Origin of the sequence: Peribacillus deserti (genome assembly GCF_002863585.1) — a bacterium.
Lineage (GTDB): Bacteria > Bacillota > Bacilli > Bacillales > DSM-1321 > Paraperibacillus > Paraperibacillus deserti_A.
Window position 1 is genome coordinate 1 of record NZ_PGUY01000028.1, and the last position, 57,671, is coordinate 57,671.

The following is a 57,671-nucleotide window of genomic DNA, read 5'->3' on the forward strand; positions in this document are numbered from 1 at the left end:
AACAGTGTAGCCAAGAGTGAATAAAATGACTCTTTCTTTTTACACAATTATACGGACTTAATCTGTTTTTATGAGGGGAAACTGGAATTTAAGAGAGGTAGATGGAGATTTATGCGGAAGAACAAAAATGCCTGCAGATTTGTCAGCCCCCGTAAGAACTTCCGTCGATACGTCGAACCCAAAGGCAAAAAAAACCTGGCAGAAACACTCTACCAGGTTTTGTTCAATCAGCTGCTTTTTAATTTTTCAAGTTCAACAAGGAATTTTGAATTTAAAACCTTTATGTAGGTCCCTTTCATACCAAGCGAACGAGATTCGATTACTCCGGCACTTTCGAGTTTTCTTAAGGCATTTACAATTACTGATCTTGTAATGCCGACACGGTCCGCAATCTTTGATGCAACCAGCAGGCCTTCATTGCCTTTTAATTCTTCAAAGATGTGTTCAATCGCTTCCAGCTCGCTATAAGAAAGTGAGCTGATCGCCATTTGTACAACAGCCTTGCTTCGTGCTTCCTCTTCAATTTCTTCAGCTTTTTCACGAAGAATCTCCATACCTACTACAGTCGCACCGTATTCAGCCAGGATCAGGTCATCGTCATGAAACTTTTCTTCTAAACGTGCTAAGATCAGTGTTCCAAGACGCTCTCCGCCTCCAATGATTGGGACAATTGTAGTCAGGCCTGATTGGAACAGCTCTTTATTTTCTACAGGGAATGCTGTATAGACGCTATCAATATCGATATTCGAAGATGTTTCTTGAATGGTTGATAAACCTTTAATATATTCTTCAGGAAACTGGCGGTCCTCCAGCATCTGTTTCATACGCTCATTTTCGATTTGCTGGTTGATAGAAAAGCCGAGAAGCTTCCCTCTTCTACTGACAACAAATACGTTTGCTTCAATTACTTCACTCAAGCTTTCAGCCATTTCTTTAAAGTTAACAGGCTTTCCCGCAGAGCTTTGAAGCATGCTGTTAATCCTTCTTGTTTTAGATAATAAATTCATTCTTATTTCCTCCTACTTACAACCACATTCAAGGATATGATTGGGTTTCTTTTACTTTTTCTAGTACATGAATATTACTGTATCAAGAGGAAAGCTCTGAAACACCCATTTGAATACTACCCTTCACATACTTATTCAAACGTACTGCTTAAACCCGCTTACAATATAAACTGGCTTAAATCTTTATTTCGTGATATCGTTCCAAGCTTTTCCTCAACATATTGAGGGGTAATGGTGATTTTCTCCATTGTTATATCAGGAGCTTCAAAGGACAGGTCCTCAAGCAGCTTTTCAAGGATCGTATGAAGCCTGCGCGCTCCAATGTTATCCGTGTTTTGGTTTACATCATAAGCTACTTCTGCGATTCTACGAATAGCATCGTCAGAAAATTCTATTTGTATACCTTCCGTTTCCAATAAAGCCGAATACTGCTTAAGCAGAGCATTGTCTGGCTCATGAAGGATCCGCACGAAATCATCAACGGTCAGCTTCTTAAGTTCTACCCTTATCGGAAAACGCCCCTGGAGTTCTGGGATTAAGTCAGAAGGCTTAGACATATGGAATGCCCCTGCTGCAATGAACAACACGTGATCTGTTTTCACAGAGCCGTATTTAGTCATTACTGTAGAACCTTCCACTACAGGAAGGATGTCACGCTGTACGCCTTCCCTCGAAACATCTGCAGATGATCCGCCGGACTGTTTGCTGGCGATCTTATCGATTTCATCGATAAATATAATTCCGTTTTGTTCAGCACGGTATACAGCTTCTTCGGTTACATCATCCATGTCAATAAGCTTGTTAGCCTCTTCACTGGTGAGTACCTTCCTAGCTTCGCTGACACTGAGCTTCCTTTTCTTCCTCTTTTTAGGCATAAGGCTGCCTAAAGCATCCTGCATATTCATGCCCATCTGTTCCATCCCGGATCCTTGAAGCATATCGAACATGGACGGCTGCTGCTCCTCTACCTCGACCGTTACCATTTCCTGCTCTAATTCTCCGGCAGCAAGTTTATATTCTACTGCTTTTCTCTTCTCATGTATAGAATAATCTTCTGAATCTGATTCAGATTCCTGCTCAGCCTGCATATTTCCGCCAAACAGCATCTCAAGCGGGTTCTTAAAATTAGCCGTTTTCTTGGCTGAAGGCACCAGCAATTCAACAAGGCGTGCATTCGCATTACGTTCTGCCCGTTCCTTCACCGCTAGCATCCTATCTTCCTTCACAAGACGGACAGATGTTTCCACCAGGTCACGGACCATCGATTCAACATCGCGGCCTACATAGCCTACTTCAGTAAATTTAGTGGCTTCTACCTTAACGAAAGGAGCCCCGACAAGTTTAGCCATCCTCCGTGCTATTTCCGTCTTCCCGACACCGGTTGGTCCAATCATTAAAATATTTTTAGGAACCACTTCGTCCCTCAGCTTATCTCCAAGCAGCATTCTTCTATATCGATTACGAAGGGCGATGGAAACAGCCCGTTTTGCATCATTCTGCCCGACAATATATTGGTCCAGCTTTTCTACAATTTGTCTTGGGGTCATATTTTCCTTAGTGTTTTTCATATCCCCACTCCTTTTTTGATTAGCTGTTAAACTTGCCTGTTGATTGGGGTGAAGGGAGCTTTCCCGACATACTGGGCCCCCTTTAGGATATGTGCCTGCAGGTGGTCTCCCATGAATCCGCGTTCCGTGAGGATTCGCGCTCCTTCCATCAATCAACACTGTACCAAACTCTCCGGTGAGCTTTAGAAAACCTTATGATTAAAGCTCTTCAACGATAATATTCGAATTTGTATACACACATACTTCAGATGCAATTTCAAGGGACGCCTTAGCGATGTCCCTCGCTGTTAAATGATCGCCTGAATATCTTTTCAAAGCCCTGCCTGCAGAAAGTGCATAATTCCCCCCAGAACCAATGGCAAGTATGCCGTCATCCGGTTCTATGACTTCCCCAGTACCTGACACGAGCAGCAGATCATTTTTGTCCATGACAATCAGCATAGCTTCCAATTTGCGCAGAACCTTATCACTTCTCCATTGCTTAGCAAGCTCGACTGCTGCTCTTTGAAGATTGCCATTATATTCTTCCAATTTTCCTTCAAACATTTCAAACAGCGAAAACGCGTCGGCTACCGAACCAGCAAACCCTGCCAGGACTTTACCGTTAAAAATTTTCCTCACTTTTCTTGCCGTGTGCTTCATGACGACAGCATTGCCGAATGTTACCTGTCCGTCTCCAGACATTGCACACTCTCCTTTGTGATGAACCGCGAATATCGTAGTAGCATGAAAATTACCCATATTGTTCTCCTTTCAGACACTTCTTCTGTGATCACAGCCTGACAGCCAGCTGAATCAGCCAGAAAAGTTTATGCTCTCGGGTGCGCCGATTGATACACCTTTTTGAGCTGTTCCTTTGTAACATGTGTATAGATCTGTGTAGAAGAAATTTCCGAATGGCCTAAAAGCTCCTGAACGGTTCTCAGGTCTGCGCCATTATTCAACAAATGTGTAGCAAATGAATGTCTGAGCATATGCGGATGAAGACTTTTGTTATTTGCCGTCTTTTTTATGATCTGGTCCAATATGTAACGGACTCCCCTTGGAGTTAGAGGTCCGCCTTTAGAATTGACAAACATATAATCATGGGCAGCACTATTTTTCATTAACTGCTTTCTAGAAGACATATATGTTTGCAGGGCATCCTTTGCATAATCCCCAAAAGGCACATATCTGTCCTTTCTGCCTTTTCCATGTACAAGCATCGTGCCAATGGTAAAATCAATATCCTTTAGCTTAAGGTCACAGCATTCACTTACCCTGATTCCCGTTCCATATAACAATTCAAGAAGGGCTTGATCCCTCAGGCCGAGGAGGCTGGTATCACTTACATTGAACAAAGGCTCCAAATCCTCCTCATATAAAAACCGGGGGAGTTTGTGGTCCTTTTTTGGCAGTGAAACTAAAGCAAAGGGGTTTTCCTTCACCATGCCTTCCCGCATCATAAATTTATATAAGCTACGCAAGCTTGAAGTTTTTCGGGCTATAGTTTTTTTGGCCAGCTTTCTTTCATGCAGGCTGGTTAAAAACAAACGCGCATCAAAATACTCTACTGTGCCAAACTCAGAAATTTTATGCTCATTCATAAAATTAAGGAACTCATCTATATCTCTCCGGTAATTAACAATGGTATACTGCGAACAATTTTTTTCAACCTGAAGGTATTCCATATAAGAATTAACGGCATTGTTCACACTTTCCATACGTTCACCTCACAAAGCTACTAAATATTATCATAGTTTATAGAGACAGGCAATTAACTTTACAAATTTTTCACAAATTTCTGAATTGTTTCTAATGCTCTGTTAGCATGCATTTCATTGCGGTCTTTTTTTGCTTTTATTCTCTGCTCCAAGTCTGGGAACAGCCCAAAATTCGCATTCATTGGCTGGAAGTTCTTTGTATTTGCAGCTGTAATATAGCGTGCCATGCTTCCCATTGCTGTTTCAGCCGGGAATATCACAGGTTCTTCACCTTTAATGAGCCTTGCAGCGTTAATGCCTGCAACTAAGCCTGAAGCCGCTGATTCCACGTATCCTTCTACACCCGTCATTTGTCCGGCAAAGAACAAGTCTTTACGGGCTCTAAGCTGGTATGTCGGGTCAAGCACCTTTGGAGAGTTAATAAATGTGTTGCGGTGCATAACGCCATAACGGACAATTTCCGCATTTTCCAAGCCGGGGATCAGCTGGATAACTTCCTTTTGCGGCCCCCATTTTAGATGAGTTTGAAAACCTACTATATTATATAAAGTTCCTGCTGCATCGTCCTGTCTTAGCTGAACAACTGCATATGGACGCTTGCCAGTTTTAGGGTCCTCAAGGCCAACAGGCTTCAACGGGCCGAAAAGCATGGTTTTCTTCCCGCGCTGTCCCATTACCTCAATCGGCATACAGCCTTCAAAGAAAATCTCTTTTTCAAACTCCTTTAAAGGAACTGTTTCCGCAGACACCAGCGCATCATAAAAACGGTTGAACTCTTCTTCGGTCATAGGACAATTCAGATAAGCTGCTTCACCCTTGTCATAACGGGATTTTAAGTAGACCTTATCCATATCGATGCTGTCTTTCTCAATAATGGGAGCAGCCGCATCATAAAAATAAAGATATTCCTCGCCGGTTAGTGCTTTAAGCTTTTCAGCAAGAGCCGGGCTGGTCAAAGGACCAGTCGCTATGATGGTAGGCCCTTCTGGGATCTCTGTCACTTCTTCATTATGCAGGGTGACGTTTTCATGATGTTTGACCATTTCAGTCACTCTTCCGGCAAATTCGTGCCTGTCTACAGCTAGCGCCCCGCCTGCCGGAACAGAGGAAGCATCCGCTGAAGCGATGATAATAGAATCAAGATGACGCATTTCTTCTTTCAATACCCCTACTGCATTAGTCAGCGTATTTGCCCTAAGTGAGTTGCTGCACACAAGCTCGGCAAATTTATCGGTATGATGTGCAGGGGTTTGTTTAACCGGCCGCATTTCATATAAATGAACTTTTATTCCTCTTTTAGCCAGCTGCCAGGCTGCTTCACTTCCCGCCAATCCTGCTCCAATTACATTTACAGCCATATTTTCCATTCTACGAACCTCCACACTTTGTTATGTATCCAAGTAATAAATAATTATCTTCAATCTCAGCGTATCCTTATTTATAACAGGTAAAACCATTTATCTTCTTATTTCTGTTTTCCCTTCTTTGTTCAAGACCGAACATAGAATTATAAAACTAAAAACATAAGCTTGTCCATATATTACGTTTGAATGTAATAAAAGTTTCACGATTGGCGTAATTTCCAGCCGCATTCCTTCCTGGCTGGAAGCTCGCTTCCAATCAGGCAGCACAGAAAAAAGCAGGTGAGGAACATCCCCACCCTGCTAGCTTTGTGCTGCTTCTTTGTAATCGCACTCTACACATTGAACCTGAATACCTTTTTTTAGCTTTTTCTCAACTAAAAAGTTATCACATTTCGGACATTTTCTCGGGAGCGGCTTATCCCAGGAGATAAACTCGCATTCCGGATACCGGTCGCATCCGTAAAATATTCTCTTTTTCTTACTTTTTCTTTCAATAATATTTCCTTCGTGGCAGTTAGGGCACTTCACCCCAATTTCCTTAACGATCGCTTTTGTATTTCGACAGTCAGGGAAATTGGAACAAGCCATGAACTTCCCGTACCGGCCCATTTTAAATACCATGGGGCTGCCGCAGTTTTCACAGTCTTCACCCGCAGGCTCATCTTTAATTTCTACTTTTTCCATTTCTGCTTCGGCTTTTTCGAGATTCCCCTCGAAGTCTTTGTAGAAATCATCAATGACACTTACCCAGGCAATCTTACCATCTTCAATATCATCCAGTTCCCTCTCCATTTTGGCTGTAAAATCAACATCAAAAAATTCCGGGAAAAATTCAAGTATCATTTCCAGTACAATTTCGCCGAGCTCGGTCGGAATAAACCGTTTGTTATCCAGTGCTACATAACCCCGTTTTTGAATAGTATCCAGGGTAGGGGCAAATGTTGAAGGACGTCCTATTCCCAGTTCTTCAAGTGTCCGGACCAGCCTTGCTTCCGTATACCGGGGAGGCGGCTGGGTAAAATGCTGCTTTTTATCAATATCTTTTGAGAATGCTTTATCGCCTTCTACCAATTCAGGAAGAAAGTTTTCTTTTTCTTCTTCTGTATCATCTGTACCTTCGACATACACCTTCATGAAACCGTGAAATTTTATTTTTGAGCCATTGGCTCTGAATAATACCCCTGAGTTTTCGAGGTCGACACTCATTGTATCCATAATTGCAGGCGCCATCTGGCTTGCCACAAACCGTTCCCAGATGAGTTTATATAAACGGAGCTGGTCCCGTGAAAGATACTCTTTCATAGAAGCGGGATGCCGCAGAACACTCGTAGGGCGGACCGCTTCGTGAGCGTCCTGTGCATTTGTTTGTTTCTTCTCTTTTCGTTCGTCTGGCGCGGTGTAATCTTTGCCAAACTGGCTTGTAATGTATTCACGTGCCTCTTCTTTGGCAATATCGGAAATCCGGGTTGAGTCGGTTCTCATATACGTGATTAACCCTGTAGTTCCTTCTTTACCGATCTCAATTCCTTCGTATAGCTGCTGGGCAAGCATCATCGTTTTTTTAGCCCGGAAATTGAGCTTTCTTGCAGCTTCCTGCTGCAGGGAAGAAGTCGTGAACGGCACAGCTGGATTTCGCTTGCGCTCCTTCTTCGTTACATTAGTCACTGCAAACTCATTGCCTTTAATCTTCGAGAGAATCTCATTTACTTGTTTCTCATTCGTTAATTTTACTTTCTCTCCAGCCAGGCTGAAAAAGGAAGCTTCAAAAAGATCCTTTCCTTTCTCAAACTCCGTTTTAATGGTCCAGTATTCTTCCGGAATAAAATCTTTAATTTCTTTTTCTCTATCAAGAATCAGCCTTACCGCAACAGATTGAACTCTTCCGGCACTAAGTCCTTTTTTTACCTTTTTCCAAAGGAGCGGGCTGATATTGTAGCCAACCAAGCGGTCAAGTATCCGGCGGGCCTGCTGGGCGTCAACCAGATTCATGTTAATCGGACGTGGATGCTTAAATGATTCCTTTATGGCATCTTTTGTGATTTCGTTAAATACAACCCGGCAGTCAGAGGCAGTGTCCACGTCGAGTGTATGTGCCAAATGCCAGGCAATCGCTTCTCCCTCCCTGTCAGGGTCAGCTGCGAGATAAATTTTCTTTGCTTTCTTAGCAGCCGTTTTCAGCTCTTTTAAAACAGGGCCTTTTCCTCTAATCGTTATATATTTTGGATTGAATTCGTTTTCAACATCTACACCCATCTGGCTTCTAGGCAAGTCTCTAACATGTCCCATCGAAGCCTTCACTTTATATTTCTTTCCTAAATATTTCTCAATGGTCTTCGCCTTTGCCGGCGATTCCACAATAACCAGGAATTCAGACATCTTGATCCTCCTCAAGAGGGAATAATAAATCTTCACTATTATTAATCATAGAAAAAAGATTTGTCAATCCAGTTTCTTTTTTATATTTTAATTTTCAGTTCATTTTGATCCTATATTTTCCTTGTTCATGGCTGCCAAACACGGCATTGTCTCTATGTTTCTTTCATTTATATCATGGTTTAAGGATAATTATCACTCGTTCGCTAAATTATAGGTCTGTTTGCCTTTCTTTTGCAAAATGTATCCTACTTTGAATCTTTTTTCAACTGATTCGATTTTTAGCCTTTCTTTTAGCTCTGATAAATAAGCCTGTGATTTTCCGCTTCAGGAACTCGCTTTTTCGCGGATGATTCTAGAGCTCTTTCAGCGTTTACGGCTGCAGGGTCTCCCTTAAAAAAAAAGCGGAGGACGGTGTTTTTAAGCATTTATTGTTTACAGCATGGATTGACATCTTGATTAAAAGCTTACACATAGAAAAGCAGACACCTGATAAAGGAGATTTGCTGATTGGCGAGCGTAAGCGAAGATAGAAGCTTAGTCGCTCTTACCACGCTCGTAACGCCACGTCCTGTGGCCCCGCCTGGCTCGCACATCCTGTGCATCGTGCGTTAGCCAGGCAGAAGTCGAGCGGCAGCGAAAGGCGCTTTTTGCCTTTGATGGCCATTGGCTAGACCCGCGGTGTCTGTCCGGAGCTGGACAATACCCGCTTCTCACGCAGGTATCTCGTGCATGTATCGTTGACCTGCACGATGCTAAAATCAAACGTGAATTTCAACCTAGCATTCAACCTAAACTATTCCATTTTTATTCCCCATTTAAATTGTATATCCTGCTCCAAAATATTCTTTTCCAGTCTGACAGCCTTTCAGATACCTCTTACTGCCAGTGAGAATTCTTCTTCTATGTCTACATGTGTGAGGACTGTCTTCGCACCTTCCTGGATTAATTTATTCGTTCCGGCAGAAAGGGAGCTTGTAATATTGCCAGGCACTGCAAAAACTTCCCTGCCCTGTTCCAAAGCACAGTAAGCTGTAATCAAAGACCCGCTTTTTTCTTTCGCCTCTGTGATAAGAACTCCTTCTGCCATTCCACTGATAATTCTGTTGCGATTTGGGAACATCCAGGGCTCTGGCTTTTTGAAGGGGGGATATTCAGATAGAACGGTGCCCTTTTTCATCATTTCTATAGCGAGCGGGATGTTCTCTTTGGGATATAAATGAAAAATCCCGCCTCCGAGCACACCAATTGTTTTCCCTGAGAACTGAAGGGCTGTTTGGTGGGAGATTGCATCTATTCCGGAAGCCAGACCGCTGATGATCACATATCCCTTTTTGACCAGGGGTGCGAGAATACTCTTCGTTATGGCTATTCCATACGAGGATGGCTTTCTAGGCCCTACTACAGCGAGAATAGGGGCTGCACTTAGCAATTCCATATCCCCCCTTATATAAAGCACCCAGGGGGGATCATAAATGTTTCTCAGCTTAGCCGGGTAAATAGGATCGTATATGGTGATGCATTGAATGTCATTAAGGAGATACTGCTGCAGAAAATCATCTATGGATTGTGTTTGGAGGTCATGCAAAAAGTCATGTACTTGTTTATCGGGGATCTGTAGAAGCTTTTTCCAGTTATTGAAGGAGGTATCATACAGCCCGGAAAGTGCCGGATCTAATGTAAGGATTTTATGTATGGATTTCCAGCCAATTCCACGGCAATGATGCAGATGAATCAGTTTTTTCTTAAAATCTTCCATATATCATACTCCTTTATAATAATTTCAGCCGATATGGCTCCATATCAAGGTCATAGCCATAGTAAAAAAACCGTCCCTCCTTTTCGGGAGGGACGATGAGTTATGTATCACCCTTGTCTCTTAGTGGGTTTTACATTGATCGTAAAGACCTTTTTCTTTAAGTACAGAAATAAGAGTTTCTCCCATTACAGACGGAGTTTCCGCTACCTGGATGCCGCACTCATTCATAACACGGATCTTTTCGTCAGCTGTTCCCTTGCCGCCGGAGATAATAGCGCCGGCATGGCCCATACGCTTCCCAGGAGGTGCGGTTCTTCCGCCGATGAAGCCAACAACAGGTTTCGTCATATTAGCTTTGATCCACTCTGCAGCTTCTTCCTCTGCAGTTCCGCCGATTTCACCAATCATGATGACAGCGTATGTTTCAGGATCTTCATTGAAGGCTTTTAATACATCGATAAAATCAGTTCCATTTACTGGGTCACCGCCGATTCCAACAGCTGTAGACTGCCCGATTCCAGCTTCTGTTAACTGATGAACGGCTTCATATGTGAGTGTTCCGGAACGGGATACAACTCCCACATGGCCTTTTGTATGAATGTAGCCAGGCATGATGCCGATTTTACATTCTTCAGGTGTAATGACACCCGGACAGTTAGGTCCTACCAGACGTGTTTTCTTGCCTTCCATATAACGCTTAACTTTAACCATATCAAGAACCGGAATATGTTCTGTGATACAGATGACGATATCAAGCTCTGCATCTACGGCTTCCAAAATTGCATCGGCTGCAAATGGAGCAGGAACATAGATAACTGAAGCATTGGCACCTGTCTGATTTTTTGCTTCTACTAATGTGTTAAAAACAGGAACACCTTCAACCTCTGTTCCGCCTTTACCTGGAGTTACACCAGCCACAATCTGTGTGCCGTATTCAAGCATCTGCTTCGTATGGAATAGAGCCGTTGAACCGGTAATCCCCTGTACAATGACTTTAGTATCTTTATTAATAAATACGCTCACCTTTGTTCCCCCCTGCCTATTAACCTACTAATGATACGATTTTCTCTGCGCCATCTGCCATAGATTCAGCTGCAGTAATATTCAAACCTGATTCGTTAAGTATTTTCTTTCCAAGGTCTACATTCGTACCTTCAAGACGTACAACAAGCGGTACATTTAAGCCAAGCTGTTTAGTGGCTGCTACAACACCCTCAGCAATAACATCACATTTCATAATTCCACCGAAAATGTTGACAAAAATTCCTTTGACATTTTCATCGGATAAAATGATTTTAAATGCTTCGGTTACTTTCTCAGCAGTTGCGCCGCCCCCAACATCAAGGAAGTTTGCCGGATCTCCGCCGTAATGCTTAATGATATCCATAGTCGCCATAGCAAGGCCGGCACCGTTTACAAGGCAGCCGATATTTCCATCAAGCGCAATGTAAGTCAAATCAAACTTGGATGCTTCAATTTCCTTTGGATCCTCTTCTTCCAGGTCTCTGTATTCCACAATGTCTTTATTGCGGTAAAGAGCATTTGAATCAAAGTTTAATTTAGCATCAAGTGCCATAACCTTACCATCGCCTGTTACCACAAGCGGGTTGATTTCTGCAATAGAGCAATCTTTTTCTACGAAAGCTGTGTACAGGCTAAGCATGAATTTTGCAGCCTGTCCTACTAATTCTTTTGGAATGTTAATATTGAATGCGATTCTTCTAGCCTGATAGCCTGTCAGACCAACAACAGGGTCAATTGTTTCTTTAAAGATTTTTTCAGGAGTCTTTTCTGCTACTTCTTCAATTTCAGTTCCGCCTTCTTCAGAAGCCATGAGAACCACTCTTGAAGTCGCACGGTCAAGAACAAGACCTACATAATATTCTTTCTTAATGTCGCAGCCTTCTTCAATCAGCAAACGCTTTACTTCTTTGCCTTCTGGTCCTGTTTGATGTGTCACAAGCGTTTTGCCAAGGATTTCACCTGCATATTGACGAACCTCTTCAAGGTTTTTAGCTACTTTTACTCCGCCTGCTTTACCGCGGCCGCCCGCATGGATCTGAGCCTTTACTACACATACCTCTGTACCAAGCCCCTTTGCAGCTTCCACTGCCTCTTCGACTGAAAAAGCAACACGGCCGTTAGGAACAGCTACTCCATATTTTCTGAGGACTTCTTTCCCCTGATATTCATGGATATTCATTTCCCATCCTCCTATCAAACTATCACAATAAAAATAGACTGCGCTTTCATTGTATAAAAAGAAAAAAAGCTTGTCTACCTTTACGGCGTGAAACATAGGTTGTTTTTAAAATATTTTTCTAAAATTATATTTATTTCGATTTAAATGACAATAAAAGGGGAAAATCTAGCAATTATTCTATCTCTTTAAAGGTGAATGTTTTTCCGGGATAAAGATATCTAATCAGTTCAATATCTTTATCAACTATGGCACCCACGGCATTCACCTTGGGATCAGCTCTTAGCGTCCTTTTCACGATTTGCAGTTCCCCTTGATAGCGGCCATAGTCTTTATTATCAATGGTTATGTACCCGGTCTTCCGCTCGTGCGGCCCGCTTGCCGGAATGGTGATCCCTTTTTCTGCCGTAAAAATTCTAGAAGGTTCTGAGCGGATTACGTCTCTGGCTGCATCCATCCGGTTATTATGACGGAGTCTCACTATCTTTCTCTCCCACTCTGATATATCCTTACATAGACTAATAGAAAGCTCTATTGCCCCTTCCTTATATTGCGTGAATTTTCTCAGCGTCTCTCTCTTAAGTGATTTATCTCCGATTAATACTTTGGATACATGGCATTGATGGAGAAGATCCAAATATGCTGTAAAGGGGCTCATTCCTCTATGATCCTCCAATGTCGGCAGTCCTTTGAACATAGGTCCTCGCAAGGTTTCATCTCCCGGAATAAAAGCCATGACAGTGAACCCCAGCGTCTCAAGCCATTTATTCTGCTTAATAAAGCCTTCTCGATCAAGGCCGGTTTCAGGCCTGGGATAATAATTATGCCAGGCTTCAATATTATCCTCTTTTAAACCAAAGCCCTTTAACTGTAAATATAATTCATCGTCTATCGTACTTGCATTTAAGGCGATTTTCATATCATGAGAAAGCCGTGCAATGACTTCCGCTTCAATCCCATAATCAATCCTGAGCCCGCTTACACCCCAATCCACGATTTCTTTCAGCGTATCCATAGTAACGCCTAGATGCTTAAAGGATTTCGGGGACACATCCGCCATCAGCTCCATGCCTAACTCTCTTGCCTGTCCTCCTAAAACGGCAAGCAAATCCCTAAATGCTGCAGGATTGTCCTCAGGAATGTGAAGAGAGGTAAAAATACTTGTAAATCCTGCCTCTTTCATCATTTCCAAATACTCTCTTTGTTCCCCATCTTCCATGTGCCCCAGATATACCGATATTCCCAGCATAAGCTTTGATCCCCCTTCAAATTATGGTCAGATGCCTAAACCTTCTTTACAGGAAAAAAAGGGTCTGCACCACAAGTTTCCCTTGCGATACAGCCCCTTCCATTATCTCATATTATCTGCCATGCTTTCCTTAAATCCAAATGTATAAGTAAAGATGAAACCAAATACGTATGCGACAATCAGTCCAAGTACATAAAGTACGAATTTATTGTCAGCAATCAAAGGAGTTAAAGAGATTCCGGATACACCTATACCAGTTGCAGCCGTATTCATTGCCGCCTGGAACGCACCCCCGCAGGCAGCTCCCAGGCATGCCGTCACGAATGGTCTTCCGAGCGGGAGAGTTACCCCATATAGCAAGGGTTCACCGATTCCTAGGAAACCAACCGGAAGGCCCCCTTTAATAATATTCTTCAGCATTTTATTTTTTGTTTTTACATAAATCGCAATGGAGGCCCCGACCTGTCCGGCACCACCCATAGCAAGAATGGTAAGGAGCGGCGTCACGCCCATCTTATTAATAAATTCGAGATGAATGGGTGTCAGCCCGTGATGAAGACCAACCATAACAAGAGGCAGGAAGGTTCCGGCTAAGATTGCTCCAGAGAATGCACCGCCAACGTCGATGACCGCGTTGATACCCTTTGTAATCCCATCTGATAAGACTCCGCCTACCGGCTGAATAACAACCAATGTTAAAATACCTACTACCAAGACTGTAATCAAAGGAGTTACGATAATATCCACAGCATTTGGCACAAATCTTCTTGCCCGTTTTTCCACCATTGCCATCAGCCAGGCTGCAAATATGACGGCAAACAGTCCGCCGCGGCCGATTACCAGCGGGTCTCCAAAAAGCTTAATTGTCGCAAGGGCAGGGTTGATGGTAATGAATCCTGCTATAGCTCCCAAGGCAGGTGTTCCCCCAAATTCCTTGGCTGTATTCCAGCCTACTAAAACAGCTAATATGCTGAATACACTGCCTCCTATCAGCAGAAGGAGCTGCAGCCAGGTTTCCTCAGGCGAAACTCCGGCATTTTTCGCAAAGTTAGCGATACCATTAATAATACCAGAGGCGACTAAAGCCGGGATAAGCGGAATAAAAATAGAGCCGATTCTTCTTAATAAATTTTTAAAAGGAGTATTATTTCGAGATTTAATTTCGGCTTTTTTCATATCTGCTAAATCTGCTTCAGCTGCCGCAACTTCGCCAACCTGCAGCCCTGTAAGCTCACTCATTTCGGTTGCAACCTTATTCACGAGACCAGGTCCGATTACGATTTGAAGCGTTTCGTCCTCAATGACCCCCATGACCCCGTCAATTTTTTTTATGCCCGCGATATCTGCACGTTCCCCATTTTTTAATTGCAGACGAAGCCTGGTCATACAATGTGAAACTCTAAGAATGTTTTGGACCCCGCCCACCTGATTTGTTATCTCTTGCGCAAGACGCTGTTCCTTTTTCATCTTACTCCCCCTAAATTGCTTCGTTTATAACGCTTTTCTCACAAATCCTTCGGCAGCTTCTAATTTTTTTCCTGCTTCTTCTGCGGAACACTGAGTAAGGAGCATCACTATAGCTTTTTTAACCTGTCCGTTAGACAGCTCATAATATCTTGAGGCAGTTTCATAATCTGCATCGGCAGCTTCCATAATAATTCTTTTAGACCTTTCAACAAGCTTAAGGTTTGTAGGCTGTACATCCACCATGAGATTTTTATACACCTTGCCAATCCCAATCATGGCAGCTGTGGAAATCATGTTCAATACGAGCTTCTGTGCAGTACCAGCTTTTAGTCTTGTAGAACCTGTCAACACTTCACTTCCCGAATTGATTTCAATTGGAATATCACTGTACCTGCTGATCTCAGAGTCAGCATTGCAGGAAATACTCCCTGTCATCACCCCTTTACTAGATGCGTATGTTAAGCCTCCAATCACATATGGAGTCCTGCCACTCGCAGCAATCCCTATTACCAGATCATTGGCTGATAGATTAATAGCCTGCAAGTCGCGGGAAGCAAGCTCCTGTGAATCTTCGGCACCTTCAACTGCCACAGTAAATGCCTTTTTTCCTCCAGCAATCAAGCCAACAACAAGCCCCGGAGGCGTTCCAAAAGTAGGAGGACATTCTGCTGCATCCAGCACTCCAAGCCTGCCGCTGGTTCCTGCACCCATATAAATGATCCGGCCGTTGCTTTTCAAAGCAGAGATCGCTGCTTGTACCAGCGCCTCAATCTGCGTAATCTGCTGCCCAATCGCTTCAGGAACCTGCCTGTCTTCGTCATTCATCACTCTTAGAACCTCTAATGTTGACATCTCATCCAATGCCATCGTTTTGGAGTTTCTCTGTTCTGTCGATAAATTCTCTAGCACTTTGACACCCCTTTTGGTAATGTGGTTACGTTTTCATTATAGGAAAAAAGGAGTAAAGTTTCAATTACATTTTTTGTGTTTTTGAATTTAAATTTCAATTAGCAGAAAAATAAAAGCTTTCTGTCAAGAAGGCTTTATCTCTTTAATTTTGAGGCGGGTTTATACAGCGTCATCTCTTTTCTTTAACAGTATGTCCGTACCCTCACTCTTATTCCTTTTTAAGCCGGTGAAAGGTAAGGAAGCTGTCAAAAAGAGCCTCAATGCTTATTTCCTCTGCTGAAGAACCTCATTTCTAGATTTATTGAACGATTCCATAATCTGTCCGCCGATCTGATGGAAAATACTTAAATAAAGTCCGTCAATAATATTAAGCTGTGCAATTCTTGAGGCAATGCTGCCAACCCTGTTTTCTTCCTCTACATCCGGAAAACAAAGCTTCAGATCTGCCAGTTTATAAAGAGGGGATTTTTTGAGCGAAGTGACCGCAATGACTTTGACTCCATGTTCTTTAGCAAAAGACGCAATCTGAATGATTTCTTTCGTTTTGCCAGATGTGCCGATTGCGATAAATACATCATCTTTCTTCATTGCAGCTATGAAAGAGACCATATAATGAAAATCAGAGGAAGCAGCTGCGTTTAGGCCGAGCCTCATTAGTTTGTACTGGGCATCCATTGCCGGCAGATATGAGCCTCCTACTCCAAAAACAGCTATTTTCCGTGCCGTTTTAAGAGCCTCCACGCTTGCACTGAAATCTTTCTTATCCAGTGTATTCAAACTCAGCTCCAAAGCAGATTTATTGAAATAAGTCACTTTATTAAACAGGCTCTGCGGCGTATCCTTCTTATTCAACAAGGAAAAGTTATTAATATTTTCTTCTGTCCATGTATTTTCTTTTGCAAGAACCACCTTAAGCATTTTAAAGCTTCCTACTCCTATTGTCTTGCAGAAACGAACGACGCTCGCTTCACTGGCTTCTGCCTGGGAAGCTAATTCTTTTGTCGTCATCGTTGGAATAAATTCTGGATGTTCGAGTATATAAGAAGCCACTTTTTTTTCGGCACCTGTAAAAGTCTGCAGATTGGATTTAATTTTAGGTAAAATACGAAGCTCCATTCATGCTCCTCCCCCGTATAAGATAATTGGATTACTTCCCCTTGTGTTCTTTGTCGATTCTATAGATAAACGCAAACACCTCTGCTACGGCCTGGTATAAATCCTCAGGTATAGTCTGGTTCAACTCCAGCTCAGTCAACAGGCCTGATAAGGATGGATCTTCCTGTACCGGTACATTATTTTCTTTCGCCGTTTCTAGAATTCGTTCAGCGACAAGGCCTTTGCCTTTAGCTAAAACTCTCGGTGCTCCATCCCGCTCGGAATCATAACCGAGAGCGATGGCCTCTTTTCTGGGAAATTGTTTTTTCATATCTTGAAATCCACTCCGCTGTAAGAAGGTGATTGATGTTGAAAATGGTTTGGAGAAGCGAAGACTGCCTGTCCTTGTGAACTATTAAAATGGATCGAAGAAAGAGTATATCGAATATTAGCAAAGTGCTCCTTTAAGCTCGGAATCCATTGCTGTGCTAAATTCTTTATAGGTTCTGCATATTCATTATAAATAGTCAGCCTTACAATTCGATTCTGCACCTGCATATCAACGGCTACTTCTTTCAGGCTGCTTAATTCTAAATAGAACAAAATCCTGCAATAATCCGAATCTATGGAGCCATCAGACTTCTTACGTCCGGTCCACTGTACCGTTAAATCCGAAACATGCTCATTAAAGGAAACAGGTATTTGCATAACCATGTTCTGAAGCGGTCCACTTTCTGATGATAGTAATGCTTGTGCATGAATTCTATGAAGAAGCTGCTCGGCGGTCTGCTTCACCTGCCCCGTCTCTGATGTATGTAAAAATTCGCTTAATGCGAGTTTAAGTGATGAGGAAGTTTCAGCTTCTTGCATACTTGCAGTCAAGAACTGGTCCAGCCCCAGCTCCTTAATGATTTGTTTGAAATAGTTCTTTACATCTTTTCCATTAGAAAAATTAGGACGGACCAGCTCTTGATTAAGCTTTGAATACAACCAATCTACACCTTCAGGCAACGCTCCCTTCTCAGGCGGAGCCCCGCCGTCTGAGAGGGCAGCGATTGTTCTGCCGAGCATTAAATGGCTGTCATATTTGGATTCATGACCAATAGAGAAAAGTGTTTTTAGGTCATTTGCCCAATCAGCTGCATCGGCATTTTCCTTTGGTCCTGATTTCCCCAGTAAGTTCACCAGCAGGTTTTTTATAAGGACTGCTGCCTCTCTTTTATTAAGCATTTCCGGATGACCTGTTTGTTCATCAGCAGCAATGGGAGACTTCACCCTTTCTGCAGCACCGCTAAAAAGGGTGCTTCCCTTCCCATTTGGATCCCAGTCTGCCAAGAGTTCTACAGCAGCTTCACGATCCTGTACATTGCTGGCAGATGAAAACTTCCACAGAATATCCAGTCCCTGCTTCAAACGGGGATCCTGCAGCTTTTCTAGTTCTTTATGTTCTAAGAGGCTGTTTAAAACTTGCTGTTCATTTGATCCAGCTGCAACAAATCCAAAGCTTTTCAGCATTTGGAAGGCTCTCGGGCTGGAAGTGGGATCAGTAAGCCATATCCTAGTCAGCTCGAGAAGGGCTTTATCGGCCCATTTCACGGCGTTCGTTTCCACAAGTGCGCGAGCTGCCTTAAGCAGCTTAAGAGAGGCAGGAGAGTGTTCAGAAAAGCTTGAAAGCTGCTCTGTTAACCGGCCAAGAAGCGAAGATAGCGGCTTCCCTGTTTCGAGGCTGTAAATGGCTTGAAAGTTTTCCTCTGTTAAGGGGATATTTTTTATATGCATGGTTTTTACCGACGCCATGCCCAAATCAAAGTCTTCTGCGGCTTGCACCCAGCTTATGGCGTTCTCCAGAATCTCCCGCGTTGCCGGAATTCCATTGTTTAAAAAAAACGAAGCTAGTTTGAGCTGTTCCTTTCCAGCTCCAAGGGATAACTGGTGCAAAAGCTGCGCAGCATCATTTACCTGCTGGCCTGATTTAGTTTCCAGCACCTTCAGCCTTGTAAGATCCTCCCCTGCTTCAACCCGGAACCAATATTTCTCTAAAGCCTTGAGCGGTGCCTCTATCACAGCTATCAGCTTAGTCTGGCCGATTCTGACTTCGGCCGTCTGGTTGGGAAACAGCTTCGTTATCGTTCCGTGGATAATCTGTCCTGTACGGAAAGAAGAGGCAGATACAGATGCTGTCTGTGGTATTAGATTTTTTAAAATCTGACCGGCCTGCATGCCTCTCAGCTCCCTTTCCCTGTAAGATTATTTTACTTATCTGCTCTTTACTTGCCTGTTGACTGCAGCGAATGAACACCATCCTGCGGTCGGTACTTGGAGGCAGGCACCTTTCAGTGTTGTCCTTTACCCTTTTACATAGGAGATTTGCGTGCAGCTAAGCATAAAGTGCCCAAATCAATCATGGGCTTTGACACAGTCTCCTTATAAGTATGTCTTTACTGGTGCAAAGCTTTTCCGGTGCAGCGGGGTCGGGCCAAATTCTTTAAGTGCTGCTAAGTGCTCAGGTGTTCCATACCCTGCATTCTTCTCGAATCGATATTCGGGATACTGGACGCCAAACTCCGTCATCATCCGATCCCGGGTTACTTTTGCGATAATAGATGCGGCTGCAATAGAAATGCTGGATGAATCTCCTTTAATGATCGCTTCTTGAGGAAAAGGAGCCGACAGCTTCATCGCATCGACCAACAAATAGTCAGGGGTTGTCCCAAGATCTGCAATACCTATATTCATGGCTTTTTTGGCTGCCTGGTAAATATTTATTTGATCAATTTCTGCTGCATCAACAATCCCAATGCCTATCGCAGCCGCTTCGTTTTTAATATAATCAGCAAACACTTCAAGCTTGTTCTTTGGTATCTGCTTCGAATCGTTCAGGCCCTTCAGGAAAAAGCCTTCGGGCAGGATGACCGCGGCAGCCACAACCGGACCGGCCAAAGGGCCCCGCCCAACTTCATCAATCCCAGCAATCATGCTGAAGCCCTGCTTTCTCAGTTTTTCTTCATAAACGCTCATCTCGTAAAATTTTTCCCTGGCAGCTTGATCTTTTTCTAATGCATGTTTCTTCTTGAGTGCAAGGTTTACGATTCCTTTACGCTCATCTTCCAGGCATTTTAATAAAAAGGGGTCGTTTAAACTTGAAACCGCCTTTAGCTTTTCAGATGCTTCATTCGTGCTTAATTTCGTTTTCATATATGTCATCCTTATTATTTATCGGCAGAATGCCGCAAAATTAAAGGGCCCAACCCAGCAGAAAGATGTTAGGATTCAGGCCCTTTAAAATATATGACTTTGATATTGTAATGACTGGCCCCATTTTGTTTTATTACCTTTCGCATAGAGCCAAATCTCTCTCTTCTTACATTCCCGCGTTTTCAGGAGTCTCTAGTGCCTCAGGAACTTCCAAGGTTATCGGGCCCATTTTGTCCGACCTCAGCTCCCTGATAATCAGTTCTGCTGTCTTGTCATAATCGACAAGACCTTTTCCCGCCAAGACTCCCCGGAAAAGGCCGATCGTATCAAAAAGTTCTACTACATCTTCCGGTATGGATTCAAGATTGTACCGTTCTTTCAGTCTATTTGGATATTCAGCTTCCAAGAAACGTAGAGCATAAACAGCCAATTCATGCTGATTTAACAGGGTATCTTTAATCGCACCCGTTACGGCGAGCTTTAGACCAACTTCCTGATCTTCAAATTTAGGCCATAAGATCCCAGGGGTATCTAACAGCTCTAGTTCTTTCCCAACCTTAATCCATTGCTGTGCTTTTGTCACACCAGGCATATTGCCTGTTTTAGCGATATTTTTCTTAGCCAGGCGGTTAATGAGCGTGGATTTCCCCACGTTTGGAATGCCCACGATCATAGCACGGATGGCCCTTGGGTTAATACCGCGCGATCTCATTTTGTCGAACTTTTCTTTCAAAATTTCCTTTGAAGCCGAAAGGATTTTGTTCAAGCCGCTGCCCGCCTGGGAATTTATCGCAATGGCGTGCTGGCCTCTTTCTTCGAAGTATTTCAGCCATTCTTTTGTTTTTTCTTTATCAGCTAAATCCGCTTTATTCAGCAGGATCAGCCTGGGCTTATGCGATATAATTTCATCTATCATCGGATTCCTGGAAGAAGCGGGTATCCTCGCATCGACCAGTTCAAAAATAATGTCCACAAGCTTTAACTTTTCTGTAACTTCCCGTCTTGCTTTGGCCATATGGCCAGGGAACCACTGTATAGTCACAGCATTCACCAACTTTTCTAGTTCTTCTTATAGGCTACGCTTCTAAAATCCTCAATCGGCCAGTATACAAGGTTGGTTTTGCCAAGTACTTTTTCCATTGGAACTGTGCCGATCGCCCTTGAATCCCGGCTATTCCGTCTATTGTCACCCATAACAAATAACTCGTTATCAGGAACGGTATCACGGTTAATAAAATCTTTCAGCGTGAAGGACTCTGTCAGCGGTCCGTCCATAACCTCCCGCTTATATTGCTCAAGATAAGGTTCTTTATAGGCTTTGCCGTTCACATAAAGGATATCGTTTTTGTATTCTACTCGATCTCCCGGAAGCCCTATCACACGTTTTATGTAGTCTTTGCCCTCAGGAGCATGAAACACAATAATATCGAACCGCTTAGGCTCGCCTACAGTATAGCCAATTTTATTCACTATCATTCTGTCTTTATCATGTAAAGTAGGCATCATAGACAGTCCATCCACCACGATTGGTGCAAAGAAAAAATAGCGTATAATTGCTGCAAGCAAAACAGCAATGATCAGAGCTTTTGTCCATTCCCAAACTTCGTTTTTCTTTTTTGTCATTCTATCTCCACCGCCTATCAAGCTTTCTATAAAACATCATACTGCTTTATTTTACACTATGAAAGAAAAATAAACGCTTAAAATGCATACGAGCCAATATTAATGAATATAAGCTGAACAATCCTTACTTTCCTTAACTACGCTCAGCTGCTTTTTGTAAACTGTTTTCTCTTATACAACATAAGACATAAGACATAAAAAAAGAGCCTGTATGAACAAGCTCTTTTTTTGATATAATTCCAGCTTCGGATACGATGCTGAAAGTATTAGCGGCGGATCTCTTTAATACGAGCTGCTTTACCACGAAGGTTACGAAGGTAGTATAGCTTCGCACGGCGTACTTTACCGCGGCGTACTACTTCTAAAGTAGCGATTTTTGGCGTGTGTACAGGGAATGTACGCTCAACACCTACACCGTAAGAAACCTTACGAACTGTGAATGTTTCGCTGATTCCACCACCACGACGCTTAATCACAACACCTTCAAATAGCTGAATACGTTCGCGAGTTCCCTCGATAACTTTAACGTGAACACGTACAGTATCACCAGGACGGAACGCAGGAAGATCAGATTTCAATTGGTCTTTTGTGATTTCTTCAATTAATTGTTGCATCGTTTTCAACTCCTTCCACCAGATGCTCATTCCAATATAATATGATTGCAGCGGAACATCTTAATAAAGCCCGGAACGCCCAGGCCACAAAGAATATATTAACATAGCGTGCTTACATATGCAATGTTATTTTTCTTCTTTTTTTATTTCATCGAGCCACTTTTTCTCCTTCTCACCAAGAGGGAAATTCTCAAGCAGATCCGGCCTTCTGGTGAGGGTTCTTCTCAATGATTCTTTTATCCTCCATTCCTCGATGAGAGCATGGTTGCCCGATATGAGGATATCCGGGACCTTGATGCCTCTAAAGTCAGCCGGCCTCGTATAGTGCGGATGTTCAAGCAGTCCTGATGAAAAAGAATCCTTAACGGGGGATTCTTCATTTCCAAGGACACCCGGAAGCAGTCTCACAACACTATCTATGACGACCATAGCACCCAGCTCTCCACCTGTGAGTACATAGTCCCCGATAGAAATTTCATCAGTAATGATATGGGTCCTTATTCTCTCGTCATACCCTTCGTAATGACCGCAGATAAAGATTAGGTGTTCTTCCTTTGATAGTTCCTCAGCTTTATACTGAGTATATCTTTCTCCCTGAGGGCACATGAGGATTACCCGGGGCTTTGAGCCGGAGGATTCCTTAAGCGCACTTACTGCATCAAAGATCGGCTGCGGCTTTAAAACCATGCCGGCACCGCCTCCATACGGATAATCATCTACGGTGTGATGTTTATTATCAGCATATTCCCTGAAATTTGTAACCATGTAGGAAACCGCTTCTTTTTCAGCTGCTTTATTTAGAATCGAACTGCCTAATACTCCCTCAAACATCTCGGGGAATAAGCTTAAAACATCTATTCTCATTAATCTAACAGCCCTTCCATAGGAAGAATTTTAATTTGTTTATTATCAATATCAATTTCTTTCACGATTTCATCAATATAAGGAATCAGTATGTCTTTCCCTCTTTTTCCCCTGACCACCCATACATCATTCGCGCCAGGAGCCAGCACCTCACTAATCTTGCCAATTTCTTCGCCTTCAAGCGTCGAAACCATACAGCCGATGATTTGATGATAGTAAAACTCCCCTTCTTCAAGATCATGCAGCTGGCTTTCCGGTACCTTCAGCAGTCCGCCCTTCAGGCTTTCCACTTGGTTTACATTATTAAATTCCTCGAAGGTCAGCAGGTCAAAATTCTTATGGGTCCTGTGGGATTTAACTGTTAATTCCATCGGTTCTTTGCTCTTTTCAGCGAAGAAGTACAGTTTATTCCCGCTCTTGTATCTTTCTTCAGCAAAATCAGTCTTTGAAATGACCCGTACTTCCCCTCTGATGCCATGCGTATTCACTATTTTTCCCACATTAAACCATTTATCCATACTATCCTCACCTTTAACGTATTTCAGTAATTATTCCGTCGGTCACTACGATCGTTTTTGACAGGGCGGCCTCGTCCCAGTTCTGTCCAACTTCTACATTGATGATGGCCTGAACTTCCCGGTCCTTCAATTCACTGCCCAGGGGCAGGATTTCAAGCTGTTCGAGCTGAAAATCCAGCATCTTTACTTTTTCCTGTCTTTTGTTAATTTCCTTCTCATAGTGGGCTTTTAAACTTCCAGGCTGAAATTTTTTTGTTTTCTCTACCTTTCGCATTTCAAAGCGCAGCTGGTCACATTCTTTTAAAAGCTGCCTTTTGCTCTGATTGTATTTATCCAGGAGTCGATTCTTGCTGGTTTCGGTTAGTACATGATTGACAGTAACCGTTTGAAGGATATTCAATAGCCAGCGCCTCCTTGCCCTAAGATTTCACTTCAAAACTATGTATAGATTCCGTGACTGGCGTCCTTACAGAATCAGTGTTTGCACTGGCTTTGTGAGGAACCGGTCTAATTAATCGTTTGCTTATTACAACAATTCCTAATAATTGTTATTTCGTTCAAAAGCTGTTCATCTATTTATACCCGCACTTTTTCCTGGTTTCCTATATGTCAAAAGCATATCAATCAGCTCATAGAATAATTTGTGCACAGCTCCACTTTTCTCTTAAGTAATTATATCAGTTTTACAGCTATTTTTTCAGTGACTGTGAGTTATTTCAAGCGGTCTTAACTCTCAGCATGAAATAGACCTCCCAAGGCTGGTTTACATATTAGTTCTGTTAAACTAACTGTTGATTTCCACTCCAATGAACGAGGTGCAAAAATCAACATTTTACTTTAATGATAGCGAAATATAAATAAATATATAGCAAAAAAGGAGGGTATAAGACCCTCCTTTTATTCGGATATCTCCAAATAAATTTTCTTGTGCTGTGATGATCCTGCTGCATAGACTACAGTGCGAATCGCCTTAGCTACACGGCCTTGCTTGCCGATTACTTTTCCCATATCGCTTTTATTAACGGTTAGGGAATAAATCGTTTTCTCATCTTCTTCGTTTACAGTTACCTGTACGTCTTCAGGATGATCTACAAGAGGCTTAACAATTGTTTGGATTAATTCCTTCATCGCAAAGTTTAATTACTTGCTGTTTTTAGCATTGTGGAATTTTTCCATAATGCCTTGTTGAGAGAACAGGTTACGTACTGTGTCAGATGGTTTTGCACCATTTTGCATCCACTTAAGAGCAAGCTCGTCGTTGATGTTTACAGTAGCTGGTTGAGTTACTGGGTTGTAAGTTCCGATTGTTTCAATAGAACGACCGTCACGTGGAGCACGAGAATCTGCAACTACAATACGATAGAAAGGAGACTTTTTAGCTCCCATACGTTTTAAACGAATTTTTACTGCCATTTTATATAAGCACCTCCGAATAGTTTCACACAAGATAATATATTACCAAACGCACAACAGCTTGTAAAGGTTTTTTTCTTAACAGACGTTAAACCTTACATAAAAGGAAACTTAAAGCCGCCTTTTTTCTTGCCTTTTTGCATATTGGTCATTTGTTTCATCATTTTTTTCATATCATCAAACTGTTTGATCAAGCGGTTTACTTCCTGTATGGATGTTCCGCTCCCTTTTGCAATTCTCTTTTTTCGACTGCCATTCATCGTTTCAGGCTGTTCTTTTTCAAGCTTAGTCATTGAACGAATGATGGCTTCAACACGACCGATTTGTTTTTCATCAACGGTGACGTTATTGAGGCCCTTCATTTTGTTAGCTCCGGGAAGCATTTTCAGGAGGTCGTCAAGAGGCCCCATAGAGCGGACTTGTCCAAGCTGATCCAGGAAATCATCGAATGTAAAGGACATAGTTCTCATTTTTTGTTCAAGCTCTTTAGCCTTTTCAGTATCAACATTGGCCTGGGCTTTTTCAATTAATGTTAAAACGTCCCCCATCCCCAGGATCCGTGAAGCCATTCTCTCTGGGTGGAATGTTTCCAGTGCATCCATCTTCTCACCCATACCGACAAATTTGATTGGAGTCTGTGTTACTGCGCGTATGGAAAGTGCAGCTCCACCCCTTGTATCCCCATCAAGCTTGGTCAGGACAACGCCAGTTAAACCGAGCTGTTCATTAAAGCTCTGGGCCACATTAACGGCATCCTGTCCGGTCATGGCATCCACAACCAGGAAGATTTCATTTGGATTAGCCAGCTGCTGAATGTCCTTCAGCTCATTCATCAATGTTTCATCCACATGCAGCCGGCCTGCCGTATCGATCAAAACATAATCATGATGGTCCTCTTTGGCTTTAGCAATTGCCTGTCTGGCAATTTCAACCGGACTGACCTGGTCACCGAGTGAGAAAACAGGGAAGTTAAGCTGTTTCCCAAGGGTTTCCAGCTGTTTGATTGCGGCCGGACGATAAATATCTGCAGCCACCAATAACGGCTTCCTGTTATATTTCTTCCTCAGGAGGTTAGCGAGCTTCCCGGTTGTGGTGGTTTTACCAGCACCCTGCAGCCCTACCATCATAATGACGGTAGGCGGGCGGTTAGATACAGCAATCTTGCTTTGCTCGCCGCCCATCAGCTCGGTAAGTTCTTCCTGAACTACCTTGATGACCTGCTGTCCAGGCGAAAGGCTTTTTAATACTTCCTGCCCGACGGCACGCTCGCTTACCTTCTTAACAAAGTCCTTCACAACTTTAAAGTTAACATCGGCTTCCAGCAAGGCCATACGGACATCCCGCATCATTTCCTTGACGTCTGCTTCATTAACTTTGCCTTTACCCCGAATTTTTTGAAACGTATTCTGCAGTCGGTCGGCTAAACTTTCAAATGCCATAATGCCGCCTCCTAATCGAGTTCCTCGAGCGAGGTTAGAGCGTCAAAAATCTTCTCTTTAGAGGATCCGTTCTCGATAAGAGTTCTTATCGATGCAGCGATTTTCTGACGCTCTTGAAATTTTTGGAATAATAATAGCTTTGCTTCATATTCTTCAAGCATTGCTTCTGTTCTCTTTATGTTATCATAGACTGCTTGACGGCTGACTTCATACTTTTCAGCGATCTCTCCAAGGGAGTAGTCATCCAGATAATAGAGTGACATATAGCTCTGTTGTTTCTCTGTTAACAGCGAATAATAAAAATCATACAGATAATTCATCCGCGTTGTTTTTTCGAGCATGGGCTCCCCTCCCTTGTGTTAAGTGAAAACCCTTTACAAAAAATATATTACCTAAAAGATAAATGAATGTCAAGGAAAAGTCTTTACAGCAAGGAGAGAGTGTGTTCTAAAACCGATCTTTTCTAAAAGATTATTGTTTTTAATAAGTTCTGTGAACCCACCCTATTGTTAAACAGGTTGGTTTGAAACGCAAGGTGCGAGACTCCTTGATCCAGACATGCTGAGACCCCACAGGCGAAGCCGGGGAGGCTCAGCGCAGGCACCGCGGAAAGCGAGCATCCACACGTTCCAATCCCCCCTTGTTCAATAACAACAAAGTTTGCGAAAGCAGCCTTTAAAAAACACCCTCCGTAGACGGAAGGGTGCTGCTGGCAAACTTATTTTTATTCTTCTTCTTTATCAATCAAATTCGCAAATAAACCGTAGACATACTTCTCAGCATCAAAATCTTGGAGATCGTCCATTTTTTCGCCTAGGCCGACAAGCTTGACCGGTATTTCCAGCTCGTTTCGGATCGCCAGGACAATCCCCCCCTTAGCTGTTCCGTCGAGTTTCGACAGGACAATCCCTGTAACATTTGTTGCTTCTTTGAAGGTTTTGGCCTGAATCAAAGCATTTTGTCCGGTGGTTGCATCCAATACAAGCAATACTTCATGCGGTGCCCCGGGAATTTCTCTTTCAATGACTCTCTTTACCTTTTCAAGCTCCTTCATAAGATTGACCTTATTTTGAAGGCGCCCGGCTGTATCGCAGAGAAGCACATCGGCACCCCGCGCTTTAGCGGCCTGCAGAGAATCATACATCACGGCAGCAGGATCGGATCCGGCCGCCTGTTTCACAACCTCAACGCCTGCACGGTCACCCCAGACCTCCAGCTGCTCTATGGCGCCGGCGCGGAAGGTATCTCCCGCTGCAAGGATGACTTTTTTGCCCTCCTGCTTAAAACGATGGGCGAGTTTCCCGATCGTCGTTGTTTTACCGACTCCATTCACACCTACGAACAGAATCACTGTTAAGCTGTCCCCCTGCATGTTCAGGTCTGCAGAAGCTGATCCTTTTCCTTCATAGATCTCGACCAGTTTTTCTGAGATCACTGACTGTACCTCTGCAGGATCCTGGATGTTCTTCCGCTTCACTTCCATCTTCAGCTCATCAATAAGTATCTCGACCGTTTCATAGCCAACGTCGGCCTGGAAAAGGATTTCTTCAAGTTCTTCAAAGAAATCCTCATCTATTTTTCTATAGCGTGCAACTAGGTCATTCACTCTTCCGGTAAAAGAATTACGGGTTTTTGTAAGTCCTTCTTTAAATTTATCCGTGACAGCATCTGTCTGTGAAGTAAATTTATCCTTAAGTTTTTTAAAAAAACTCATGTAAACACATCCTTATTAAGATTGAACAAGTTCCTTCGATTCGTGCAGTCTGACAGATACCAGTTTAGAAACTCCTGATTCCTGCATGGTTACACCATAAAGGACATCCGCTTCCTCCATTGTACCTTTTCTATGTGTGATCACAATGAATTGAGTTTCTTCGCTGAATTTCTTTAAGTACTGGCTGAAACGATATACGTTTGCATCATCTAAAGCTGCTTCTACCTCATCTAATATACAGAATGGCACTGGCCTTACTTTTAAGATCGCAAATAAAAGTGCAATAGCTGTTAACGCCCGTTCTCCGCCTGATAGCAGCCCTAAATTCTGAAGCTTCTTTCCTGGGGGCTGGGCCACAATCTCAACGCCGGTGCTAAGCAGATTTTGCGGATCGGTCAGCTTCAGCTCGGCCCTTCCGCCTCCAAACAGCGCCGGAAATACCTCTGCGAACTGATCTTTAACAGCATAAAAAGTAGAGTGGAATCTTCGTTTCATTTCTTCATCCATCTCACCAATCACCTGGAATAAAGTATCCTTGGCTTCCTGCAGGTCATTTTTTTGCTCCAGAAGAAATTCATACCTTTCTGAAACTCTTGCATATTCATCAATCGCCCCGATATTGACCGGCTCGAGCTCTTCGATTGCCATTTTGATCAGCTTCACTTTTTTCCTTGCCTCTTCAGCAGGGATCGCAAGCGGATGGTTTTCTTTTGCAGCTTCAAACGACAGTGTATATTCTTTCTGCAGATGTACGAGCTTGTTATCGAGTTCTACATCCAGTCTGTTAAGCTTAACTTCTTCATCCTTAAGGGCTTCTGTCAACCCTTTATACTGGCGTTTCAGTTCTTTCAATTCTGTTTCATCAGCTTCCAGGGCGGTATGGAGATTAAGTCTTTCCTGCCTTCTCTCTGATATTAGCTTTATCGTTTCATTCTTTTCTAGAAGCTTAAGCTTTGCCGCTTCCTCCAGCTGATTTTCTCCGCTGAAGTCATTTTCCATTTCGTTTTGCAGCAGTGCCAGATCCTCAGAGTACTCCGCATATTTCTCTTTCAAGCTCGCTATCTCTTTAATAATTCTATTGAACGTATCTCTTTGATACTGAAGCTGTTCTTTCTTGGTAGCCAGCTCAATTTTAAGCTCGTTCAGTTCCTCAGATAAAGCTTCCCGGGAGACAGCCTGGTTTTGTTTTTGCTCAGTCAGCATCGTTATTTCAGCATTTAACGCACTGATCTCTTCCTCACAGGAAGCAATCAGCTTATTGACTTCCTGAAGGCGGTTTGTCCTTGCATCCTTTTCTTCCTGCGCTGACATTTTTTCCAGATCGTAAACGGAAAGACGGTCATTTATATTCTTTTCCTGAACCTCTACCTCACGGATTTCCCCTTTTAAGGACTGCTCTGAAAGCCGGAGCTTTTCGCCGTTTGTACGGATTTCCTCGAGGTGATTCTCCTCCGCTTGTACATCACTTTTCAAGACCTTCACATGCTTTTCAAGCTTGGACGTTTTTTCTTCCATTTCGAAAAGCTTATTCTTAAGGTCTTCCAGTTCTCCTTTTCTGGATAAAAGGGAAGCATTTTTCTGCTTAACAGCTCCCCCGGTCATCGAACCTCCAGGATTTACCACATCTCCATCCAAAGTAACAAACCGGTAACGGTGGCCGGTGAGCTTTGCAAGCTCATTTGCCCCTTTTAAATCGGTCGTGATCACAATCGATCCTAAGAGGCTGCCTATTACAGACTCATATTTAGGGTCATAGGAAATCAAGGAAGACGCTGCCCCAACAAACGATGGTGAACCCTGCAGCTGTTGTATGACAGAATACGGTATCGTTTTCCCTCTAATTGCCGTCATAGGTAAAAAGGTCGCCCGGCCATAGGAGTTCTTCTTCAAGAAGCCGATGGCATTTCTTGCATGTCCTTCATCCCCTACAACCACGTGCTGGGCAGCACCGCCAAGGGCGATTTCAATGGCTGTCTGGTATTCCCTCGGCACTTGGACGAGCTCCGCCACCGCACCTTCGATCCCCTGGAGAACCGTGTGTTTAGCCTTTAGAATCTCCTTTACACCCTGGAAAAACCCAGCATAATCTTCTTCCATTTCTTCAAGCATTTCTTTTCTGGATTTGGCCTGCTGAAGATATTGGAAAGCCTGGTAAAGAGTTTTTTCTTGTTTTTGATAATTGTTTTTCAGATTTTCTAATTTATGCTGCTGGTTTCTGAACGAATGGATCTGCTCTTCCATGATTGTCTGAAGTGCGGCTAATTCACCAGTAAGCCTGGTCTTTATTTCATGAATCCTGGTTCGCTCTGCCAGATGCTTCGCATTCTCTTCATCCAGCCGGCTGGTTCTTGTGCCAGCTTGGCGGAGCTGCTGTTCGATAAGCTGATACTCATTTTTCGCAGCAGCCTGCTTATTGAGCCAATCGATATAATCACTTTTTAGTGCCTCGATCGTTTCTTCTATATTTACTTTTAGCAGCGACATTTCTTTTTGTTTCTCGTTCAATTGAATCTGCAGCTCTTTTGTAGCTGTTTCAAGCTCTGTTAAGGAATGTTTCTCGTTTTTTTCTTCTTTATCTAACACTTGGAGCCTTTCAAAAGCCTCATCTTTTGCCTTTACTAATTGTTCTTTATTTTGGGCAGCATTTTTCTTTCTTTCCTTTAGTACCTCTTTGCGTCCTTCCAGCTTCTCCAATTCCTCACTTACATGGAGCAGTACATCTTGTAGTGAATTAATCGATTCATCAAGAGCTGTCATTTGATCCCAGCACTGTTCCACCAGCGCTTCTTTCTTTTGAAGCTCCGCATTCGATTTCAGTTCAAGGTCTTTGTGCTGTTCGTATTCACGGGATAAGCTTTCCCACTTTTTATGGAGCGATTCGATTTCAAGAACGGTTAAACTCACTTCGAATTGCTTCAAATCTTCTTTTTTCTCTAAGTATTCCTTCGCTATGGACGCCTGGATCTTTAACGGCTCAACCTGGCTTTCAAGCTCATGGATGATATCCTGCACTCTGTTCAGGTTGTCCTGTGTTTCGAATAACTTATGTTCAGCTTTTTTCTTCCTGTTTTTATACTTGAGCACTCCAGCCGCCTCTTCAAATATAGAGCGTCTTTCCTCAGGCTTGCTGCTCAATATTTCTTCGACTTTCCCCTGGCTTATAATGGAGAATGCCTCTTTTCCGAGACCGGAATCCAAAAACAGGTCAATAATATCTTTCAGCCGGCATGGTTGTTTATTGATAAAGAATTCACTGTCCCCTGATCGGAACACCCTTCTTGTTACACTTATTTCCTGGTAATCAAGCGGAAGGAAATGCTCTTCATTATCCAGAGTCAGCGTTACTTCCGCAAAATTCAATGCTTTCCGGGAATCGCTTCCTGCAAAGATGATATCCTCCATCTTGCCGCCGCGAAGCGATTTAGCCGATTGCTCCCCCAGCACCCAGCGAATGGCATCAATGATATTGCTCTTCCCGCTTCCGTTCGGACCCACTACCGCCGTTACACCCGGTACAAACTCTACCCCTATCCGTTCGGCAAAGGATTTAAAACCTACTACGTCCAACCTTTTGAGGAACATACCATTTCCTCCTTTATGTCAAATTTCTTATGTCTATTACTTGCTGTCTTTTAATTTTCTAAGTGCTTCCTGTGCTGCCCGCTGTTCCGCTTCCTTTTTAGACCTGCCTGATCCAGTTCCAAGCTCTTCACCGCTTAATAATACGGTTGAAACGAACTCCCGGTTATGGGCTGGTCCTTTTTCATGCAGGATTTTATATTCCAGATTACCTGTACCATCCCGCTGGATTAACTCCTGCAGCTGACTTTTATAGTCCATCACATGAGAAAAAGCACCCTCATTGATTTTAGGGAACACTGTCTTTTCTAAGAATTGCACAACTGTTTCAAGGCCTTGATCCAAATACAGTGCGCCGATAAATGCTTCAAAAACATCGGCCAGAAGCGCTGGTCTTGTGCGGCCTCCTGTCATTTCTTCCCCTTTCCCGAGCAGGATCATTTCTCCAAAAGAAAGATCATTAGCAAAACCGACAAGAGATGGTTCACATACAATAGCTGCACGCAGTTTAGTAAGTTCTCCCTCTGACATGGTCGCGTATTTATTGAACAAATATTTAGAAACAGTCAATTCGAGCACAGCGTCACCTAAAAACTCAAGCCTCTCATTATCCTCATACGGCTTGCGGCGATGCTCATTCACATAAGATGAATGGGTAAATGCCTGTTTTAAAAGCGGTTCATTTGTAAACTGTATTTCAAGCCGATCCTGAAAGTTTTTAAAAATGAACTCTTTTGATGATGTTTTATATTTCCTGCCATTCCTTCTCATAGAATCCTCCGCCAATGTAAAGAATCAAATCCTTATAACTAATTTTCCATAATTGCTTGTAAAAAACCAAAGAAACTTGGCCCGCAGCCAAGTTACGTAGTGCTTTTATTCACTTTTAACGTTTAAAAGCGAATAAAAGCACTACACTATCAGATAATTTGAAAGAAAGCTCCGTATTTTACGGAGCTTTCTTAAGTCATTCTAGAAACCGGATTACATAGTGCTTTGTATGTAATTCACAGCGTCTCCAACTGTGACGATCTTTTCTGCGTCATCATCTGAAATTTCCATTCCAAATTCATCTTCAAGTTCCATAACCAACTCAACTACATCAAGGGAATCGGCACCAAGATCGTCTTTGAAAGAAGCTTCGAGTTTTACTTCTGACTCATCGACTCCTAAACGGTCAACGACAATCTTTGTTACGCGTTCAAGTACTTCTGCCATATTATTCACCTCCCCTCAAGTCATTATAGAGTATTTTGTTTAAATAATAAATCCTTATTTGGGCAAGAAAAAGGATTTACCTGAGTTTTTTTACATGACCATGCCGCCATCCACATGAAGTGTCTGCCCTGTCATATACGCACTGTCATCCGATGCCAGGAAAACCGCCACTTTTGCTATATCAGAGGGATCTCCAAGTCTTGCCAGCGGAATCTGCGCAAGCATCGCATTCTTTGTTTCTTCCGTTAGTTTATCAGTCATATCTGTAGAAATAAACCCTGGAGCCAGAGCATTAACCAAAATTCCTCTTGGTGCAAGCTCTTTTGCTGAAGTTTTTGTCAATCCGATGACTCCAGCCTTTGCAGCCACATAATTCGCCTGGCCAGCGTTCCCGCTTACACCAACGATGGAAGCTACATTAATAATACGCCCGGATCTCTGCTTCATCATCGGACGTGATACAGCCTTGGTACATAAGAAGACACCCTTCAGGTTGATGTTGATCACATCGTCCCATTCATCTTCCTTCATCCGCATTAACAGATTATCTTTCGTGATACCGGCATTGTTGACGAGGATATCTACTCTGCCGAATCGCTCAGTTGTCTGCTTAACCATATCACTTACAGCTTCCGCATTTGAAACATCACATTGAATGGCAAAAGCATCTCTGCCCATAGCCTTAATTTCTTCAACTACTTCAAGCGCCTTTGCTTCACTTCCAGCATAGTTAACAGCAACGTTCGCGCCGGCCCTTGCCATTTCAAGAGCAATTTCTCTGCCGATTCCCCGAGAGGCACCGGTGATCAGCACATTCTTATCTGCTAATTTCATTCAGTATTCCCCCTTAACGCTTCCAGCGTTTTTCCTAATGTTTCTGAATCGCTGATAGCATACACTTTAGCTTGGCGGTCAATTTTTTTAATTAAGCCGGATAAAACTTTGCCCGGACCGATCTCGATAAATGTATCCACTCCGGAAGCCAGCATCGTCCGCACGGAATCCTCCCATAGGACCGGTGAATACAACTGCTCAATTAAGCGCCCTTTTATTTCATCCGGGGATGTCATCGGTTTTGAAGTAACATTTGAAATGACAGGCACATCCGCCTCTGAAATATGTATGTTTTCAAGAATTTCTTTAAATCTATCAGCAGCCGGCTGCATTAACTCAGAGTGGAACGGTCCGCTCACTTCTAAAGGAATCACCCTTTTAGCACCCTGTTCCTTAGCAAGCTCCCCTGCCTTCAGGACTCCTTCAGCTGTTCCGGAAATTACAATCTGGCCTGGACAGTTGATGTTGGCCAACTGAACAGAATGACCTTCGCTGGTAACGGTCTCTGTAACAGAGGCAAGTTTTTCGCGATCCATGCCAAGTACCGCTGCCATAGAACCCTGTCCATTCGGCACAGCTTCCTCCATGAATTCGCCTCTTTTACGCACCGCGTAAACCGCATCGCTGTAAGAAAGTGCACCGGATGCCACAAGAGCAGAATACTCGCCCAGACTGTGGCCTGCTGTAAAATCAGGGCTTATGCCTGCATCCTTCAGCACTTCTAGAATGGCTGTACTAACTGTTAATAATGCAGGCTGTGCATTCGTTGTTTTTGTCAGTTCTTCCTGAGGCCCATTAAAGATTAACTGTGTCAGCGGTAAGCCTAATTTCTTATCTGCTTCGTCAAATATCTTTTGTGCCTGTTCATGGCTTTCGTACATCTCTTTCCCCATGCCTGCTGCCTGTGAACCTTGTCCCGGGAAGACAAACGCTATTTTACCCATAAAAAATCCTCCTGTCTGCTATGGTCTCTCTATCATGGAACGGATAGTGCCGCTCACGTCATTCTGTACCATTTCCCTTGCCTGCCGCACTGCATTGTAAATGGCGTTCGCATCAGAAGAACCGTGAGCTTTAATGACGGGTGCCTTTAATCCGAATAACCCTGCCCCTCCGTACTCGGAGTAATCTAATTTATTTTTCAGCTGTTTAAATTCCGGTTTTAACACACCAGCAGCAAGCTTGCTTTTCAGATTGCTCATCAGTGCCGTTTTCAACATGGTAAACATGCCAAGGGCAGTGCCTTCTATAGTTTTAAGGACCATATTGCCTGTGAACCCATCCGTAATAACAATATCTGCAACACCATCAAGCAAGTCCCTGGCTTCCACATTGCCGACGAAATTTAAATTTGTATCTTTTAATAAAAGAAATGCCTGTCTCGTCAGCTCATTCCCTTTTTTCTCTTCAGTGCCGATATTAAGCAGGCCGACTCGGGGCTTGGCAATCCCGCGTACCTTTTCGGCATAAGCCGATCCCATAAAAGCATACTGCACTAAATGTTCTGGTTTCGCATCGGCATTCGCTCCGACGTCAAGAAGAACAAAGCCTGTTCCGTCTATCGTTGGAAGCGTAGGCGATAGGGCCGGCCTCTCAATCCCCTCAATCCGGCCGACAACAAAAAGCCCTGCAGCCATTAAGGCCCCAGTATTCCCTGCCGAAATACATGCGTCCGCCCTTCCGTCGCTCACAGCCTGGGCAGCAAGCACCATTGAAGAGTTCTTCTTTCTCCGGACAGCCCGTACTGGCTCGTCCGTAGGCAGAATTTCTTCATCTGCATGAATAATTTCAATGCGCTCGTTAGTTGTAAGATGCTCACGTATCGCTCCTTCATTCCCGTATAGCTGAATCGTGATATCCGGGAAGGTCTGGACAGCTTTAACGGCGCCTAGTACAATTTCCTTCGGAGCATGGTCCCCGCCCATGGCGTCAATCGAAATCCTCATATTATACATCCTTTTCGTCAAGATTAGAGCGGTACATTTCAAACTGGCCCTTAAATACCATCTCATGGCCTACAAAACTCTTTACTTCAACCAGCGTTCTGCCAGAAGCGCCTACATCCGTTACCCGCGCTTTTGCCACTACACGCTCATGTTCCCTTACCTGCCGTGTGAAATGAATATGGGCTTTCGCTGTCAAAGCCAATTCATCATTAATAACAGCAACCGCAAGAGAGTTTGCTTGCGCAAACAGATGATGGCCCCTGGCAATGCCATTTCTCTTAAACACATGCTCGTGCTTCACATCAAAAATAGAAATAGCATTGTGATCTAACTCTATATCAATAATCTCACCGATAATTTCATCAATTGGCAAGGCTTTAATTTCATCACTTAAATGGTTCTCAGCCACACTCTTAATTCGTTCCCGCAGCTCGGGTATCGATAATTCAAGCCGGTCTAGCCGAATCGTCTGCACACTAACTGCAAACTTATCAGCCAGTTCCTCATCAGTTACAAACGGATTCTCCCCAATAGTCTCCACCAGCATCTGCTGGCGCTCCTTTTTACTACGTCGCATCCAAACCGTCACCATCCGAACTATTATGACTAGGTACTAATAGTAGTATATATATAGGAGAGAAAGAATGCAATTATAAAAGCGGAAAGCGGTGCCTTCTAACTTTAATTAGTTTTAGTTATCAATGTAGATCCGTCCAAGCGTAGACAATAAAACTACTAAGAAGGCAGAGACCTGAAAAGCATAAGACTAGCAGGCCGTGAGAAGCGCTCTTTCTTCTCATGGACTGATTGGCTTATGACTCGAATGTCTCAGCTTGCAGCTGGATACCACTAGAAGCGGAGGACGGTGCCTTCAAATATAACTAAGTAAAAGTACAATGAAGAACTCCCTATAGCAATAATTGTAAATACTGTGGAAGGCAGACACCTGAAAGGCATAAGAAAACGGCAGCGAAAGGCTTTTGATGGCGATTGGCTTATGACCGAAGGTGTCAGTCCGCAGCTGGATACCACTAAAAGCGGAGGACGGTGCCTTTCACAGAAGAAGTATAGAAAGAACCATGAACCGAAAAACCAATTTAAAAGACCGTATGAATTGAAAGTCAGATACCTGACAGGCATTAGAAAAGCGGCAGCGAAAGGCAGTTCTTGCCTTTTGATGGCGATTGGCTTATAACCGAAGGTGTCTGTCCTAATTCAAATAGTCTGATTGGCCCTCTGTAAATTAAATTCATTACAAAATCAGCCTGCATTTTACCTTTGAGAGTGTGATTTAATTATTAAGAGTGTGATTTGAAATTTAAGAGTGGAGTTCAGATATTTAAGAGTGGAAATTCAAATTTAAGAGTGACATCTTTTTTTTAAGAGTGAGTATCATTTTATGACGGAAAGATTCGTTTGCTAAAATGGGTACACTCATATGATAGACGCAGTTTAAGAAAACATACTATTTTCACTTTATAATTGCCAGCGGCACACACAACAAAAAACAGCTCACCCCCGCCACCATTTGCCGGCATGACTATACCGCTCAAATGGATAATGAGAATAAGCTGCTTAATTAATCTAATTTTTCCCCAGAAAGCACTCCAGCTTTAACGAGGGATTCTCTCAAGTATTTAAACTGGTCTTCTTTCCAGAATGCTTCTGAGTTTACCAGCGAAGCTGCGTCATTCCTGGCCACTTCGAGAGCTCTGTAATCGTGGACCATATCGGCCATTTTAAATTCAGGGACTCCGCTTTGTTTTTTGCCGAAGAAATCACCAGGTCCCCTCAACTCTAAATCTTTTTCCGACAGGACGAATCCGTCATTGGTTTCAGACATGATTTTCATTCTTTCTTTGCCGACTTCATTTTTGGGATCAGCAATGAGGATACAGTAGGACTGGTCACTCCCGCGGCCTACCCTTCCCCTGAGCTGATGGAGCTGGGAAAGCCCGAAGCGTTCTGCATCATAGATCACCATTAGGGTTGCATTCGGGACATTCACCCCTACTTCTACAACGGTCGTAGAAACCAGTACCTGGATGTTGTTCTCGCTGAATTCCCGCATGACCAGGTCTTTTTCGCTGGAGTGAAGTTTCCCATGCATCAGCCCGACATGAAACCGATTTTGAAAATATTGTGTCAAGGCAGCATGGACATCCAGCGCATTCTGCAGGTCCAGCTTTTCTGATTCTTCAATGAGCGGGCATATCACATATGCCTGTCTGCCTTGTCTTAACTCTTTTTCCATAAAGCCAAGTACGCGATCTAATGTATCATGCTTGGTCCAGTACGTTTCTATCGCCTTTCTTCCTGCTGGCATCTCGTCAATGATAGAAACATCCATTTCACCGAAGGCCGTAATAGCAAGTGTCCGCGGGATAGGAGTGGCGGTCATGAATAATACATCGGGGCTTTCCCCTTTTTCCCGGAGGATCCGCCTTTGTTCCACTCCGAATCGATGCTGCTCATCCGTTATCACCAACCCAAGTTTTTGAAAATTCACTTCTTCCTGGATAAGGGCATGAGTACCGATCAGAATGTGAATTTCACCGTTCGCCAGCCTTTCAAGGATTTCTCTTCTTTTCTTCCCTTTCACAGAACTGGTTAATAAAGCCGTCGTTACTCCATGCGGCTCCAGCATTTCCATCAATGAAGCGGAGTGCTGCTCTGCAAGGATTTCGGTCGGTACCATTAGAGCCCCCTGGTACCCGGCACTGTGTGCTGCAAACAAAGCGATCGCTGAAACAACAGTCTTACCTGAGCCCACATCACCTTGCAGAAGCCTGTTCATCCGGTAGGGTGATTTCATATCCGCTAAAATTTCATTAACCACTCTTTTTTGTGCATGGGTTAACGGAAACGGCAGGCAGTCAATAAAGCCTTTGAGCTTCTGAAGATCATACTTCTGTGTGCTCCCCATGGATTGTTCTCTTTGAACCTTCCTAATCGCCTGCATTTTGAGCTGGAATAATAGAAATTCCTCATAGACAAAACGTCTTCTTGAATGCTTAAGATCTTGGTCGCTTAAGGGAAAGTGAAGCGAACGCAGGGCATCTCTTCTATTCATGAGTTTGTATTCTTTTAACATATAATCAGGAAGTATTTCCGTTATATCATTTCCGAACTCCTTAAATGCAGCCGCGAGATAGCGCCTGAACCCTTTTACCGTCAAGTCTCCCTTTACGGTGTACACTGGTTCGAATTCGTTCGTCCTTTTTTCTGTCCCTGCCTTATGCTCTGAAATCGTAATGGTCTGGCGATGTTTATCCCACTTACCGGTTACAGTGATTTCTTGATTAATAGCGAACTTATTTTTCAGATATGGCTGATTAAAAAAAACACCGGTTATTAAATATCTGCCTACTAGGATCCTGATGGTAAGCTTCGACTTTTTCCGCCCGAAATAAGTAAGAGAAGGCAAGCTGTGCACAACTCCTTCCACAGTTACCCTCTCATCATGTGCTACTTCAGCTAAGTCCTTCAGTCGGTAATCCTCATAACGATAAGGGAAGTGCTCAAACAAATCCATTACACTGTGGATGCCCATGTCATTTAATGCTAGTGCAGTTTCCCCGCCGATTCCTTTAACTGAGGTTACTGGAAGTATGTTTATATCATTCACTTTTCTTAACATCCAGTGAGATTCCGAAGATTTTAGCTTCCAGTTCTCTGCCTGTCGGAGTTGCAGCTAGGCCGCCCTGGGCAGTTTCTCTTAATCCAACTGGCATGGACAGCCCGATTTTATACATCGCATCTATTACTTCGTCACACGGAATACGGCTGGTTATGCCTGCGAGTGCCATATCGGCAGCGATCATTGCATTTGCAGCGCCCATGGCATTTCTTTTAACGCAAGGAACTTCTACAAGGCCGGCAACCGGATCACAAACAAGGCCCAGCATGTTTTTAAGAGTGATCGCCATCGCCTCTGCACTTTGAGCTGGAGTGCCTCCTGCAATTTCCACTATGGCAGCTGCAGCCATTCCTGCGGCGGACCCCACCTCAGCCTGGCAACCGCCTGCTGCTCCGGAAATGGAGGCATTGTTTGCGACAACAAAGCCAAATGCGCCTGAAACAAATAAGAAATCGATCATTTGCTCTCTGGAAGGATTTAATTTATTTTTAACCGCAAATAATGTACCCGGCACAACACCCGCAGACCCTGCAGTGGGTGTAGCACAAATAGTGCCCATTGCTGCATTCACTTCATTTGTAGCAACAGCTTTGCTTACGGCATCCAAAATGATTTCGCCAGAAAGAAAGTTTCCTTTTTTAATATATTCCTGAAGCAGGACTGCATCGCCGCCAGTTAAGCCTGAATGCGAGTGTACTCCAACTAAGCCTCTTTCGATTGCCTTTTCCATGACTTCCAGATTTTTATCCATCAGCCCGATGACCTGGTCACGGGTCCGGCCTGTTACTTCCATTTCCTGCTCTATCATTATCTGAGAAATCTTTTTCCCCTGGCTTTCTGCTAATTCTATTAATTCTGCTACGTTCCTGAACATAGGGATCACCCTCTCTTAATCAACAATTTTAGTAACCTTCATTATATTTGGAAGCGCTGTTATTTCGTCCAATACAGCCTGCTCAATATTTTGATCAACTTCAATCGTCATCAATGCCATTTTTCCTTTTTCTTTTCGTGAAACATCCATATGAGCAATGTTAATTTCATGTTTTGCTAAAACGTTTGCTACGTTCGCAATCGCTCCAAATCGGTCTTCATGAACAACCAGGATCGCGGGCTCATGGCCAGAAAGTTTTAATTCAAAACCATTGAGTTCTATGATTTCGATTTTTCCTCCGCCAATTGAAATGCCAACCAATTCGAGTTCACCCTGATCATCCCCGATACGGACTCTTGCTGTATTAGGATGATCCGTAATAGCATCCTCCTCAGAGAATGTTATCTTTATTCCTTTTTCTTTTGCCAGATCCAGCGCATGGATGATCCGCTCGTCAAAGGTATCAAAATCCAGGAGGCCCCCCACGATTGCCACATCCGTGCCATGACCTTTGTACGTTTTAGCAAAAGAACCATAAAATGAAATCTCTGCCCATTTCGGCTCTCGATTGAGTAAATTCCTTGCCATTCTGCCAATCCTGGCAGCACCTGCTGTATGGGAGCTTGACGGGCCGATCATAATCGGACCGATTATATCAAAGACACTTTTATACTTCATAATATATTGTAATCCTCCTTTAGAGCTTTCAATAGGATTCGTCATAACCATGTAAAATAATGAAGCCAAGAAAATCATAACGGAAAAAACCGAATTAGGAAAGTTTTTTTACAAAATTAAAAAGGGCTGACTGCGTAAGCCAGACCCTTTTCGCCCAAAGTTTAGCATAATGGTGTTCTTTGTAGAATTGACTCGTTTTACTCGATTGAAAAAATGAATGAATATAACGGCTGTTTGCCATTATGAACTTCAATTTCCACATCTTCAAATGTTTCTTCACAAAAAGCAAGGAGCTGGTCTACTTCTTCTTTGGATGTTTCTTCGCCGTAAATGACAGTCAGGATTTCAGAATCCTCATCAATCATGGACGTTAATAGATCCTTAGCGGCTTGAAGCTTATCCTGGTTCTTCACGATAATTTTGCCTTCCTCAATACCCATGAAATCCCCAGTGGCTATGTCAAGGCCTTCAATCTGTGTATCTCGTACAGCATATGTGATCTGTCCTGTTTTTACATGTCCAAGTGCTTCTGTCATGTTTGCTTCATTATCCTCCGGTGATACTGCCGGGTTAAATGCTAATAGTGCAGACATTCCTTGAGGAACAGTCTTTGAAGGAATGACAATGACCTTATCTTCAGCCACTTCTGCCGCCTGCTGCGCAGCCATGATAATGTTTTTATTATTCGGCAAAATGATAACCGTGCGGGCATTGGTCTCTCGAATAGCCTGTACAATATCCTCAGTACTTGGATTCATCGTCTGGCCGCCTTCAATCACCGATTTAGCACCAATACTCTTAAATAAATCAGAGATGCCTGAGCCCATTGCAACCGATACTACTCCGAAATCTTCTTTTTCTTTTGGTGCTGCTATTCCAGCCTCTTTTAATGGAGTATGAGTCTCGCCAACAATGGCTTCATGCTGCTGGCGCATATTGTCAACCTTGATCTTGATCAGACTTCCAAAGTTTTGCCCATAAGTCAGGCATTCACCCGGCTGTTCAGAGTGAATGTGTACCTTCACTATTTCTTCGTCAGAAACCACTAATAAAGAATCACCAAACCCGCTTAAATGATTTCTGAACGCTTCTTCTGAAAAAGGATTTTTTGAAAGTTTGTCCTCTTCAAATTTGACCATAAACTCCGTGCAGTAGCCAAACTCAATATCTTCCGTATTCATGTGACCCTGTACAGATTTATGGTGCTCTGCATTAACCATTTCATCCATAGTGGCATGAGACGCCGGCGTTCCTTGCACTTCTTCTCCTTTTAATTCCGCAAGGAAACCTTCATACACGAAAACCAGACCCTGGCCGCCGCTGTCGACAACTCCAACTTCCTTTAAAACTGGGAGAAGATCAGGTGTTCTATTAAGAGATGCTTTTGCTTCTTTAAGAGTATCTTCCATCACTTTAATGATATCTTCATTAACCTTCGCAGATTGAACGGCCCCTTTGGCAGCGTCCTTCGCTACCGTAAGAATTGTCCCTTCCACTGGTTTCATGACCGCTTTATAAGCAGTCTCCACTCCAGCCTCGAACGCCTTGGCAAATTCTTCACTGCTAATAAAAGGCTTGGTTTCAATAGCTTTGGCAAATCCTCTGAAAAGCTGGGATAGAATAACTCCTGAATTTCCGCGGGCACCCATCAGCAATCCTTTCGCAAGGGCACTTCCGACCTTCCCAATATGCTCCTGCACATTGTTCCTTACTTCTTTGGCCCCTGATGTCATGGACAGGTTCATGTTCGTTCCAGTGTCCCCGTCAGGAACAGGAAAAACGTTCAATGCGTCTACATATTTTGCATTTGCCGAAAGGCTGTTAGCACCCTTTAAGACCATCTCGGCAAAACGTTTTCCATCTAAGCTAGTTATTGACACAAATGTTTCCTCCTTACTAAGGGTTCGTTACACGAACTCCCTGTACATAAATATTGACGGAATCCAACTCAAGTCCCGCAGTTTTGTCCAGGGTATATTTCACTTTAGATTGAACATTATGAGCTATTTCGGAAATTTTCGTTCCGTAGCTTACAATTATGTACATATCAATATGAACCTGATCATTTTCCTGACGCACGATGACACCTTTGGTAAAATTTTCTCTGCGCAGAATTTCAGCTATGCCGTCTTTTAATTGTTTCTTGGAAGCCATACCCACAATACCGTAACAGTCAATCGCCGCTCCGCCTGCAATTGTAGCGATTACTTCATTGGATATATCAATCTGTCCGAATTTCGTATTCAACTCAATGGACATATTATCTTCCCCTCCCTGAAAATCTCATTAGCTACAGACCATTTTACTATAGTACCAGCAGATTTAAAAGTCCAAGTATGCCCAGTTATATTATAAAGCAGGGGTTCGAACTATATGTCAAGGTATTTTTCTTGAAACTGCATGCCAGAACTATTGCATTCTTGGAATATGTGTGTTAAATTATTAAAGTGTTTCTAAAGACTTAAGACAATGTATAATAACTTAAGCATGTTCGTAGTAAGGAGGGAAATTAACATGGCACGTAAATGTGTAATCACTGGCAAAGGAACTCGTTCCGGTAACAGCCGCTCACACGCAATGAACGCAAACAAACGTACTTGGGGTGCAAACCTTCAAAAAGTTCGTATTCTAGTTGACGGTAAACCTAAACGTGTATACGTTTCTGCAAGAGCGCTTAAATCAGGTAAAGTAGAACGCGTATAAGACAACGGCATCCAATTTTAGGATGCCTTTTTTATTTATAAAGCGGAGAACGGTACCTTTTAAGCGAGATAATGCTTTAGCTGAATGATGATGTATATATATTTAAAAGAATATTTCATTAAAAGGCAGACAGCCGATAAAGCAGACTTGCTGATTGGCGAGCGGTAGCGAAGACAGAAGCTTAGTCGCACTTATGCGTTAGCCAAACATAAGGCAAGCAGGCCGTGGGAAGTGATCTTCCTTCCCATGGCCTGCTTGCCTTATGACTCGAGGATGTCAGTTCGCAGCTGGATTACACCATAAGCGGAGAACGGTGCTATTCCTTCTGTTTTTATTAATGTTCAATGATGATATTTATTCATTGAACACTACAAACTTCGTGGAAAAGCAGACACCCGATAAAGCAGACTTGCTGATTGGCGAGCGGCAGCGAAAAGCCACTCTTGTCTTTTGGGCATTTGACTTATGGCCGAAGGTTTCAGTTCAAAGCTGGATTTCATCTTCATGCAGCTTAAATTCCGGGTTGCAGAATTTTTATTAGTCCTTATAAATTTAGATTATCCCTCTTAAATCCGGGTTTACCCCTCATAAGTTTCAATTTACCCTCTTAAATTCCGGTTTACCCCTCATATCTGACTAACCCGCCGGTCCTCCTTACCTCAGCGCCATAAATTTATCACTCGGGCCACCCTTTTCAATTAAAAATAACTGATTTTTAACTCTTTTCACATCCATTTCGTCAAAAAACACGTGAATCAGCATGATGTTTTAATATAAACATCATGCTTAAAGCCATCACCATTAGTTCCTGAGTAGACCCGGCAACAAAAAAAACACCCCCTTCCACCTTAAGAGGGTGCTCACCTGTAAAAATGATAAATAATTAGTGCTGCTGTCAATCTTTTTTAAATACCCCCAAGCAAGCCCTAACCAAACCGCCCAAGAATCTTGGTAGTTTAATCGTATAAAATTTCATAAAGCCCCTCCTCATAAAATCTCACACAAATTATTCAACTTATTAGCGGATATAGGAAGAGATATCCCTCTTATAAGAGTGATTTAATCACTGCTTCTTACCACCAATAATATGCCTTCCTCGAATGAAAAAGTACCTTCTTCATAAAGAAGTTCATTACTAATACATAGTGTAGAGCCAAGAGTAATATTCCTGTTTTCGAGGGGGTATTTGAAACCCTTTAGTGTAATGCCGTTCACTTCAAGTGTCAGAGGGATAAATGAAATATATTTTTTACCTCTCAGGCTTGATACATGGAAGGTACCGGGAGTTTTTACATATAAAATATTGGTTTTGTCCTCTAGGATTAGCTGCGTATCAGGATTGTCAAGCAGACCCCGCTGAGCGAGAAGCTGAACATTGGCAAGGTAGTGGTCTGCCCGCCCACCGGTTGCTCCAAACAGGATGATTTTTTCTGGTTTCTGTTTCACAGCCCAATCGAGGGCAATTTCCAGGTCGGTCTGATCCTTTTCGGAAGGATAAATATGTAGATGAACCAAGTGCTCCTGCAGAAAACGGAGCTCATCGGGGCTGACAGAATCAAAATCTCCAAACGCCTCGTGCGGCTGGATACCCATGCGGATCAGGGAATAAACGCCGCGATCCACTCCAGCCCAAACTATATCTTGACGGTCTTTGTATTGATTTAGATCGGGCACCAGCTCCAAAGGGCCTCCTGCTAAAATACAAATAATCATAAAAAGTTCCTTTCTTGAATCTGATAAAAAAAGGAGGCTGTGCTGCAGCCTCCGTTAACAAATTCCGTTACTCTGCCCTTAAAGCTTGAATGGCTTTAGCCCGGTCTGTCTGATTATATACGGCTGATCCCGCAACAAGTACGGTCGCGCCATTCTCAATACATAACTTTGCAGTTTGTTCATTGACCCCGCCATCTACCTCAATCTCAATAGCCACCCCTAAGTCTGCAGCCATTTCCTTTACTTGTTTAATTTTAGAAAGGACGCCAGGGATGAAGGACTGGCCGCCAAAGCCTGGGTTAACTGACATCAGGAGAACCATATCGATATCTTCAATGATATGCTGAATGGTATCAACCGGAGTTGACGGATTAAGGACTACACCAGCCTTGACTCCTAACGATTTAATCAGCTGGATCGTTCTATGCAGATGCCGGCTCGCTTCAACATGGACAGTAATATAATCTGCACCCGCATCCGCAAAAGCCTCAATATATCTGTCCGGATCTTCAATCATAAGGTGGACATCCAGAGGCAGCTTGGTGATAGGGCGTACGGCCTCAACAATTAAAGGGCCGATCGTAATGTTTGGAACGAAATGTCCGTCCATCACATCAATATGGATGAGATCGGCCCCTCCTCTTTCAACGTCCTTAATCTCTTCTCCCAGCCTTGAAAAATCGGCAGATAAAATAGATGGAGCAATTTTCACCATAACTACTAATACCTCGGCTTTCGGTCTCTAATTTCCTGTAAGAATTCTAGATAATGTTCATACCGATAACGCGGCAGTTCTCCATTTTCATATGCCGCTTTTACTGCACATTTTGGCTCTTTATCATGAAGGCAGCCCCTGAATTTACAGCTTTCACTGAGTTCTAATAAATCCGGGAAGCAGAACGTTAGATCTTCTGCTTCTACATCGGTAAATTCCAATGAACTAAATCCAGGAGTGTCTGCGACTAGGCCGTCTCCTATATGAATCAGCTCGACATGCCTGGTAGTATGCTTCCCGCGTCCTAGATGCTGCGAAATATCATTTGTTTTCAGCTCCAATTCAGGACGAAGTGCATTGAGCAGTGTCGATTTGCCGACACCAGACTGCCCAGCGAATACACTGGTCTGTCCATGGAGGTATGGAAGAAGCACGTCAATCCCTTCCTGTGTCACTGATGATGTTGCAAGAACGGGGTACCCCATATTTGAGTATTCCTCAATAAATTGATCAATCTCTTTTTTTGCCGTTTCTTCTAAAAGATCCACTTTAGTAATACAGATGATCGGTTTAATATGATTAAATTCAATCAAAACTAAAAAGCGGTCTAATAAGACTGTACTGAAATTCGGTTCCACGGCCGAAAAAACTAGGATTGCCTGATCTACATTGGCAATTGGCGGCCGAATCAGTTCATTATGTCTTTCCTTTATTTCTAAAACATAACCCTCTTTGTCATTATCAGCCTGGTAAACGACTTCATCTCCGACAAGCGGAGTGATTTTATCTTTTCTAAACGTTCCTCTGCCCCGGCATTGTATGAGTTGTTCTCCATCGAGTACGTAATAAAACCCGCTCAGAGCCTTGACTATTTTGCCTGCTGGCATATTTTCACTCCTTGTTTCCTAACTTAAAAGCTTATTTCAAAGGTCAGTATCAAACTATTCCTGTTCTGCATTTTCATACGTGAATGTCTTATCCTGAGAAACGGAATTGTCGACGATTACTTTGTATCCGGCCTCTGTAGTGGGGCCTATCGTGAATTCGTAACTTTTCTTGGTGGTTTCAGTTATCGTAAACTTATCAAAAGGTGTAGTCATGGTATGGTTCATATCCTGTATAAGGACTTGAACCTCCTGAGCCTGGCCTTCGACTTGAGGATTGTATTCAATCGTAATTTCCTTAGTAACCGTTTTAGGAGGAAGTTCCTTTTTGCCTCTGGATATTATGACTTTAATAGTACTTCCCTTATCAACCTGAGTATTAGCTTCTGGCTCCTGTGACTTAACATGTCCCTTTTCTACCTTATCACTATACTCTTCCCCTTGTTTATGAATGAATAACCCATTATTTTCTGCATATTCGTTAAGGGTTTGTTCGCTATAATCAGAGAGATCCTTTAAAGTGATTTTTTCTGGGCCCGAGCTTACGGTAAAAGTCAGCTGTGTATCAGAAGGAGCCACTTTCATATTAGGCTCAGGAGACTGGTCCAGAATGGTACCTGCTGGACTATCATTTGATTCATATTTAATGTCAGGATCTTTGAACCCCAATTCTTCAACAAGCGGCTTTACATCATCGATATTACGGTCCTCATAATTCGTGAGCGTAATTTGTTTCTTTCCGCTGCTTACAGAAAGATCTATAGTGCTGCCTTCTTTTACTTTGCTCCCGATTTTAGGTTCTGTTTTAATCACATGATTGACAGCTACCTCGTCGTCCTCGACTTCGATTGTATCCCCTACTTTAAATCCTTTATCATTAAGAATGGACATTGAGTCAGCGAGATTTTCCCCTCTAATATCCGGTACCTTCACTTCCTTCGGCTCCATCATTTTCGGAAGCACCGTAACAGTCAGGACTCCCAAAAGAGCAAGAAACACAAATGTAGATACTAAAACAATCGGCCACTTCTTCCTCTTTTTAGCCTGATCTTTTTTCTCCTTCTTCTTTTTCTCTTTTTTTTCAGGTTTCCCTTCACTCTTAGGTTCCTTGTCGACTCCCATGATCAAGGTTTCATCCAGGTCATTTCCAGTGTGTTCCTTTGTTATGACCGGGATGGCCTTAGTTGCATCCTGGTCCTCAGGTACAAAGAACGGCGGCTCATTTTTCCGGCTTGGACTTAGAGCTGTCCTGAGGTCTTCAAGCATTTCATCCGCGCTGGGATACCGGTAATAGGAATCCTTTGAGCTCGCTTTAAGGACTATATTCGCCACGCTCTGCGGCAAATCAGGAACCCACCTTTTCGGTGACGGCATATTGGATTGCAAATGCTTCAAGGCAATGGAAATGGCTGATTCACCTGAGTAAGGCAGCCGGCCTGTCAACAATTCGAACATCACGATGCCAAGGGAATAAATGTCTGAGGTTTTATTCGCCATGCCTCCGCGGGCCTGTTCTGGAGAAAGATAGTGCACCGACCCAAGTACAGCATTCGTCTGCGTGATGCTTGTAGAGCTGAGCGCCATAGCAATCCCAAAGTCTGTAATCTTCACGTTGCCGAGATCATCTATTAATATATTTTGAGGCTTTATATCTCTATGAATAATCCCATATTGATGGGCATGGGAAATAGCCGAAGTGATCTGCTCCATAATATCCAAGGCTTTTTGAACCGGGATCGGGTAGTTTCTCTGTATGTATTGTTTAAGCGTAAGGCCTTTCACATATTCCATGACGATATAGTAAATATCATCCTCTACCCCTACATCATAGATACTCACAATATTCGGATGAGCTAAACTAGTAGCAGACTGTGCTTCTCTATTAAATCTCTTAATAAATTCTTCATCATTGGAAAAATCCATGCGCAGAATTTTCAATGCGACCTCACGCTCTAAGATCATATCTCTAGCAAGGTACACATTTGCCATTCCACCGCCGCCAATCATTTCTAACACTTTATAACGGCCGCTGATTCTTTTTCCAATCAGCATTTAAATCACCCGCTTTCACTTTCATCTGTAAAATGCACAAGTACAAGGGTGATATTATCTTCGCCGCCATTATCATTAGCAAGCTTTATTAAGTCTTCTGATTTAACATCCTGGCCAGCCTGTGCAGTAATGATCTGCTGCAGATCATTTTCACTGACTTTATTAGAAAGACCGTCGGAGCATAAAAGAAGCATATCTCCAACATATATGGGTATTAGAGACACATCAATTTCTACATTTTTTTCGGTTCCTAAGGCCCGTAAGAGTACATTTTTTCTAGGATGGTGCTCGGCATCTTCCTTGCTGATCTGCCCGCAGCGCACTAGCTCCTGCACCAGCGAGTGGTCCTCTGTCACTTGCTTAATTCCGCTGTTTTGATACAGGTACCCCCGGCTGTCGCCGACATGTGCTACAGATGCAAATGTCCGTGTGCATATAGCCGCTACGATCGTCGTACCCATGCCCTCGCATTCCTTATTGGCAAGAGAGTGCTGATATAATAGATCATTTACTTTTACAATGTGAATCCTGAGCCAGTCTTCTGCATCCTCAGGGTCTAAAAATTCTCCTGTTTCCGCCCAAAAATCTTTTAGTTTCTCGATGGCCATGCTGCTCGCCACATCACCGGCTCTATGTCCTCCCATGCCATCAGCTACAACAGCTAATAATACACCGCTTGGATTGGTGAAGACTCCGCCATTATCTTCATTAAGCTGGCGGAGTTTCCCACGGTCTGTTTTAAAAACCGCTTCCATCTTTTCACCTCGTCTCTTCTTTTCGCTCCTTCGCTCTCAGCTGCCCGCAGGCCGCATCGATATCATGTCCCTGTTCTCTCCGAATCGTAACATTTACGCCTGCATTCTTTAATGTTTTTTCGAATTCGAAAATCTGTTCACGAGGTGTTCTTACATAGTTGCGTTCAGGAACATAATTTACAGGAATCAAATTCACATGGCATTTGAGCCCTTTTATGAGTCTTGCTAGTTCCTCTGCATGTTCAACCTGGTCATTCACTCCGCCAAATAATCCATATTCAAATGAAATCCGGCGGCCTGTCTTCTCAATGTAGTACTTAACAGCTTCCATTAGATCTGGCAGCTTGTAAGCACGGTTTATCGGCATCAGGGAACTTCTGATTTCATTATTAGGCGCATGCAGGGAAATGGCAAAATTGATCTGCATCTGCTCATCGGCAAATTTATAGATCTTTGGAACAATTCCGCTGGTTGAAACCGTGATATGGCGCGCTCCAATGTTCAAAGCCTTGTCATCGTTAATGATTTTCAGGAATGACAGCATTTCATCATAGTTATCAAATGGTTCCCCGATACCCATAATGACTACAGAGCTGACGCGCTCATCTGTTTCATCAAGTGCCTTCTGTACTTTTACGACTTGGGCAACGATTTCTCCTGCTTGTAAATTTCTTTTTAATCCTCCCAGTGTGGATGCACAGAACGTACATCCGATCCTGCAGCCTACCTGAGTAGTCACACAAATGGAATTTCCGTATTCATGGCGCATAAGAACCGTTTCAATAGAGAATCCATCGTGCAATTCAAAAAGGAATTTAATCGTACCATCACTGGATGTCTGCTGAATCAGAGTATTAAGCGTAGTAATTGAATAGCTCTCTTCCAGTTTTCTTCTTAAATCCTTTGAAAGATTGGACATGTCTTCGAAGCTGGTCACTCTTTGTTTATAAAGCCAATCATAAATCTGCTCGGCACGGAACGTTTTTTCTCCTGCCTCTGCCAGCCACTCTCTCAATTCATGAAGCTCTAGTGAATATATGGATGGTTTTTGAGTCTCCTGCTGCTGTTTCTTATTAGTTGTAGTTTCCAATTACTTCACCTTCCTTTTAAAACATGCGATGAAAAAGCCGTCACTTCCAAAATCCTGTGGGAAAACCTGAAGCATGTTTCCATTCACTAAAGGTTTGACCGGATCCGGCATGCGGTCTTTTAAGCTATAATCTTCTTCGTAATCCGGGTGGTTCTTTAAAAAGCTGAGTGCTACATTATCGTTTTCTTCTTTATCGACCGTGCATGTACTATACACCAGCGTTCCGCCTCTTGCTACGAGCGGAGCAGCTGCATCCAGGAGTTCTGACTGTATTCCAGACAGCGAAGTAATATCTTCCTGTGTTTTTGTATATTTGATATCTGGTTTTCTCCTCATGACGCCGAGACCTGAGCACGGTGCATCAATCAGGATACGGTTAAATTGCCCCAGACCGAATATCTCCTGAACATTCTTGCTGTTATACGCTCTTGTCCTGATATTGCTGAGTCCCAGCCGTTCAGCCTGATCTTTAATAAGCTTTACCTTATGTTCATGAAGATCAAGAGAGATGACGCGCCCTTTTTCCGAGAGGCGTTCAGCGATATGTGTTGATTTCCCGCCCGGCGCGGCACAGGCATCCAGCACCTGTTCATCACCCTCAGCACCTATAGCATAACCCACGAGCATGGAACTTTCATCCTGAATAGTAAAAAAACCTGCTTTAAAGGCTTCAGAATGAGTTAAATTACCTCTGAGCGCTTTGATTCCATCCGGTGTTACTACGCTTGGCTCAACTTCAAAGCCTTCTTCTCTCAGGAGGCTGATCACTTCGTTCCGGCTTGTTTTACGTATATTAACCCTGGCAGTCTGAACAGAGGCCAGAAGATTCATTTTACACATTTCAAGTGTTTTATCATAGCCATATTGCTCTAACCAGCGTTCCACGATCCATCGTGGATGGCTCGTTTCTATTGAAATTCTTTCAGCAGGCTCCTTTATTTCGTCCAAAGAAGGAACTCCTTTTCGCTGAACATTTCTTAGAACTCCATTCACCATTGACGTATTCCCTTTATGCCCTCTTTTTTTGGCGATTTCAACCGCTTCAAAAATCACAGCATGATCAGGAATCTTGTCCAGAAAAACCAGCTGGTAAAGAGAAAGGCGCAAAAGATTAATAATCCATCCTTGAGTCTTCTGAAACTTTACAAACGGGCTCAAGTAGTAATCAAGTGTCATTTTCCGCTGAATCGTTCCATACGCTAACTCAGTAAGCAATGCTGCATCCAATCCAGACAATTTATGCTTCGTAATCATGTTGTTCAGTAGCAGATTGCTGTACGACTGGTTCTTTTCAACAGAATCCAGGACCTCAAGTGCAATTTCTCTGACTGTCTTGTTATTATTTTTCATTCGTTTCTCCCAATTTCATTCCTGGTGTTATACCGGATCCTGATCCTCTAAGGAAATCCCGGACGCTCATTCTTTTCTTGCCGGCTGGCTGGAGCTCCAGTATCTTAATAGCTGTCTCGTTTCCTGCTGCTACGATCAGCCCGTCTTCCGCGACCTCTAAAATTTCTCCAGGTTCACCAGTCCGTCCACTCTTTATCTTTTGGGAATTCCACAGTTTCCATACTTCTGACCCGAAAGTGGTAAAAGCAACCGGCCATGGATTAAGGCCCCGGATGTGATTAAAGATCTCTTCCCCAGTCTTTGTCCAATCCACTTTTTCCTGTTCTCTTTTAATATTTGAAGCAAAGGTCGCTTGGCTGTCGTCCTGAACAATGGGAGTAATTTCATGATTCAACAATTTAGGGATGGTTTCTGAAAGCAAATCTGCTCCAATTACACTAAGCTTATCAAATAAAGTGCCGACGTTATCTTCTTCTTCAATCTTAAGCTCCGCCTGTGATAATATATCACCAGCATCGAGTTTTTCTGCCATATACATGATGGTGATCCCCGTTTTTTCTTTTCCCTGAATTAAGGCGTAATGAATAGGGGCACCGCCGCGCAGTTCGGGAAGAAGGGAAGCATGAACGTTGATACATCCGTATTTCGGTGCGTCTAATAATTTTTTTGGAAGTATCTGCCCAAAAGCAGCTGTGATGATTAAGTCCGGAGAAAGCTCCAATATTTTATTCAATTCTTCCTCTTCACGAATTTTTTCTGGCTGAAAAACCATTATTCCGTGTTTTACTGCTTCCGCTTTAACGGGAGGAGGCGTCAATATCCGCTTTCTTCCTACCGGCCTGTCCGGCTGGGTTACCACTGCTGCGACATTATAGCCATCCTGCAGGATTCTTCTCAGCACAGGAACAGAAAAATCAGGGGTTCCCATAAATACAATCTTTGTCATTCTTGTTCATACCTTTCAAGTTCATCTTCCTTAAGATAGTGGCTTACCTTTGTGGTAAACAAAACACCATTAAGGTGATCGATTTCGTGGAGGATGGCCCTTGCAAGAAAATCGTCTGCCTTTAATTCATAATAACGGCCTTTACGATCCTGGGCGCGGATTTTGACCTTAAACGGTCTTGAAACCTCCCCATAGAGGCCGGGAAAGCTCAAGCATCCTTCCGGACCCGTCTGTTCGCCCTCTATTTGAATGATTTTAGGATTAATGATTTCTATTTTTCCCGTTTCATCCCCAATATCAACAATAGCAATCTGCTGTTTGACACCGACCTGCGGAGCTGCGAGTCCGACCCCGTCTGCTTCGAGCATCGTTTCATACATATTATTTAAAAGTTTTGCCAATTTTTTATCAAATGCAATCACGGGATCGCATTTTTGTTCCAGTATCACGTCTGGATACATAACGATTGGTAATATTGCCAAGATAAGAGCCTCCTGCCCTGCTTACATTAACATGTGTGGATTTAAATCAACAGAGATTTGCAAACCATTCTGATTTGATTCTTTTTGGTAGTGTTCCACAATTCTTTTTAGCATCCTTTTTAATTCAGGCTCCCGCTTGTATTTTATCAGACATTGATAGCGATATCTATCGTTCACACGGCTGATTGGCGAAGCTGCGGGCCCTAACACCACCGATTCTGGGGATAACCCTGAAGAAAGATATTTGGTGATCTTTTCTGTTACCGATACGGTCTTCATTAAATCCTCATGTGATACGGTGACAAGGGCCAGAAAATAAAATGGCGGATATTTATTAAATTTCCTTAACCTCATTTCCTGGGCATAGAAGGTATCATAATCCTGCTGGCCAGATAGTTCAATACTGTAATGTTCAGGAGTATAGGTCTGGATTACAACCTCTCCGGGAAGCTTATGCCGTCCGGCTCTGCCGCTCACCTGTGTCAAGAGCTGGAATGTTTTTTCTGAAGCTCTGAAATCAGGTAAATGGAGCATCGTATCTGCTGTAAGGACTCCGACAAGCGTGATGTTCGGAAAGTCCAGCCCTTTTGCAATCATCTGGGTGCCGAGGAGAATGTCAGCCTGTCCTTCCTGAAAAGCCGTAAGAAGCTTTTCATGCGAGCCTTTCTTCCCTGTCGTATCTACATCCATCCTGATAACGCGGGCTTGTGGAAGGATTTTTCCGAGCTCCTCCTCCACTTTCTGTGTTCCTGTACCAAAGAACCGGATGTAGTCACTCTGGCATTCAGGGCAATGTGAAGGCATAGGGACTTCAAACCCGCAATAATGGCACTTGAGCTGATGGCTGGACCTGTGATACGTTAGCGAGATGTCACAGTGAGGGCAGTTCATCACATTTCCGCAGTCCCTGCACATGACAAAGGAAGAATGGCCCCTGCGATTTAAAAACAGGACGGTTTGTTCCTTTTTCTCCAGCCTCTCAGTCAGCTTTTCAAACAGCATCTTTGAAAACATCGAACGGTTGCCGCCTCGGAGTTCTTCGCGCATATCCACAATATCAACTTTGGGCAGGATCGATGAATTGAGCCTGTTTCTAAGCGTCAATAAGGTATAGACATTCTTCTGGGCCCGGGCAAAAGTTTCAAGCGACGGGGTGGCACTCCCGAGCACAACCGGGCAGCCATGGTACTGCCCCCTTTTTACAGCTACATCTCTTGCATGATAGCGTGGATTTTCTTCTTGTTTATAACTTGTTTCATGTTCTTCATCTATGATGATAATCCCTAAATTTTCAAATGGGGCAAATATGGCAGATCTGGCTCCAACGACCACTTTTACTTCCTTACGCTGTATTTTACGCCACTCATCATATTTTTCACCGACTGACAGTCCGCTGTGCATCACTGCCACCTTATTGCCGAAGCGGCCTTTGAACCGCTGCACCATCTGAGGGGTTAACGATATTTCAGGTACAAGCATAATGGCTTCTTTACCATGCTTAATTACATTGTCAATGGCCTGTAGATATATTTCCGTTTTCCCGCTTCCAGTTATCCCGTATAAAAGAAAGGTACCGTCACTTCCGGTATTGATGGAATCGTTGATAGGGCGGAGCGCTTCTTCCTGTTCGGCTGTTAAGACGAATGGTTTTGTCTGGGTGAAGACTCTGTTTTCAAACGGATCACGGTAGATTTCTTTTTCGTATTCTCTTAAGACCTTTTTCTCTACCAGTGATTTAACAGATGATGCCGTTGTACCTGTTTGATTGATTAGTTCTCTCAGGGTAATTTCTCCCGAATGGGATATGAAGAAGTCACAGGCTGCTTTTTGCTTGCTTGCATTTTGTGGAAGGGCAGCGGCATACTTTTCAATCTCTTCTAGCGATATCGATCTTTCTACATATTTAATCCGCTTTTTATTTAATTTATTTTTAACCTGGTAGACTACTTCCAGATTCCCTTTCATGATTTCATTTTGTATTTTTGAGGGAGAACCGCTGTTTAGAGCTGTCTTCCAGTCTATACGATCTCTGCCTTTAAATAGATCTCCAATTTCTCCGGATAAGGCTTCTTCCTGTACATCATCGGATACCTTGATATATTTTTCATATTTAGCTTTCAATGCAGCGGGGATCATGACTTGAAATGCTGAGATTTTATAACATAAAGTCTCCTCAGTCAGCCAGTCGCCCAGTTTTAGGAGTTCAGGATTCAAAACAGGCTCTAGATCCATTGGTTCTTCTAGATATTTAAGCCTGCTGTGCTCTGACTCTTCTTTCAGATGCGACACAAATCCCTGCACTTTCCTTGGGCCAAAGGGGACAATCACCCTCATCCCCGGTTTGATGACAGATACCCATTTTTCGGGTATTTTATAATCGAATTCACGGTCCGTTTGCTTAGCCGGTACATCGACAATCACGGACGCTATATTCATAGTGCATCAGTCCTTTTTATTGAGCAATTCAATCACTTTATTCAAAATATCTTTCGCAACCATCCCTTTTGTTTTTTGAGGGATATTGACGGGTTCTTCTTCTCGGGAGTAGATTGTAACGATATTTGTATCTGTTCCAAATCCTGCACCTGGGGTAGTCACATTATTAGCCACAATTAAATCAGCATTTTTCCGTTCTAATTTTCCTCTGGCATGCTCTTCAACAAGCTCTGTTTCGGCAGCAAACCCGACCAGGATTTTGCTCCCCTTTTTAGCGCCGAGCTCCATTAAAATATCTTTTGTTCTTTCTAGTTCGATAACCTCGCTGCCCGGCATTTTTTTTATTTTCTGAGGATGATAATGTTTCGGGCGGTAATCGGAGACAGCAGCCGTTTTGATTACCACATCTGCTGTTTCTGAATGCCTCATCACAGCCTGAAACATGTCTTCGGCAGATTCCACATGGATGGTGGTGATGCCGGCCGGAGGTTCCAAATGTACGGGTCCTGAAACAAGGATGACGTCCGCACCCAGGCTCCTAGCCTCTTCCGCAATCGCATACCCCATTTTTCCTGTGCTTAGATTGGATATAAACCGGACTGGATCAATTTTTTCACGTGTCGGTCCTGCTGTGATGACGACTTTCTTTCCTTGAAGCGGCTGATATTGCTTACCGGCAAAAAACTCCTGCAGCTTTTGTACAATGGTTTCAGGCTCTTCAAGTCGGCCTTTTCCAACATATCCACATGCAAGATACCCTTCACCCGGTTCAATGAATTCATAACCAAAGCTTTTGAGGGTATTCATATTCTTCTGGACGGCCGGATGAGCGTACATATGGACATTCATTGCCGGGGCTGCCCAGACCGGGGCGGTTGCCGCCAATATGGCAGTGGAAATCATATCATCCGCGATGCCATTCGCAATCTTCCCGATTATATTAGCGGTAGCAGGGGCAATCAAAATCAGATCCGCCCAATCAGCCAAATCTATATGAGCTATTTTCTCAGGATTTTTCTCATCAAAAGTATCCGTATATACATCATTTCGTGACAGTGCCTGAAAGGTGAGCGGTGTAACGAATTTCACAGCCGATTCACTCATGATCACCTTAACGGTGGCTCCCGCTTGTGTCAGTTTGCTTGTTAAACTGGCAGCTTTATAAACCGCAATGCCGCCTGTCACACATAATAAGATTTTTTTGTTGGTCAACATGTACTTTCCTCCAAGAATTAAACTGATTATATTATGAAGGATACCGGGACAATTTTCATCTTTATAGAACTTAACACTGTAGAAAAAAGAAAAAAACCTGCTAAGGGCAGGTCATTACAGGTTGGAATCTTTGTGGTCGTTTTTATAGGTGAGGATTCCAGCATGAATCTCTTCAAGAGCTTTTCCGACATTCTTGTAAGATACAGGCCTTTGAAGCTTGGTATTATCATTTCCCTGCATCTGTCTTGCCCGCTTGGCTGCAACAGAGACAAGGGAATATTTTGAGTCAATTTTATTCAATAATGAATCGATAGAAGGATATAACATTCTTATTCACTCTCCAGCATGGTTTTATAGCGGTGTGTTACACGTTCTCTGCGGCAATGCTCCGCTATTACAATGGCATTAATCCGCTCGCAGGCATTTTCAACCCGGTCATTCTCGACTACATAATCATATAAGTCCATTAATTCTATTTCTTCCTTTG

At 43.2% G+C, this 57,671-nt stretch carries 55 protein-coding genes (1 of these 55 running past the window's edge); 2 read left to right on the forward strand and 53 right to left on the reverse strand.

The genetic code is table 11. The features are described 5' to 3' along the window. Positions 1 to 227 precede the first annotated feature (227 nt). From codY to fapR, 34 genes are all read right to left on the reverse strand, one after another. Entirely contained in the window at positions 228 to 1,007 is a 780-nt protein-coding gene (gene codY, locus CUU66_RS09365; protein WP_101641435.1) for a GTP-sensing pleiotropic transcriptional regulator CodY, read from the reverse strand. 158 nt (positions 1,008 to 1,165) lie between these two features. Beyond that, positions 1,166 to 2,575 (reverse strand): HslU--HslV peptidase ATPase subunit, encoded by a 1,410-nt coding sequence (hslU, locus tag CUU66_RS09370; RefSeq protein ID WP_101641437.1) that lies wholly within the window; start codon positions 2,573 to 2,575, stop codon positions 1,166 to 1,168. Between the two features lie 198 nt (positions 2,576 to 2,773). Continuing rightward, the gene (gene hslV / locus CUU66_RS09375) at positions 2,774 to 3,316 is read right to left on the reverse strand and encodes an ATP-dependent protease subunit HslV (RefSeq protein ID WP_101641439.1); all 543 of its coding nucleotides are present in this window, start codon (positions 3,314 to 3,316) and stop codon (positions 2,774 to 2,776) included. A 68-nt stretch (positions 3,317 to 3,384) separates the two neighbouring features. Beyond that, complete coding sequence (gene xerC, locus CUU66_RS09380) at positions 3,385 to 4,278, reverse strand: tyrosine recombinase XerC (RefSeq protein ID WP_101641441.1); 894 nt, start codon at positions 4,276 to 4,278, stop codon at positions 3,385 to 3,387. A 59-nt stretch (positions 4,279 to 4,337) separates the two neighbouring features. Then, on the reverse strand, positions 4,338 to 5,645 hold the full coding sequence (gene trmFO / locus CUU66_RS09385; protein WP_101641443.1) for an FADH(2)-oxidizing methylenetetrahydrofolate--tRNA-(uracil(54)-C(5))-methyltransferase TrmFO: 1,308 nt from the start codon (positions 5,643 to 5,645) through the stop codon (positions 4,338 to 4,340). 297 nt (positions 5,646 to 5,942) lie between these two features. Continuing rightward, positions 5,943 to 8,018 (reverse strand): type I DNA topoisomerase, encoded by a 2,076-nt coding sequence (gene topA, locus CUU66_RS09390; protein ID WP_101641444.1) that lies wholly within the window; start codon positions 8,016 to 8,018, stop codon positions 5,943 to 5,945. 865 nt (positions 8,019 to 8,883) lie between these two features. Continuing rightward, on the reverse strand, positions 8,884 to 9,774 hold the full coding sequence (gene dprA, locus CUU66_RS09395) for a DNA-processing protein DprA (RefSeq protein WP_101641446.1): 891 nt from the start codon (positions 9,772 to 9,774) through the stop codon (positions 8,884 to 8,886). A gap of 120 nt (positions 9,775 to 9,894) precedes the next feature. Beyond that, the gene (gene sucD / locus CUU66_RS09400) at positions 9,895 to 10,797 is read right to left on the reverse strand and encodes a succinate--CoA ligase subunit alpha (protein ID WP_101641447.1); all 903 of its coding nucleotides are present in this window, start codon (positions 10,795 to 10,797) and stop codon (positions 9,895 to 9,897) included. 19 nt (positions 10,798 to 10,816) lie between these two features. Further along, positions 10,817 to 11,977 (reverse strand): ADP-forming succinate--CoA ligase subunit beta, encoded by a 1,161-nt coding sequence (gene sucC, locus CUU66_RS09405; protein WP_101641449.1) that lies wholly within the window; start codon positions 11,975 to 11,977, stop codon positions 10,817 to 10,819. A 172-nt stretch (positions 11,978 to 12,149) separates the two neighbouring features. Further along, a complete protein-coding gene (locus tag CUU66_RS09410) occupies positions 12,150 to 13,223 on the reverse strand; it encodes a DUF871 domain-containing protein (RefSeq protein WP_101641450.1) in 1,074 nt (357 codons plus the stop codon). 102 nt (positions 13,224 to 13,325) lie between these two features. After that, positions 13,326 to 14,690: a PTS transporter subunit EIIC gene (locus CUU66_RS09415; protein ID WP_101641451.1), complete on the reverse strand. Its 1,365-nt coding sequence runs from the start codon at positions 14,688 to 14,690 to the stop codon at positions 13,326 to 13,328. 24 nt (positions 14,691 to 14,714) lie between these two features. Further along, the gene (gene murQ, locus CUU66_RS09420; RefSeq protein ID WP_101641452.1) at positions 14,715 to 15,599 is read right to left on the reverse strand and encodes an N-acetylmuramic acid 6-phosphate etherase; all 885 of its coding nucleotides are present in this window, start codon (positions 15,597 to 15,599) and stop codon (positions 14,715 to 14,717) included. A 264-nt stretch (positions 15,600 to 15,863) separates the two neighbouring features. After that, positions 15,864 to 16,715, reverse strand: a complete 852-nt coding sequence (locus tag CUU66_RS09425) for a MurR/RpiR family transcriptional regulator (RefSeq protein WP_101641453.1) — start codon at positions 16,713 to 16,715, stop codon at positions 15,864 to 15,866. A 31-nt stretch (positions 16,716 to 16,746) separates the two neighbouring features. Next, on the reverse strand, positions 16,747 to 17,025 hold the full coding sequence (locus CUU66_RS09430) for an EscU/YscU/HrcU family type III secretion system export apparatus switch protein (RefSeq protein WP_101641454.1): 279 nt from the start codon (positions 17,023 to 17,025) through the stop codon (positions 16,747 to 16,749). Continuing rightward, the gene (locus tag CUU66_RS09435) at positions 17,022 to 18,914 is read right to left on the reverse strand and encodes a hypothetical protein (RefSeq protein WP_101641455.1); all 1,893 of its coding nucleotides are present in this window, start codon (positions 18,912 to 18,914) and stop codon (positions 17,022 to 17,024) included. The genes CUU66_RS09430 and CUU66_RS09435 overlap by 4 nt, the downstream gene beginning before the upstream one ends. Before the next feature lie 204 nt (positions 18,915 to 19,118). Then, entirely contained in the window at positions 19,119 to 19,889 is a 771-nt protein-coding gene (locus CUU66_RS09440; RefSeq protein ID WP_101641457.1) for a ribonuclease HII, read from the reverse strand. 166 nt (positions 19,890 to 20,055) lie between these two features. Continuing rightward, positions 20,056 to 20,931 (reverse strand): ribosome biogenesis GTPase YlqF, encoded by an 876-nt coding sequence (gene ylqF, locus CUU66_RS09445; protein WP_101641521.1) that lies wholly within the window; start codon positions 20,929 to 20,931, stop codon positions 20,056 to 20,058. A 17-nt stretch (positions 20,932 to 20,948) separates the two neighbouring features. After that, positions 20,949 to 21,512, reverse strand: coding sequence for a signal peptidase I (gene lepB / locus CUU66_RS09450; protein ID WP_101641459.1), 564 nt, complete (start codon positions 21,510 to 21,512; stop codon positions 20,949 to 20,951). 266 nt (positions 21,513 to 21,778) lie between these two features. Beyond that, the gene (gene rplS / locus CUU66_RS09455) at positions 21,779 to 22,126 is read right to left on the reverse strand and encodes a 50S ribosomal protein L19 (protein ID WP_101641460.1); all 348 of its coding nucleotides are present in this window, start codon (positions 22,124 to 22,126) and stop codon (positions 21,779 to 21,781) included. A gap of 126 nt (positions 22,127 to 22,252) precedes the next feature. After that, positions 22,253 to 22,990, reverse strand: coding sequence for a tRNA (guanosine(37)-N1)-methyltransferase TrmD (gene trmD / locus CUU66_RS09460; protein WP_101641462.1), 738 nt, complete (start codon positions 22,988 to 22,990; stop codon positions 22,253 to 22,255). After that, positions 22,990 to 23,508, reverse strand: a complete 519-nt coding sequence (gene rimM, locus CUU66_RS09465; RefSeq protein ID WP_101641464.1) for a ribosome maturation factor RimM — start codon at positions 23,506 to 23,508, stop codon at positions 22,990 to 22,992. The genes trmD and rimM overlap by 1 nt, the downstream gene beginning before the upstream one ends. A 13-nt stretch (positions 23,509 to 23,521) precedes the next feature. After that, positions 23,522 to 23,908, reverse strand: coding sequence for a YlqD family protein (locus CUU66_RS09470; RefSeq protein ID WP_101641465.1), 387 nt, complete (start codon positions 23,906 to 23,908; stop codon positions 23,522 to 23,524). A 497-nt stretch (positions 23,909 to 24,405) separates the two neighbouring features. Beyond that, a complete protein-coding gene (locus CUU66_RS09475; RefSeq protein WP_101641466.1) occupies positions 24,406 to 24,636 on the reverse strand; it encodes a KH domain-containing protein in 231 nt (76 codons plus the stop codon). A 12-nt stretch (positions 24,637 to 24,648) separates the two neighbouring features. Beyond that, the gene (gene rpsP / locus CUU66_RS09480; RefSeq protein ID WP_101641467.1) at positions 24,649 to 24,921 is read right to left on the reverse strand and encodes a 30S ribosomal protein S16; all 273 of its coding nucleotides are present in this window, start codon (positions 24,919 to 24,921) and stop codon (positions 24,649 to 24,651) included. Positions 24,922 to 25,016: 95 nt separating this feature from the next. Then, positions 25,017 to 26,360, reverse strand: a complete 1,344-nt coding sequence (ffh, locus tag CUU66_RS09485; RefSeq protein WP_101641468.1) for a signal recognition particle protein — start codon at positions 26,358 to 26,360, stop codon at positions 25,017 to 25,019. Positions 26,361 to 26,371: 11 nt separating this feature from the next. After that, complete coding sequence (locus tag CUU66_RS09490) at positions 26,372 to 26,701, reverse strand: putative DNA-binding protein (RefSeq protein WP_101641469.1); 330 nt, start codon at positions 26,699 to 26,701, stop codon at positions 26,372 to 26,374. Positions 26,702 to 27,084: 383 nt separating this feature from the next. After that, entirely contained in the window at positions 27,085 to 28,074 is a 990-nt protein-coding gene (gene ftsY, locus CUU66_RS09495) for a signal recognition particle-docking protein FtsY (protein ID WP_101641475.1), read from the reverse strand. A gap of 15 nt (positions 28,075 to 28,089) precedes the next feature. Further along, entirely contained in the window at positions 28,090 to 31,656 is a 3,567-nt protein-coding gene (smc, locus tag CUU66_RS09500; protein WP_101641476.1) for a chromosome segregation protein SMC, read from the reverse strand. A 36-nt stretch (positions 31,657 to 31,692) separates the two neighbouring features. Next, positions 31,693 to 32,424, reverse strand: coding sequence for a ribonuclease III (rnc, locus tag CUU66_RS09505; protein ID WP_101641477.1), 732 nt, complete (start codon positions 32,422 to 32,424; stop codon positions 31,693 to 31,695). A gap of 213 nt (positions 32,425 to 32,637) precedes the next feature. Continuing rightward, entirely contained in the window at positions 32,638 to 32,871 is a 234-nt protein-coding gene (locus CUU66_RS09510) for an acyl carrier protein (protein WP_026692526.1), read from the reverse strand. Positions 32,872 to 32,961: 90 nt separating this feature from the next. Next, complete coding sequence (gene fabG, locus CUU66_RS09515; RefSeq protein WP_101641478.1) at positions 32,962 to 33,705, reverse strand: 3-oxoacyl-[acyl-carrier-protein] reductase; 744 nt, start codon at positions 33,703 to 33,705, stop codon at positions 32,962 to 32,964. Continuing rightward, a complete protein-coding gene (gene fabD, locus CUU66_RS09520) occupies positions 33,702 to 34,649 on the reverse strand; it encodes an ACP S-malonyltransferase (RefSeq protein WP_101641480.1) in 948 nt (315 codons plus the stop codon). Before fabD ends, fabG begins: the two co-directional genes overlap by 4 nt. A gap of 18 nt (positions 34,650 to 34,667) precedes the next feature. Further along, positions 34,668 to 35,651: a phosphate acyltransferase PlsX gene (plsX, locus tag CUU66_RS09525; RefSeq protein ID WP_101641481.1), complete on the reverse strand. Its 984-nt coding sequence runs from the start codon at positions 35,649 to 35,651 to the stop codon at positions 34,668 to 34,670. Position 35,652: 1 nt separating this feature from the next. Next, entirely contained in the window at positions 35,653 to 36,228 is a 576-nt protein-coding gene (fapR, locus tag CUU66_RS09530; protein WP_101641482.1) for a transcription factor FapR, read from the reverse strand. A 420-nt stretch (positions 36,229 to 36,648) separates the two neighbouring features. On the opposite strand from fapR, the gene CUU66_RS09535 reads away from it, so the two are divergent. Next, on the forward strand, positions 36,649 to 36,846 hold the full coding sequence (locus tag CUU66_RS09535; protein ID WP_142383713.1) for a hypothetical protein: 198 nt from the start codon (positions 36,649 to 36,651) through the stop codon (positions 36,844 to 36,846). A gap of 384 nt (positions 36,847 to 37,230) precedes the next feature. Here CUU66_RS09535 and recG read toward each other — a convergent pair whose 3' ends face one another. From recG to CUU66_RS09560, 5 genes are all read right to left on the reverse strand, one after another. After that, entirely contained in the window at positions 37,231 to 39,279 is a 2,049-nt protein-coding gene (recG, locus tag CUU66_RS09540) for an ATP-dependent DNA helicase RecG (protein ID WP_142383714.1), read from the reverse strand. Further along, on the reverse strand, positions 39,272 to 40,165 hold the full coding sequence (gene sdaAA / locus CUU66_RS09545) for an L-serine ammonia-lyase, iron-sulfur-dependent, subunit alpha (protein WP_101641485.1): 894 nt from the start codon (positions 40,163 to 40,165) through the stop codon (positions 39,272 to 39,274). Before sdaAA ends, recG begins: the two co-directional genes overlap by 8 nt. A gap of 15 nt (positions 40,166 to 40,180) precedes the next feature. Further along, the gene (gene sdaAB / locus CUU66_RS09550) at positions 40,181 to 40,843 is read right to left on the reverse strand and encodes an L-serine ammonia-lyase, iron-sulfur-dependent subunit beta (protein WP_101641487.1); all 663 of its coding nucleotides are present in this window, start codon (positions 40,841 to 40,843) and stop codon (positions 40,181 to 40,183) included. A gap of 197 nt (positions 40,844 to 41,040) precedes the next feature. Continuing rightward, positions 41,041 to 42,723, reverse strand: a complete 1,683-nt coding sequence (locus CUU66_RS09555) for a DAK2 domain-containing protein (protein ID WP_101641488.1) — start codon at positions 42,721 to 42,723, stop codon at positions 41,041 to 41,043. A gap of 16 nt (positions 42,724 to 42,739) precedes the next feature. After that, positions 42,740 to 43,102, reverse strand: coding sequence for an Asp23/Gls24 family envelope stress response protein (locus tag CUU66_RS09560; protein ID WP_101641489.1), 363 nt, complete (start codon positions 43,100 to 43,102; stop codon positions 42,740 to 42,742). 255 nt (positions 43,103 to 43,357) lie between these two features. On the opposite strand from CUU66_RS09560, the gene rpmB reads away from it, so the two are divergent. Then, positions 43,358 to 43,546 (forward strand): 50S ribosomal protein L28, encoded by a 189-nt coding sequence (gene rpmB / locus CUU66_RS09565; protein ID WP_101641490.1) that lies wholly within the window; start codon positions 43,358 to 43,360, stop codon positions 43,544 to 43,546. Between the two features lie 895 nt (positions 43,547 to 44,441). Here the strand turns inward: rpmB and spoVM are convergent. The 14 genes from spoVM to gmk form a co-directional block, all read right to left on the reverse strand. Continuing rightward, the gene (gene spoVM / locus CUU66_RS09575) at positions 44,442 to 44,522 is read right to left on the reverse strand and encodes a stage V sporulation protein SpoVM (protein WP_101641492.1); all 81 of its coding nucleotides are present in this window, start codon (positions 44,520 to 44,522) and stop codon (positions 44,442 to 44,444) included. Positions 44,523 to 44,605: 83 nt separating this feature from the next. Beyond that, entirely contained in the window at positions 44,606 to 45,259 is a 654-nt protein-coding gene (locus tag CUU66_RS09580; protein ID WP_101641493.1) for a thiamine diphosphokinase, read from the reverse strand. A gap of 67 nt (positions 45,260 to 45,326) precedes the next feature. Next, positions 45,327 to 45,974, reverse strand: coding sequence for a ribulose-phosphate 3-epimerase (gene rpe, locus CUU66_RS09585; RefSeq protein ID WP_101641494.1), 648 nt, complete (start codon positions 45,972 to 45,974; stop codon positions 45,327 to 45,329). 5 nt (positions 45,975 to 45,979) lie between these two features. Then, positions 45,980 to 46,861: a ribosome small subunit-dependent GTPase A gene (rsgA, locus tag CUU66_RS09590; protein WP_101641496.1), complete on the reverse strand. Its 882-nt coding sequence runs from the start codon at positions 46,859 to 46,861 to the stop codon at positions 45,980 to 45,982. Between the two features lie 54 nt (positions 46,862 to 46,915). Then, a complete protein-coding gene (gene pknB, locus CUU66_RS09595) occupies positions 46,916 to 48,910 on the reverse strand; it encodes a Stk1 family PASTA domain-containing Ser/Thr kinase (protein ID WP_101641497.1) in 1,995 nt (664 codons plus the stop codon). 5 nt (positions 48,911 to 48,915) lie between these two features. Further along, positions 48,916 to 49,665, reverse strand: a complete 750-nt coding sequence (locus tag CUU66_RS09600; protein WP_101641499.1) for a Stp1/IreP family PP2C-type Ser/Thr phosphatase — start codon at positions 49,663 to 49,665, stop codon at positions 48,916 to 48,918. 4 nt (positions 49,666 to 49,669) lie between these two features. Beyond that, positions 49,670 to 50,755 carry a 23S rRNA (adenine(2503)-C(2))-methyltransferase RlmN gene (rlmN, locus tag CUU66_RS09605; RefSeq protein WP_101641500.1) on the reverse strand — a complete coding sequence of 362 codons (1,086 nt, stop codon included), beginning with the start codon at positions 50,753 to 50,755 and terminating at the stop codon, positions 49,670 to 49,672. Next, complete coding sequence (gene rsmB / locus CUU66_RS09610) at positions 50,756 to 52,105, reverse strand: 16S rRNA (cytosine(967)-C(5))-methyltransferase RsmB (RefSeq protein ID WP_101641502.1); 1,350 nt, start codon at positions 52,103 to 52,105, stop codon at positions 50,756 to 50,758. It lies immediately after the preceding gene. After that, on the reverse strand, positions 52,095 to 53,051 hold the full coding sequence (fmt, locus tag CUU66_RS09615) for a methionyl-tRNA formyltransferase (RefSeq protein WP_101641504.1): 957 nt from the start codon (positions 53,049 to 53,051) through the stop codon (positions 52,095 to 52,097). The genes rsmB and fmt overlap by 11 nt, the downstream gene beginning before the upstream one ends. Next, positions 53,048 to 53,533: a peptide deformylase gene (gene def, locus CUU66_RS09620; RefSeq protein WP_101641506.1), complete on the reverse strand. Its 486-nt coding sequence runs from the start codon at positions 53,531 to 53,533 to the stop codon at positions 53,048 to 53,050. The genes fmt and def overlap by 4 nt, the downstream gene beginning before the upstream one ends. A 21-nt stretch (positions 53,534 to 53,554) precedes the next feature. Next, the gene (priA, locus tag CUU66_RS09625; RefSeq protein WP_101641508.1) at positions 53,555 to 55,969 is read right to left on the reverse strand and encodes a primosomal protein N'; all 2,415 of its coding nucleotides are present in this window, start codon (positions 55,967 to 55,969) and stop codon (positions 53,555 to 53,557) included. Between the two features lie 6 nt (positions 55,970 to 55,975). Next, on the reverse strand, positions 55,976 to 57,184 hold the full coding sequence (coaBC, locus tag CUU66_RS09630; protein ID WP_101641510.1) for a bifunctional phosphopantothenoylcysteine decarboxylase/phosphopantothenate--cysteine ligase CoaBC: 1,209 nt from the start codon (positions 57,182 to 57,184) through the stop codon (positions 55,976 to 55,978). Positions 57,185 to 57,298: 114 nt separating this feature from the next. Next, positions 57,299 to 57,511, reverse strand: a complete 213-nt coding sequence (rpoZ, locus tag CUU66_RS09635) for a DNA-directed RNA polymerase subunit omega (RefSeq protein ID WP_101641512.1) — start codon at positions 57,509 to 57,511, stop codon at positions 57,299 to 57,301. Positions 57,512 to 57,513: 2 nt separating this feature from the next. Beyond that, positions 57,514 to 57,671, reverse strand: the 3' portion of a protein-coding gene (gene gmk / locus CUU66_RS09640) for a guanylate kinase (protein ID WP_101641514.1). It continues 457 nt past the right edge of the window; 158 of the gene's 615 nt are visible here — the last part of the coding sequence; its start codon lies beyond the right edge, outside the window — the gene reads right to left on this strand; the stop codon is at positions 57,514 to 57,516.

Bases quoted from the DNA above. Each gene is read 5' to 3' on its own strand.
- codY (WP_101641435.1), bottom strand. From the start codon at position 1,007: ATGAATTTATTATCTAAAACAAGAAGGATTAACAGCATGCTTCAAAGC.
- hslU (WP_101641437.1), bottom strand. From the start codon at position 2,575: ATGAAAAACACTAAGGAAAATATGACCCCAAGACAAATTGTAGAAAAG.
- hslV (WP_101641439.1), bottom strand. From the start codon at position 3,316: ATGGGTAATTTTCATGCTACTACGATATTCGCGGTTCATCACAAAGGA.
- xerC (WP_101641441.1), bottom strand. From the start codon at position 4,278: ATGGAAAGTGTGAACAATGCCGTTAATTCTTATATGGAATACCTTCAG.
- trmFO (WP_101641443.1), bottom strand. From the start codon at position 5,645: ATGGAAAATATGGCTGTAAATGTAATTGGAGCAGGATTGGCGGGAAGT.
- topA (WP_101641444.1), bottom strand. From the start codon at position 8,018: ATGTCTGAATTCCTGGTTATTGTGGAATCGCCGGCAAAGGCGAAGACC.
- dprA (WP_101641446.1), bottom strand. From the start codon at position 9,774: ATGGAAGATTTTAAGAAAAAACTGATTCATCTGCATCATTGCCGTGGA.
- sucC (WP_101641449.1), bottom strand. From the start codon at position 11,977: ATGAATATCCATGAATATCAGGGGAAAGAAGTCCTCAGAAAATATGGA.
- CUU66_RS09410 (WP_101641450.1), bottom strand. From the start codon at position 13,223: ATGCTGGGAATATCGGTATATCTGGGGCACATGGAAGATGGGGAACAA.
- CUU66_RS09415 (WP_101641451.1), bottom strand. From the start codon at position 14,690: ATGAAAAAGGAACAGCGTCTTGCGCAAGAGATAACAAATCAGGTGGGC.
- CUU66_RS09425 (WP_101641453.1), bottom strand. From the start codon at position 16,715: ATGGAGCTTCGTATTTTACCTAAAATTAAATCCAATCTGCAGACTTTT.
- CUU66_RS09430 (WP_101641454.1), bottom strand. From the start codon at position 17,025: ATGAAAAAACAATTTCCCAGAAAAGAGGCCATCGCTCTCGGTTATGAT.
- CUU66_RS09435 (WP_101641455.1), bottom strand. From the start codon at position 18,914: ATGCAGGCCGGTCAGATTTTAAAAAATCTAATACCACAGACAGCATCT.
- CUU66_RS09440 (WP_101641457.1), bottom strand. From the start codon at position 19,889: ATGAAAACGAAATTAAGCACGAATGAAGCATCTGAAAAGCTAAAGGCG.
- lepB (WP_101641459.1), bottom strand. From the start codon at position 21,512: ATGACAAAAAAGAAAAACGAAGTTTGGGAATGGACAAAAGCTCTGATC.
- rplS (WP_101641460.1), bottom strand. From the start codon at position 22,126: ATGCAACAATTAATTGAAGAAATCACAAAAGACCAATTGAAATCTGAT.
- trmD (WP_101641462.1), bottom strand. From the start codon at position 22,990: ATGAGAATAGATGTTTTAAGCTTATTCCCCGAGATGTTTGAGGGAGTA.
- rimM (WP_101641464.1), bottom strand. From the start codon at position 23,508: ATGGATAAATGGTTTAATGTGGGAAAAATAGTGAATACGCATGGCATC.
- CUU66_RS09475 (WP_101641466.1), bottom strand. From the start codon at position 24,636: ATGAAGGAATTAATCCAAACAATTGTTAAGCCTCTTGTAGATCATCCT.
- rpsP (WP_101641467.1), bottom strand. From the start codon at position 24,921: ATGGCAGTAAAAATTCGTTTAAAACGTATGGGAGCTAAAAAGTCTCCT.
- ffh (WP_101641468.1), bottom strand. From the start codon at position 26,360: ATGGCATTTGAAAGTTTAGCCGACCGACTGCAGAATACGTTTCAAAAA.
- CUU66_RS09490 (WP_101641469.1), bottom strand. From the start codon at position 26,701: ATGCTCGAAAAAACAACGCGGATGAATTATCTGTATGATTTTTATTAT.
- ftsY (WP_101641475.1), bottom strand. From the start codon at position 28,074: ATGAGTTTTTTTAAAAAACTTAAGGATAAATTTACTTCACAGACAGAT.
- smc (WP_101641476.1), bottom strand. From the start codon at position 31,656: ATGTTCCTCAAAAGGTTGGACGTAGTAGGTTTTAAATCCTTTGCCGAA.
- rnc (WP_101641477.1), bottom strand. From the start codon at position 32,424: ATGAGAAGGAATGGCAGGAAATATAAAACATCATCAAAAGAGTTCATT.
- CUU66_RS09510 (WP_026692526.1), bottom strand. From the start codon at position 32,871: ATGGCAGAAGTACTTGAACGCGTAACAAAGATTGTCGTTGACCGTTTA.
- fabG (WP_101641478.1), bottom strand. From the start codon at position 33,705: ATGAAATTAGCAGATAAGAATGTGCTGATCACCGGTGCCTCTCGGGGA.
- fabD (WP_101641480.1), bottom strand. From the start codon at position 34,649: ATGGGTAAAATAGCGTTTGTCTTCCCGGGACAAGGTTCACAGGCAGCA.
- plsX (WP_101641481.1), bottom strand. From the start codon at position 35,651: ATGAGGATTTCGATTGACGCCATGGGCGGGGACCATGCTCCGAAGGAA.
- fapR (WP_101641482.1), bottom strand. From the start codon at position 36,228: ATGCGACGTAGTAAAAAGGAGCGCCAGCAGATGCTGGTGGAGACTATT.
- CUU66_RS09535 (WP_142383713.1), top strand. From the start codon at position 36,649: ATGACCGAAGGTGTCAGTCCGCAGCTGGATACCACTAAAAGCGGAGGA.
- sdaAA (WP_101641485.1), bottom strand. From the start codon at position 40,165: ATGTTCAGGAACGTAGCAGAATTAATAGAATTAGCAGAAAGCCAGGGG.
- sdaAB (WP_101641487.1), bottom strand. From the start codon at position 40,843: ATGAAGTATAAAAGTGTCTTTGATATAATCGGTCCGATTATGATCGGC.
- CUU66_RS09560 (WP_101641489.1), bottom strand. From the start codon at position 43,102: ATGTCCATTGAGTTGAATACGAAATTCGGACAGATTGATATATCCAAT.
- rpmB (WP_101641490.1), top strand. From the start codon at position 43,358: ATGGCACGTAAATGTGTAATCACTGGCAAAGGAACTCGTTCCGGTAAC.
- spoVM (WP_101641492.1), bottom strand. From the start codon at position 44,522: ATGAAATTTTATACGATTAAACTACCAAGATTCTTGGGCGGTTTGGTT.
- CUU66_RS09580 (WP_101641493.1), bottom strand. From the start codon at position 45,259: ATGATTATTTGTATTTTAGCAGGAGGCCCTTTGGAGCTGGTGCCCGAT.
- rpe (WP_101641494.1), bottom strand. From the start codon at position 45,974: ATGGTGAAAATTGCTCCATCTATTTTATCTGCCGATTTTTCAAGGCTG.
- rsgA (WP_101641496.1), bottom strand. From the start codon at position 46,861: ATGCCAGCAGGCAAAATAGTCAAGGCTCTGAGCGGGTTTTATTACGTA.
- pknB (WP_101641497.1), bottom strand. From the start codon at position 48,910: ATGCTGATTGGAAAAAGAATCAGCGGCCGTTATAAAGTGTTAGAAATG.
- CUU66_RS09600 (WP_101641499.1), bottom strand. From the start codon at position 49,665: ATGGAAGCGGTTTTTAAAACAGACCGTGGGAAACTCCGCCAGCTTAAT.
- rsmB (WP_101641502.1), bottom strand. From the start codon at position 52,105: ATGAAAAATAATAACAAGACAGTCAGAGAAATTGCACTTGAGGTCCTG.
- fmt (WP_101641504.1), bottom strand. From the start codon at position 53,051: ATGACAAAGATTGTATTTATGGGAACCCCTGATTTTTCTGTTCCTGTG.
- priA (WP_101641508.1), bottom strand. From the start codon at position 55,969: ATGAATATAGCGTCCGTGATTGTCGATGTACCGGCTAAGCAAACGGAC.
- coaBC (WP_101641510.1), bottom strand. From the start codon at position 57,184: ATGTTGACCAACAAAAAAATCTTATTATGTGTGACAGGCGGCATTGCG.
- rpoZ (WP_101641512.1), bottom strand. From the start codon at position 57,511: ATGTTATATCCTTCTATCGATTCATTATTGAATAAAATTGACTCAAAA.